Source organism: Candidatus Peregrinibacteria bacterium, assembly GCA_016699755.1.
Classification (GTDB): Bacteria; Patescibacteriota; Gracilibacteria; order CAIRYL01.
Window position 1 is genome coordinate 1,498,821 of record CP065009.1, and the last position, 57,671, is coordinate 1,556,491.

A 57,671-nucleotide genomic window follows, 5' to 3' on the forward strand; every position below is an offset into this window, starting at 1 on the left:
AAAACTGATCTTCTGTTTGAATTTCTCCTCGGCAGAAGAGGAATATTGGAGGAGAAGTAATGTTTTTGAGTCGCTGAGGATAGGCATCATCTTCCCAAAAAATGAGTGACGCACCACATTTTTCCAGAGATGCAAAAAACTTTTGAGGATTTGCCGATTTTTTGCGTTCCAAAAAAAGTGCCGTCGCTTTTTCGCCAAGTCCGGCAGTAAGAAATTCTTTTGCGTTGTCGCAATCCCATGCCGATTTCAGGCTTCCAAAATAATTTCGAAAGAGTGAGAGCCGCGGAACACTAAGCATATCCGTTTCTGCAAAACCGGCGAGTATTTCGCGCGATTCAGACGACATTCGACTCTTGAGAAAGGATACTTTGCATTCCTTCCCACTGGAGTTTTTCATCTCCTTGCTGAACTTTTTGTGCGAGTGACTCTTGATAATTTTGTAGCTTCTGAAGAAGTTCTGTATTGGATGTTGCGAGAATTTTTGTGGCAAGAATCCCAGCGTTTTGTGCGGCGTTGAGCGCAACAGTCGCCACGGGAATGCCGTTTGGCATTTGGAGAATAGAGAGAATAGAATCCCATCCATCTAAACTATTTGACGACTTTACCGGAACACCAATTACGGGAAGTGGTGTGAGTGAAGCCACCATTCCCGGAAGATGTGCGGCACCTCCTGCTCCGGCAATAATAACGCGCAAACCACGTTTTTCTGCGGTTTTTGCATATTCAAACATTCGCTCTGGTGTGCGATGTGCGGAAACAATAGCAACCTCGTGTGAAACGCCAAATTCTTTCAAAATATCCGCCGCCTTCGAAAGTACGGGAAGATCGGATGCGCTTCCCATAATGATGCCAACGAGCGGAGCAGAATTCATACTCCTATATTACCGATTCTCTTTCGAGCGAGCAATAACACGAAGATTTTTTTGAAGGATCTGCGCTTTTTCCATGGCTTCTTTTTGTGTTTCCCCCAAAATAGTGATGTGCCCCATTTTGCGAAAAGGACGAGTTTCTGCTTTGCCATACCAATGGAGAAAAACATTTTTTTCTGCAAGAACTTCTGAAATCCCTTCGAGATACGCCAAACCGCTTTCTCCCTCTGCTCCCAGGAGATTCATCATCACTGCCGGATATTTTGTTTCCGTTGAACCGAGTGGAAGCCCAAGGACTGCTCGTAAATGCTGTTCGAATTGAGAAGTATTATTTCCTTCAATGGTATGATGTCCGCTGTTATGTGGACGTGGCGCAATTTCATTGACGAGGATTTTTCCTTCAAGAGTCACAAACATTTCCACCGCAAGAATTCCCACCATTCCCAGTTTTTCTGTGAGCTCCCGAGCGATAGAAATCGCTTCTGTTTCCACTTTTTCCGAAAGATTCGCCGGAGCATGCAAAAATTCTACGAGATGTTTTGTGGGATGAAAATCGAGTTCCACCACGGGAAAGTGCGCCATCTCACCATTTGTGGAGCGTGCCACGAGCACGGAAATTTCTTTTTCTGCCGGAATAAATTTTTCCAACACACTTGGTTCGTCAAATGCCTCTTGAATATTTGTGGCAGAGGCTATTTTCCGAACACCTTGTCCGTCGTAGCCGGAGCGACGTTTTTTGTGAAATGCCGGAAGAAAATCCACATAATTTTGAACATCATTTCGAGATTCTGTGAGAAAAAATTCTGCTGTAGGAATTCCATTTTTCCGGTAAAACTCTTTTTGAAAGCCCTTGTCCTGAACCATTCTGAGAATACTAGGAGAAGGGGAGACTGGAATCCCTTCCGCAACAAGTTGCTCCAAGGCATCCACATTCACATGTTCGAATTCGAGCGTCACGGCATCGCAGGTTCGCCCAAAATTGAGTACCGTTTCAAAATCGAGTGGATCGCCACACGTGAACACATTGGCAAGATGTGCGCACGGTGCAGAAGGATTGTTATCGAGTACATGAAATGAAATGCCCCAGTCCATGCCAGACTGAATGAGCATACGCCCGAGTTGTCCTCCGGTAATCAGCCCAAGACGAGTTCCAATATTGAAAGAAATGATGTGAAAAAAGTGATTCTATTGTGGCGAAGTTGCTGGTGAGAGTCAAAAAGAGTGAGTGTAGATGACCTAAAATTTTTTCAGACAATCTCCTATCATAAGCAGGACTTTTTCAGAAACCGCTAATTTCAAAAGATACTTTTCCAATGCTTCTTTCGTGCCAAATGTTTGTATAGCTGAGGGAAAATCGATTTTAGGAATTGCTAATAATTGCAACGATTCCGTTTTGACATTGTTAAGTACAGTTTCGGGAAGTGTATCGGCATTGCGAATAATTTTTTCTTTTTCAATGTCTGTTGGTGTAGAATGAAGGACAAAACTTATCTCATATCTTTTTTTTTGAATCAGATTCTTTTCGGGTTTTCCTGTTAAAAAATCATTTGTTATCAGAAGCTTCACCAATTTTTTCTTGTCTTCTTCGGCTTTGAATTCTCTTGTTAAAAAATCATTTGTTACCCCTTCTAATCGAGGGTGACTTTTAGGATCACTTCCGTATCTTGAAATTATATGTGGTACCAGATTGTGATTTTGTCCTAAAAAAATTGCGATTTTTTCTCCTGGACTTTTCTTTAAAAAATCTTGAACTAAATCCATGAGCAATCTTTCCTGACCATCCATATACATTTTTTTTGTCTCGTCGGTGTCCCCCTCTCTCTCCAGCTGATTTGTCATTTCTTTTGTCCATTCTGGTGTTGTTGCATTATGAAGAACTGTATTTGAAGAATTGAGGGCGTAGTGCAAAAAAGGAGCACCTATAAAAGCCAAACAGAAAAATTGGGCTTCCGTATACTCTTCAATAGAGTATGGGTCATGAGGAAGATCATCCAAAAATTCCTTCCTTATTCTTTCTGCATACCTCTCAACATCGAATGAAGAATGAAGTCCTTCAACAAATAAATGTTTTATCTCCATTCTGCTGAGTTTCAAGAGAAGATGAGCTTGTGATTTTCCTGCAATAACGTTCAATTCCCTTGGATTTTCATTTCTCCAATGTATTTGATGCATATGAACAAGCGTTCCTAGATTTGAGTTCCCCACAAGGAAGACCCCTCTTTCAACTTCGGGATTCTTAGGATTATCTACGCTCATCATCTATAAAAATAGAAAAATGTTATATTTTTTAAACACTTTTTATTTTTCTGTCAATACCATTCTCCTAAAAAACACCCAATTTCTGCTGGAGTATAGTTCACTGCGCTCTAAATGGAATCCAAATAACCCCGTACTGAAGTACAGGGTTATTAGAATCTCTTCTGCTGGAACGGAGTTACACTATTTCTTACGCACCTTTCATGCTCTTCATCATCCAAAGTGTTTTTTCGTGTCCTTCCATGAGAGTGAGTAAAAAGCCTTCGAGCGTGTCGTTTTCTTCATTCTGTGCAGATTTTACCACGGCTTTCAGACTTGCGAGCAATTTCTCCAAATCGCTTGTGAGTATGCCGAGCATTTTTTCGGCATCGGGAATAGTGTTTTCTTCTTGTATGGTGGCAGAAGCAATCATCTCTCCGTATCCGTGAGGAGCCATTTCTCCTTGAATGCGAATTTGCTCGGCGATTTGATCAATCTCATTCCAGAGCGTTGTATAGAGCGTTTCAAAAAATATATGAAGCTCTTGAAAGCGTGGTCCAGTAATGTTCCAGTGAAATGAATGGGTTTTTGAATAGAGTGCTGCAGTATCAGCAAGCGCTTTTTTCAGTAAAAGAATAGTATTCATGATTTTCGTGAAAAAGAAAGCATTCCAAGAGGAATTGTATTCCAAGAAAATATGTTCTTCAATGCTCTTTCTCTTTTATTTTAATCTCTCCGCTTTTTCCGCGATTCATTGAGGTCACTCCTGTTCGTACCATTTCTTTTATGCCAAAAGGGCGCATGGCTTCTATAAAGGCTTCTATTTTTTGTGGACGACTGGTGAGTTCAAAAATAAGACAATCCGGAGAAATATCGACCGCTTTGGCGCGAAAAACATCAGAAAATTGCATCACTTCTGCACGCGTGCTTTTGGTTGCGTGAATTTTGAGGAGAATGGTTTCGCGAATTACTGTTTCATCATGAGTGACATCTGAAACTTTGAGTACGTTAATAATCTTATACAGTTGTTTAATCACCTGTTCGACATTCGTTTTACTACCATCAACAACAATCGTCATGCGTGAAACATCTGGATTTTCTGTGCGCCCGACATTGAGCGAATCGATATTAAATCGACGTTTTCGGAAAAGCGATGAAATTCGGTTTAAAACGCCAGATTTATTTTCTACAAGGGCAACGAGAATATGATGTTGGTTCATGTAAAAAAGACATCATTTTTTATTTTGGAGGATTTTTGAGGGTTTTTCAAATATATTCAGAATATACGGTTTCTTTTGGAAATACCCCTTCGTACACTATTTTTTGTAGTTTCCGAAAAACATTAAGTTTGACCGAAGACTAATGCCTTCGCGTGTTTCCAGTTTTATTTTTCTATATGTGTTCATTGTATCATAAATTAAAAAAATAAAGAATGTAAAGTTGCTCTAACAAGGAAAAGAATAAGGTGGTCATTTCCTGTGAAAAGCGTATATTTTGGGAGATAATTTTCTGAAAGAAATCTTGGATATTACTCCTACAGATTGGGCAATGATTTTCTTGGTTGCGGTTGGTTTTTCGGTCGTTTTTTTCCGAGGGATTTACCAAATACTCGTTCTATTCCGAAAAAAGAGGGAGCAGAACAATTCACTTTTCAGGAAAATTGCGAATGGAGTTCTTCTTCCCATGAATTACTATGCTATGTTTCAGCAGAGAAGAAGGGAAAAAAATCTCCCCCTCTATTTTCGCTTTTTTCTCGCATTTACAAGGCAATGTAGCAGAATTCCACTCTTCCACTTTATTCCCAAGTTTATTGTTGCCACTACCAGTGAATTTCTTGTGTATTTTTTTACTGGTGAAGACATTCTCACCGGTATTGTTTCTCTCTGGAGCATAACGTTTTTTGTAGTTATTACGATTGTTGAGGGAAAACTTGGCGAACTAGAAGAAGAAATGATTACGACAGTGAATAAGTTTTTCCTCTTTTCTGTTTCGTGGCTTACCTTTGGAGCTATTATTATAGGACTCTTTTTCTGGAGTTTTGTTCTTCCATTTTTTGATAATGCCTTCTGGCATTTTATTGCTAAAATGGCGATTCTCTTTAATTCGTATCTCGAGCAGGGATGGTTCTTTTTTTGGAATATGCATCCTGTCATCATCCTTTTTTGTTTTTTGATTCTCATTGTGTACATTAGTACATCGCTTGCGCTTTCGCGCCGATTGGGAAATGTGCAAGAGTGATATGATTCTTATGCCACAACATCTATGGGATTTGGATCAATTCGTATTCCCAGGGGAAGTGGAATACTCAAGAGGATCTTTTGCGGATCTTTTGCAATAAGGAGGAGGTGCACGAAAAAATTTCCTTGTCGTCGATGATGGAGAGAAGGGGCAACAAAAATCTCAACGTGTTCTTCTGGGAATTTTCTTCGCAGAGCATCTCGTAAAAGAAGCTCTGTTTCTCGTGCACTTTGAAAGACTCCTTTTCGATTTTTTCCTACAAAAATGAGTTTTATGATTTTTGTAAAAGGAGGTAAAAAATGTTTTTTTCGTTCTGCAAGTTCTCGAGAAGAGAATGATTCAAAATCTCCTCGGAGTACTTCCTGAAAAAGAGGATGATGTGGCAATCTGGTTTGAAGAATAACGCTCGAAGATTCTCCGCGTCTTCCGGCACGTCCAATGACTTGCAAAAGTAGTTGAAATGTCCGCTCTTCTGAACGAAAATCGGGAAAGTGAAGTCCTGCATCGGCATCCAAAATTCCCACAAGTCCCACATTAGAAAAATCGAGTCCTTTTGCTACTATTTCTGTTCCCACCAAAATATCTGCTTTGCCAGATTCAAATTCTTGATGAAGTGTTTTAAAGGCATTTTTTCGTGATGCAGAATCTCGATCAATGCGGATTACCTTTTTCCCAGGAAAAAGTCGCTTTGATTCCTGCTCTACCCCCTCTGTTCCGTTTCCAAAAAATGAAAGTTGTGTCGATCCGCATGAAGGACAACGCGATGGAGTTTGAAAAATCTTTCCGGTTTGGTGACACATGAGATGGGGGGCATTTCCGGAATTTCCATGAGCAACGAGTGCTATGCCATTTTCTGGATTTCGAACAGCATCTCCGCATTCTTGGCATTTGAGAATTCGAAAGAGTCCTCTTCGATTTAAGAAAATAAGTACTTGCTTGCCGTTTGCTAGCATCTTTTGACACTCAAAAATGAGCGCTCGAGAGAGTGTATTTCGGTTGCCACTTTTTGCTTCCTCTCGAATATCTACGATACGAATATGAGGCAAGGGGATGCGTGGAGGAAGAGAAAATTGCTGAAGAAATCCGCTTTTTACGCGAAAGAGAGTTTCGAGTGATGGAGTTGCAGAAGAAAGGACCAGTGGCGCCTGAAAAATATCTGCCAAAGCCTCTGCTGCATTTCTTGCGTGATAGCGTGGCGCTTGATCGGATTTGAGTGACCATTCGTGTTCCTCTTCAAGCGCGACAAGTCCTAAATTTTGAAACGGAAGAAAAAGAGAAGATCGACTTCCTACAACAACTCGATAGTATCCGGCACGCACGCCCCAAAATATTTGTGCTCGCTGTCCATCCGAAAGGCGAGAATGGTATGCTACCACTCTTTCGTGACCAAAGGTTTCTTGGCATTTTTGGAGGAGTTCGGAAGTGAGTCCAATCTCTGGAACCAAAAAAAGAACACTCTTTCCTGATTCTAAAACTGTTCTGGCGGAATGTCGTAACAAGTGGCTTTTTCCAGAGCTGGTTGGTCCGTCGAGGAGAATTTTTGAATCTGGAAAAATAGGAAGCAGAGTTTTTGGAGCTTCTTCGGAAGAGATTTTTGGGAGAAAACTCTCTGCCTTCCAATCTGGAGGAAAGAAAGGTTTCTGTAGAGCTTCCACAAAACCTCCTTCTTGAAGTCGCCGAAGAACATCTGGTGTTGCAGAAGTTTCTTTCTTGATGGCCTCAGCACTGATTTCTTGTTTTGCATTTCGAAGGAACTCCCATATGAGTTTCATTTTTGTTCCACGAGGAGTTTCTTCTGACGTTCCTTTAAAAAAGGTTTTTGTTGGCGAATTTCCCGATCCGCGAAAAATAGTTTCTGGCAAAAAGAGGGGAATAACTTTGGCAAGTGGGCACATACTCATTTCCGATACTTTTTGGGCAAAGGCAAAATGATTCTCAGAAAGAAGCGATTCTCCTGTTATTTCTCGAATCGGTTCGGTAACAAAATGCGGCTCTTCTTCTTGAAGTGCAACAATTATTCCTCGTTCGGTTTTTTTTCGAAACGGAACCGAAACAATCATTCCAGGGCGCGCAAAATCCATTTCTTTTGGCAAGGAAAAAAGAAATGTGCCATCTTCTCTGCCACAAATATGCCGACGAATAGCAACTCGTGCGTAAGTCATCGATGGTATTGTAAGGGAAAGACTTAGGAATATCGAAGGGAAAGCGATTTAATTCAGGTTATGCGTATGAGTCTCTTTCGCTGGAGCACATGTATCGAAGATCATATGCTTCGGCAAAATAACGAGACCTTCCTCCACCCCCCAAGGAATATCTTTTTTAAGCCCAAATCTTATTCCTCGGTTATCTCCAGCTTCTGTTGATCTTCATTTTGCACTGCTTCCTCATCCATTTCCTCCTCTTCTGTTGCATCTATTTTAAAGACACCCCAGACACCGTCATCTTTTCCCATGCGCATCAAGATAACTCCTTGGGTAGCACGTCCACGACAAGGGATTTCTTTTGCCGCAAGACGAATTGTTTGTCCTGTTTTTGCCACAAGGATAATGTCTCCCGAGAATTCGTCTTCCATGATTTTTGCTCCCACTACTTTTCCGGTTCGTGGAGTTACATTGGCGCATTTTACGCCACTTCCTCCACGAGACTGTAATCGAAAATCTGTGAGGCGTGACATTTTTCCAAGTCCGTTTTCCATAATAGTGAGAAGGGTTGATGTTTCTGGATTTTGAATAACATCCATTTCGACTACTGTATCTTTTCCCTTGAGTCGAACTCCTCGTACTCCTGCAGCACCTCGCCCCATGCTTCGCACTTCCTCTTCGGAGAAACGAATAGACATGCCATTTCCGGTAACAATAGTTATTTCGTCTCCAGGAGAACACATAGAAACCCAGCCAAGTTCATCACCATCACGAATGCCAAGAGCGATAAGCCCATTCTTTCGAACATTTTGAAAAGATTCCCTTTCTGTCTTTTTCACAACACCGTTTCGGGTACAGAAGAAAAGCCACTTTCCTGTTTCTCGTGTGCTGTCGAGAATAGCAGTTACCGTTTCTTCTGGCTGAAGACTGAGGAAGTTTACAATTGCTTGTCCTTTTGCGGTTCGGCTTGATTCTGGAATTTCATACACAGGAAGCTGAAAGACACGACCCAAGCTTGTAAAATAGAGAAGATCATTATGGTTTTTTGTGTGAAGTACCATTTTCATTTCATCTCCTTCTTTTGCGGTTGCTCCTTTTATTCCTTTACCACCGCGTCCTTGTGATTTAAATGCAGAAGGGGAGAATCGTTTAATATAGTTTGATTGGGTAAGACTCACAATCATTTCTTCGTTTGGAATAGTGTCGATTGCTGCCATTTTTCCAATAGCATTTGGAATAATTACGGTTCGACGGTCATCTCCAAACTTTTCTCGAATTTCACGGAGTTCTTCTTCGAGAATGGAGCGAATCCGTTCGGGATCTGCCAAAATAGCTTCACATTCTTGAATAAAGGCGAGTTTTTCTGCGAGTTCGTCTTCAATTCTCTTTCGTTCGAGTCCGGCAAGAGTTTGGAGACGCATGGCAAGAATGGCATCTGCTTGAACTTCGGTGAACGAAAAGCGCGCAATAAGGTTCTCCTTTGCGATTTCTTTCGTTTCCGATCCTCGAATGAGCGCAATAATTTCATCAATATGATCCATTGCTTTCTTGAGTCCTTCTAAAATATGCGCTCGTTCTCGTGCCAATCGCAGTTCATATTCCGTTCGGCGACGCACAACTTCTCGGCGGTGTTTGAGAAATTCTTCAAGAATACTCTTGAGATCCATAAGTCTTGGTTGTATACCATCGACGAGTGCGATAAAATTGCATCCGAACGATTCTTGGAGTTGTGTATATTTAAAGAGCTGGTTGAGAATTTTGTTCGGAAAACTATCTTTTTTGAGCTCAATAACAACGCGAATTCCTTCTCGATTACTTTCATCTCGAATATCTGTAATACCAATAATCACCTTGTCACGCACCAAATCTGCCATTTTCGAAACAAGATTTGATTTGTTCACCATATACGGAATTTCGTGCACGATAATGCGCGAACGACCTTTTTCTTCTGTAATTTCCGCTTTTGCCCGCATAATAATACTTCCTCGTCCAGTGGTGTAGGCTTGGCGAATAATACTTTTGTCGTAAATAAAACCTCCTCCTGGAAAATCTGGTCCCTGAATATGTTCCATTAAATCATCAATTCCTGCTTCAGGGTTTCCTGAAAGAAGAAGACACCCGTCAATAACTTCACGTAAGTTGTGTGGCGGAATATTTGTTGCCATTCCCACAGCAATTCCAGTGGAGCCGTTGAGGAGCAGATTAGGAATTTTGCTCGGAAAAACAGTTGGCTCTTTAATGGTACCATCATAATTTTCTCGAAAATTGACGGTATCTTTTTCGATATCTGCTACAAGTTCATCAGTAATCTTCTCCATCTTCGCCTCTGTATATCGCATGGCGGCAGCTCCATCTCCATCAATTGATCCAAAGTTTCCCTGACCGAGTACGAGTGGATAGCGAAGGGAGAAATTTTGCGCCATACGTACCATAGCGTCGTATACAGCACTATCTCCATGTGGATGATATTTCGCGAGCACTTCTCCTACGACGGCGGCGGATTTTCGAAAACGTGCTCCACTTCTCAGTCCTAATCGATGCATAGCGTAGAGAATTCTTCGGTGTACAGGTTTGAGTCCATCGCGTACATCGGGAAGGGCACGAGAAACAATAACGCTCATAGCGTAATCCAGATAACTTTCTTCCATTTCTTTGGAGATTTCTCGAAGGGGGTCTGAAGGAAGAAGACTGTACTGGGGATTACTGTTCATAGGGAGAAGACATCAAAAATTCCCGAGCATTGTGCCGGTTTTTTCTCTCAGTGACAAGTTTCTCTCTTAAAAAAGGCGAGAAACTTCTCGCCTTTTTTATATTTTCTTGCTCCGTTATTTTTGTTTTAAATCCTTTATCTGAAACTTCCAAAAACTCACCCATCAACCCCCATTTTCTCCTTGAGGAACAGCGGAAAAACAGAAGAGAAGTCAAACCGGAATTCATGGCATTTTTTATAGAATATTTTCAAAGAGGAAAGGGTGATTTTCCTGATCTTCCGCTTCTTCTTCAAGTAGAACTCAATGAATTTCCTGAGGATGCCGGAAGAGGCAATTCCGATCTCCTTCACGAAGAGGATTGTATGCGCCAGCATGACCAGATGAATATATCTGATAATCGCTTTGGCTCTTGAGTAGGAAAATCATTTCGATTATCCTCTCAACATGCTTAAACACGCCAAAATATCAGACTACAAAATAAAAAAAATATTGATGTGTTTTTGTGAAGATATCGATGCCTCAAAAACAGCAAGAATTCTAGAAATAAATCGAAGGACTATTGATCGGTATTTTAATATCTTCCGAGAAAAAATAACTCTTCACGCCATCGCTCAAAGTAAGGAATCTGGAGAGTTTGAACTTGATGAAAGTTATTTTGGAGCTAAAAGAGTACGAGGTAAAAGAGGAAGAGGGGCAGCCGGAAAAACACCAGTCTTTGGTATACTTAAACGAGACGGAAAAGTATCAGTAACCATCGTAAAGAAATGCAGTAGAGAAGAGTTATTGCCTATCATACAGGGAAAAATACTCGAAGGTTCCACTATCCACACCGATGGCTGGAGGGCTTATGACGGACTCATTCTAAATGGGTATGATCACTATCGTGTCTACCATTCCCATGATGAATTTGCTCGAGGAAAATGCCATGTGAATGGCATAGAATCTTTCTGGTCATTTGCCAAGAGAAGACTCTCTAAATTCAACGGTATTGCTTCTCATAAGTTTAATCTTCATCTGAAAGAATGTGAGTTCCGATGGAACTATAAAGATCAGAATCTTTATGATAAAATGCTAAAGATTTTGAAGAAATTTTAAAATCTGCTACTCAAGAGCCTCGCTTTTATGGTTGTCACCTAGAAGCCTTCCATTAAGAACAGTTGTTTTTCCTCCTTAAAGATCTGCTCGATTCTCCACCTCCGGTAATAACAACTCAGAAGTTCGACCACTCTTTCGTCCGTGACGTTGGATTCTCCGGAAAAAAGGACAAGGGGATTCTTAAATCCTTTCCTCTGGATAAAAAGCATGGTTTCCGGAATAGGAATAACATCCGACTATGCTTTCGGTCACATCGGGAATAACCCTAAGGACACTGCATTTCGTTTGTATTTTTCGTATGTTTTTTTCTCCCCCCCGTTTTTCTTTTTGCAGATATTTTTTGAGGGTCAGGGAAACCTGTCCGGAAACTTTTTCCTGCGTCTCCGTTTCTTCTTCCCCTTTACCTTCCTTTTCCCCTGATGCGCATCTTGTTCTTTGATTTTTCCTTCTGATCAGGTTTGTATGAAGCGGAAAATTGAGATTTTTGGGTGGGAGTTTTTGGGAGTGTCAGCTTTATATCTGAAGAATTTTTTGTGATTTTACCGTGCGATGGTTTCAGCACGAGTTTCTCGAAAGACAATGATTTTGATTTCTCCTGGAAAGGTGAGCTCATTCCTCAGTCTTTCTGCAATATCTTGTGACATTTTTTGCGCTCCTAAATCTGTTACTTCTTCGGGGTTCACAAAAACCCACATATCTCGTCCGGCGCTCATAACGTAACATTTTGTAACTCCCGAAAAAGAACGAACAATCTCTTCTTGTTGTTTGAGACGCTTGACATACAGTTCTGTTGTGTCTCTGCGTGCGCCTGGTCGACTTGCAGAAATAGCATCTGCCGCTTGGACAATATACGCTTCTGGACACAATTTTTCGATATCTTCGTGATGCGCTTCCATGGCATTGATAACCAGCGGATCGAGACCAAATTTCCTTCCAATTTCTCCAGAAATCAAGGCATGTTTTCCGCCAATTTCATGACTTACTGCTTTTCCGAGATCATGGAAGAGTGCCGCCATTTTGGCACGTTCTGCGTTGGCACCAACTTGATTCGCAAGTTCTTCCGCCAAAAATGCCACCTCAATGGAGTGTTTGAGCACGTTTTGTCCGTGACTCGTACGAAAGCGAAGGCGACCGAGGATTTTTACAATTTCTGGAGCAACTCCAGTGATCCCAGTTTCTTCCAGTGCTTTTTCTCCAAAATCGCGAATCATTTTTTCAATTTCTTTCGTTGTTTTCTGCACTACTTCTTCGATACGAGCAGGATGAACACGTCCATCTTCAAGAAGTTTTTCAAGTGACTTTTTGGCGATAAATCGTCGTAAAAGGTCGAATCCTGTGATAATAACAACTCCAGGGGTGTCATCCACAATGACATCCACTCCAGTGCATCGCTCAAAGGCATTAATATTGCGCCCTTCTCGTCCAATGATGCGTCCTTTCATTTCATCGCTTTCAAGCTGAACAACGGTTTGTGTGGTGTCACTCGTCACTTCAGATGCGTATTTTTGAATGGCTTGCACGATAGCCTCTCGTGCTTTTTCATCGGCAACTTCCTCTATTTCTCTTTCCGCTCGTTTCATGCGCTCAACGAGAAGTTTTTCTTTTTTCTGCTCAATAATGCCGTAGAGTCTCTGTTCTGCCTCTTCTTGACTTAATTTTGCTATTTTTTCAATTTTTACTGTTTCCTCCATGATCATTTCCTGAAGTCGATCTTTTTCCTGAACTATTTCTTTTTCTTGATCAACGAGCGAAAGACGTTGGCGTTCAACTTCTTGCACTTTTTTGCTGAGATCTTCCTCTTTTTGTTCAATTCGCGCTTCCATCTTTTCTACTTCTTGACGAATCTGCACAGCTTCTTCTTTTGCTTCCGCAATCATATCCTTTGATCGGGAAGTTGCCTCGTGTTCTATATCACGGGCACGTTTTTCGCTTTCGTGAACCTTTTTTTCGGCTTCACGAACCTTTTTTTCATTTTCTGCTTCAAGCTCAAGTTGTCTTTTGCGAAGGTCTTCTCGCTTAAAGAAATAGCCGGCGGCAATTCCAAAAATAAGAAACGCGGCAACAATAAGGAGTGAAGCTGGGTCATTAAAAAAACTCTGTGGCATGTTTTTGGTGGGGAAAGAAAACTTTCCCAGTGGTGTTTTTCTGCAATTTACCAAAAAAGAAACAACCTCTTTTTGAAGTAGAGGAAGCCTTTTTGACAATGTGTCTGCTTTTTAAAAGGAGGGGAAGAATTCATATTTGAATGGCGGAAAAAATACGAATGTTTTTTAAGAGTGGCAGAAGAAAAACCAACTGGAAAACACGAAGGGCTCTTTGAATTTAAAAAATAACCCAAGAACCGCGCCGAGTATGACACAATTCCCTCTCTTTTTCAATGGAAATGAATTGACTCAAAAATGGATCATGGCAAACCGCATACAAGAGATGGTGTTGCAAATAAAATGTCCTCCTACTGGTAAAGGTTCGGCGGTTGCGTTGGTGTTGCTGATTCTCCTCTCTGATATGAAAATGAGGCAATGCTTGATGACTCTTTGTGGTCGTCACTGTATATTTTTCGTGTTGTTGAAAATGCTTTTTTCATAATGCGTAGTGCTCCTTCTGGATTCTTTTCGTAGTAATTTCTCAGGATTTGCCCAATACTCTGAAGCACTCCTTCTTTATCGGTGGCAAGCCGGCGAACTTCTGCTGTGACTGATCCGGGCATTTGTTGTTCAATGGTATGGAGAAAATGTTCGGCATTTTGCTGTTCTTCTTCTCTGGTGGTTGTTTTTGCATCTAAAAAAGAAAAAAAGTCGATACCAGTTGCTTGAAGAATATCGGTATGACGGTCTAAAAAGTCTTTTCCTTTCTCGGCCTTTCCATTATCTGCTCCATAACTAGAAGCCATGCGCGCTCGTCCATTGAGTTCGGTGGGTCCGAGGGTATGAAATTTATCTTTTCCGTAGGCGTTACCGATATTAAACATTCTTCCGCCACCATAAGCCATAAAAGCCGTGGTGTATTCAATATGTTCTGCAAACTTCTCAAAAAGATCTTTTTCGTCTGAAAATTCTTCTGGATGTCTTGCCATAGAAGAAATATTCATAAGCATACCAACCATCATGTTTGGGTAGGCGGTGGGGTCGTGTTGCGATTTTCCCGTGTTTATTGTGGAGAAGTGTGTTTTTGCAGTGTTTGCATTTCCAATCGACCCCTGCATCACTGCCATGTCATGATCCCACCCTCCTGTAGCAGCAGATTTGATAATACGCTCCCTAATATCAGAAAGGGTTAGTACATGTGTATAAAACCACTCTCGAAAATCATTCGGCATAGAACCAGGTTCGTTTTTATCGGAAAAAACTTCTCCAATTCCACTCAGATACTGCGGTGTTGCTTTTACCTGACCAAACCAACGAATAGGAGCATATTGGTTATGATTTGCTCCCTCCATTTTTTTAATGTTGTCCATTGTTAAAAGTCCACGACGCACTCCTTGAACAAGGTTCCAAAACATAAGAATAGGGTCGGTATTTGATCCTTTAATATCAAGTTCAACGTATGCGTAAAACCGACTGGGATCGACATTTTCCCCATTCGCTCTTTTTGTAAGCATATCAGCGATGCTTTTTTTGTAGTTCAAATCTCCAGATGCCATATCGGCATATTCATTCTTTTTACCCTCAACAGACGATCTGTTTTTTCGTTCGGTGCTTGGGTAAAAATCCTGATCCCAGATAGCACCGCACGCACGATTGAGTTTGGCGCGGAGTGAAATTTGGTTGTTAGCGTCCGAGGGGAGAAATCGTGCGACATTTTGAAATTTCTCTAGTCCTCGCCAGATATTTTTATCCGTCCAGTCAATGGCACCGAGTTCTGAAAGTCTTAAAAGACATGCTTTCAGTTCGTCTTTATTTTTACTCTGAGAAAGAACACCCATTACTTGCCAAGGGTCCATTTGGTCGAGTGCTTTTTTATAATTCCCCACTTCATCTGCCTCCGCATTTTGAATGTTATTATTAAAATCACTTCCGAGAGCGGTGTTTCCGAAAATTGCTTTTCCTGCTGTTCCCGATCTTAATTTTGATCTTCGCTCATATTTTCGTTTGGTATATTCCTTAATGGTTTCCCACATTCTTCCTATATCGGCAAGTGAAAGAAAAGTGGTATTATTCCAAAGATCTCCTAAAAATCCTCCTTTTTCCTGTTGTGCATCAGCAATACTGCTGAGCGCTCCGTTCACCTCATCTTCCAGTGTACTCGTATCTTCAAGAATCTTTTTAAAATCAACATCGGGTGTGTATATGGCTTTTTGTAGTGCTTCTAATTTCTCTCTTACATTTTGAATATATTCACCTGCTCCTTTTCCACCTTCTTTCTCAATATCGGGAAGTTTACTCAAGATGCTATTTTTTCGCTGTTCAAACTCAAAATGATAATAATTTTCTCCATCAGTTTTTCCCATTTCCTGATCTGGGCTTTCTTTTGAAGATTGAGTGTTGCTTGCTGCGAGGAGCCCTTTATCCAAATTTTCTGGTTCTAGTGTTGCTATGGAATTCTGCATTTCTTTCCGAAGGTTTTTGACATAGTTCTCTCCGAGACAGCGTTGTATTTCCCGAAGAATATCTTGCATTTCTGTATCCGCATTCCCTGCCAAAAGATGTGCGAGGAGTTCGGTTTGTATTTCTTCTCGATTTCCAAAGGCAGTTTCTTTCCAGAGTTTTCCCCAACTTTTGTGATTTTTTCCAAGTTTTTTGGAAAATTGCTCAATGAGAGCTTTTCCTCCTTCTGCGTTTTGAAGATCGCGGAAGAGTTGCTTGGAAAATTTTGTCTTCCCTGAAAAATCTGCCAAATGGAGAATTTCGTGAGAGAGCGTTTGGAGAATTATTTTCTTTCGTTCGGGATTGATGTTTTCATCAAAGAGAATTTGATAATCGCTTTGGCGGAGAAAAATATGACAGACATTTTTCTGCGGAACATGGAAAATCGCAATCGTTTCGTGAGAATACTCTTTTTCGAACATGTCATCCTGAATAGGTTTGATCACGTTTTCCCCGACGATATTCTTGATTTCTCGAAGGTTTATCACCTCTGTTTCGTTGGGATATTCCTCGAGTCCCCAAGACAGAAGGGTGTGAAACCCCTCTCGTATTTCTCTTCCTTTTTCCTGGAGCTTGGCTGTGTTTTTGAGCGAAACAGGATCTTGGCGTGTTTTTCCAAGTATTTCGAGTCCTTCTCGGAGTTGCTCAGAGACGGATAATCTTGGCTGATTTTGCGCATTTCGAACGCGTTGTTTTATGTTCTCTTGTGCTTCTTTCAACGAAATTCCCTTCTCTCTCGCCTCTCGCTCTCTCTGCTTTTGAAAGAGAGGGGAATCCTCGTCAATTTCTGTCGGTTCTGGAGAAATAAAGAGAGATTGAAGAACCTGCTTTGTTTTTTTAATATTCGCGACTGCCAGAGGAAGGTCGGAGGTTGCAATATTCTCGAGTACTTTTTGAAATTCTTCTGGACTTGTACTGAGGAGTTCTGCGGCAGATTGTGTGTCTTGAAGCAATTGTCGCGCATTTTTCGAAAGCCCCTCTTTAGGAAAATTTCTTATTTCCTCAAATATCGACTCAAGTTCTTCTTGAGAAATATTCAGCTCTTCTAATGGATGCTTTGGAAGTCCTTCTTCTCGAATATCTTTTCCGTTCATACCATCAACAGCATTCCAGAGACTCGATTTTACGAGATTTTCCATTTCTTTTGCGGCAGAGAGAAGCACATATCGTCGTAGATCCCCCCCTGCTTCTACAAAGGGCTCGGTAAGTTCGTGCGAGCAAAATTCCTCAAAAAGAGTTTTGAGCTCCCCTTCTGAAATATGTTGAAGTTCAGGGTGTTTTTTGCAGGCGATGAGAAAAAATTTTTCTTGATGCAACGGATCTGCAGTGGAAATACTCGAAAGACTTTTTGCCACTTGTGCTACTGTCTTTTCTGAAATTCCTATTTCTTTTGCCCATTCCTGAACACATTTGAGTTCATAAGTTTTGGGGATATGTTCTTCATTTTGAATCGCTTCTTCTTTGGCCCCTGAAGATTGTGAAGCAGAAAAGCGATCATCGGATGCTTTTTCAATTTCGGCATAAATTTTTGGAATATCCTCGTTAGTTTCTTTAATATGTTTTCCTGTGGCGCCTACAGCTCCACTGAGGAGATGGTGAAGCATTCTTATTTCTTCCTGTTCGCTTTTGGTAGAATACTTTATGTCTGCTTGTAAACTTGCGAGAATTTCTTCTTCGCTTCCCTCTTGTGCCAAACGGAGAAGAAGTTCGATCCGTTTTCCTTTTCCGAGAATTACTTTCGTCGCTATATTTTTCCATTCTTCTGGATTTTCAGGACTATCCTGTGCTGCCATTTCTCCTACTGCGGGAAGAAAATCGCTCACAAGTTGGGAAATATCTTCCCATATTTCTTTGAGTTCTTCTCCACATTTTTTAAGAGCTTCTTCGGTATTGTGCTGGATTTCTGTAAATACCAAAAATGCCAATTTTTCCATAAGTTTTCTCTGCTGAGCTCTCGTTTTTGCTTGTTCATTCGCTATCATTTCTTGGGCTTTCCGCGAAATGTCGGGGTTGTTGAGTATGGCAATTTTTTTGAGCATGCTTTCGGCAGGAGTTTTTTGGTTTTGAGAAACTTCCGCTTCTTCATTGAGCTTCTTTTTTCCAATCATTTCCCTGCCCTGTGTTGCTGTTTCAAAATAATTTTTATCCACCTCTTCTCGTGCCCCTTGTACATTCATTTTTCGTGCCCAGTCGATCAAATTTGCTGCATTTTCTCGAGCGGTCTTTGGAATATTTTGAAGAAGCTCTGCGGAGAAATAGCTTAGCACAAATCTTCGCACATCCATTCGTATATTTGGGTCTTGTGCTAAATTCCAGAGGAGATCGAAATATCTGCCGAAATAATCTCGGCGTTGTTTTTCGTCCCATGATTCCTCTCCTTCTTTGAGAATTGCTTGTGGAGTAGATTTTGTAAAGAGTTTTCGGAATTCAAATTGAATTTCTCCTGGTTTTTCGAGAAGTGCGATCATCTCTTTTTTATCTTTTTCTGCGCTCAAAAACGACTCAAGAGTTCCTCGAGTTTCGGGTGATAGGAATTTTAAATTAATCCCTTTTATTTCAAGCAAATCATTTTCATGTAGTGTTCTTTGTTGTGCGATACCAATATATTTCTGTGCTTTTCCTTCTGCTATTTTTCGCAATTGTTCCTTTTCTATTACTGTGATTTCGGGAGTTGTTTCGATTTCTATTGGGCTTCCTCCTCCTTGTCCAGACGATCTAGAAGTATTTATGTTCCACACGGGACGCGACTCAAGAAGAAAATGAGAGTCTTTTCTTTTTTTGTTGAAACAAAAGCCTGTATATGACGAGATTAAGAGTGGTGTCATTTTAGGGTATTTTATCACATTTTATTGTTTATTGCAATTTTTTGTAACTCATTTTTTCTGTTCTCTTTTGAATATCTTTCTCTCTTTTTTCCGCAGAGAAAAAGCATTTTCATTCCCCTAAAAAAATGTTACAATGTCAAGTGTCTTTTTTTTCTCCCATGACAAAAAAAATTGCTATTAACGGCTTCGGTCGTATTGGTCGTATTGCAACGCGTATTATTTTTGAGCAGAATCTTCCGCTTGAAGTTGTTGCTATTAATGATCTCACTGATACTGCAACACTTGCGCATCTCTTTGCGTTCGATTCCACATTTCGGCGATTTAAAGGTGAAGTTTCTTCGGATGAAAGCAGTATTACTATTAGTGGTAAAAAAATTGCCGCCTTTGCCGAAAAAGATCCTTCACTCCTTCCTTGGAAAGATTTGGGAGTTGATATTGTTTTGGAATGTACTGGCATTTTTTGCAAACGCGCTGGAATGGAAAAACATCTTACCGCAGGAGCAAAACAAGTTATTCTCTCTGCTCCCGCAAAAGATGAAATTGATGGCACTTTTGTGGTTGGCGTAAATGATGGTGATTTTGATCCCGCAAAACACACTCTTCTCTCGAATGCGAGTTGTACCACAAATTGTCTTGCACCAGTAGCGAAGGTTATTGATGAGGAATTTGGTATTATCAAGGGGCTCATGACAACTATTCACTCTTTTACCGGAGATCAACGCTTGCTTGATGCACCACATAGGGATTTGCGACGTGCTCGCACGGCAACTGCTTCTATGGTTCCTACCACTACTGGAGCCGCAAAAGCAGTGGGGCTTGTCCTTCCCAATCTCAAAGGAAAACTCAATGGATTTGCGGTTCGTGTTCCTACGCCAGATGTTTCGCTCGTTGATCTTACTGTAGAGCTTTCGCGTGAAGTTTCGAAGGAAGACATTAACTCCGCACTAAAAAAAGCGTCCGAAACTTCTCTAAAAGGAATCTTAGGTTATGAAGAAAGACCGCTCGTTTCATGCGATTTTATCGGTGAAAACTTGAGTTCCGTTGTGGATGCCAAAAGCACCATGACTATTGGAAGTATGGCAAAAGTAGTGGCATGGTATGATAACGAATGGGGATACTCCCGCAGACTTTGCGATTTAGCAGTGCTCGTAGCGGAGAAGTCCTGATAAGGAATTTTTTTCGCATGAAACTCTTCTTCTTTTTTACCGGTTTTTTTCTTATTCCGCTTTCTGTAAGTGCGGAAGAGATTTCAGCGGAAACAAAACCAGGGGTTATTTCTGAAGAGTTTTCTGAGCAACCTCTCTCTGTTCCTTTTTCATCGGAACCGAAATCAGTTTCGGTTCCCCAAACCTATACGATGGCGGTATGGGCTTTTTTTATTGTGGTATTGGTGGGAGTGCTTTCTTCGGCTCGTCGTCGTTCCCCTAGAAGTGGAGTTTCTCCATCTCGACCAGTAAAAAATACGAGTATTACTAAGCAGTACGAAGGAGATGTTGAAAACTAGTATCTCATTTTGGAATATATTCATCTCAATCTCCTCAGTATAAGTCTTGTAAGTCTTTTGTTTGGAAATTCATTTGTGAAAGCGTATAACAATTCTGATCCTTTGCAGTATCGGCGTAAATATCCGATCGCCCCGCAAATAGCAGGGAGGAAAGTCCGGGCGGCTTCGAATCAGCATGACGGCTAACGGCCGTGATTCCGACTCGTTGGAATACGGAAAGTGCCACAGAGACAATACGATCTCGCTTTTAGCGGGAAAAAGGTGAAAAGTCCTGCCTCAGGCGGGAAGCTCCCGAGTAATCGGGATGGCTCGGTAAACCCCATGTGTCGCAAGGCGGGATGGGAATATTATCAATAAACGGAGATTCGACCGATTGATGGTATTGCCCGCCGCTTGAGTTTTTTTGCAAAAAAGCACGGAAGAGAGATGATCGGACGCTTTTTCGAAAGAAAGAGCTGACAGAACCCGGCTTATCGTTTACGCTGATACTCCAAAGGAAATCTCCTTATTTTTGCAAGAGTGCAAAGGAAATGGGACAAGGGATCTTGAGGATTTTTTCCATAATCTTTCTCCAGTACATTATCGGAATTCCAGTCATCTCTCGAAGTCCAACGTAGTATATTTCGCGTTCTTCTGGTATATCTGAGTCCTTTTCCATATACACAATAGGAAGATTATCTGTACAAGATGGGTATATACTTGAATAGTGTAGTAATTTTTTGCGAAGAAGGGCGAGTATTTCCAAAAATTCTCTAACGCTTTCGGGATCACCAAGGTAGTAATATTTTCCACGATTTCTTGCATCGTAATATTCGATCCGATCGCTATAGTCTCTGCCTCTTTTCAGAAGGAATGCAAAAAGTTTCTTATTTTTTCCTTGCTTTTTCCTTCTTGTCAACTTTTGTTTTCCTGATTCAGGTGCGTCTAGACCTCATTTTTGATCATGGTTCTTTTTTGAAAATGGAGAATACAAATAAAAAATGCTATTTTTCATTCCTTTTGAATTTTTGCTGAATTACTTTGTTTTTTTATTAAAATATTGTAAAATATAATACTCTCGGCATTTTTAAGAGCGCATTCTGTTAAACGGAACATTTACATAAAACAAAAAAAGAAATGAATTCTGTAAAAAAATTTCTCTTCGGTAATACTTTTCTAAGTCTCTCTCGAGCAGAGTGGGGTCGTGTTATCCCTGCCTTTTTTGTAAAACTCTTTTTTCAGGTTTCTTTTCTTTCTGCTGGAACAGTACTCCTCGCCCTTTTTGTTGATCGTTATGGTATTTATAATCTTTCCACACTTTTTATTTTTCAGGCTGCTTTTATTATCCTCGGAACCGCTTTTTTTACAGGGTTTTTGCGACGCGCACATCCGAGTACTCTTGTGCTTATAGGAGTTATTTCTGCCGCTATTCTTCTTATCCTGTCAGCGATCCTTTTTCTTAAAAATCCATTTTGGTCTTTTTTTGCACTCCTTATTGCACTCTGTGTCTTTTTGATGCAGGTTTCCATTTGGCTTTCGCTCTATATTGAGAACCTCTTTTCTCCGCTTGAAGGCGAACGAGCTTTTCCTATTCTCGAAAGTGCAGAGCCAATTGGAGGTATTTTTTCGGGAATCCTTCTCATTGCGCTTTCGGGAACGACAGGTATTTTGGAAACACTTGTTATTATTGGGGTGTTACTCTGCCTCATTCCTCCGGCACTCCTCTTTTCTCTCCATCGTCTTCGTTCGATTCCCGTTCTGCGGTCTCATCGTGAAGAGCGTGCAAAAACACGTTCCGCGAGAAGCTTACTTCAGAGCAGTATTCGCATGTGTGCTCAACATCGGTTTTTAATGAGTCTTGGGTTTCTTGTATTTTTGCAATATTTTGCCGTGCATTTTCTTGAGTTTCAGTTTACCTCTGCGGTTGATCATTACACACGCGGATCTCTCGTTGGTCCCGTTCCGCAGGGGTCGTACCACTATGCCGATAATTTGGTGCACAGCTTTGGAAGTATTCAGATTGGAATTTTTTCCCTCCTCCTCCTTTTACAGCTTCTTTTGGCGAGCACTATTCTGAGAAAGATGGGCGTTGTGCGAACCTATGCTATTGCACCTCTTTTTGCTCTTGTTGGTTTTTTGGGAATGACGTTTCATTTTGGTTTTTTGACCGCCATTTTTGCAAAAATGAGTTTTGAAACGGGATACGGTCTCGGAAGAAATGCTTTTCTCAGTAGTTTTTATGCGCTTTCCGAAAATATTCGTGATGAAGCACGAGAGGCACTTGAGGGTATTGCGCGTCCTTTGGGAATTCTTTTTGGAACTATTCTTCTCGTCACTCTACAATTCTTTTTTTCTACATCACATTTTCTCATCATCTCTTCGGGAGTACTTGTTGGAAGCGCCACACTTTCTCTTCTTATGATTTCTCGATTTCGAAATCACTATACGCAAACGAGTCGACGAAAGCTTGAAAACAAAGATAATCTTTCCGAAAAGATGGACGCCATCGAGATATTAAGTCAGCCCGGTCATCGTAATGCTATCGACACTCTTTCTGGAATCTTGTTTCAGAAAGATGAGGTTCCAGAAGTTCGCGTAAAAACTCTTCAGGTTATTGGGCGCATGGGAAATGTTGATGCTATTCCCGCAATTCTCTCATGCTTCCGTGATTCAAATCCAAGTGTGTGTCTTGAGGCGGTTCGTGCGCTTGGAAAATTTAAGAACCTTGGACAAGATTTTTTTCTTGAAGCGATTTCTCGATACAGTGTTCAACAAGAGCTCAAGGAGCTTTTTGTTTCCGGCAGAAGTACCGAACTTAAAATAGAAGTGATGAAGGTGCTTGCAAATTTTAAAGATCCAGAAACAATTCCATTTCTGCTCCGTGTTTTGCGTTCAAAAGACCCAGAAATTCGTGCTGAGTGTGTTTCGGTATTTGGACTCTTTCATGATATTAGTGTTGTTTCCCATCTTCAGCCACTTCTTTCTGACGTAAATCCAAAAGTGCGTGCACGTGCCATTGCAACACTTTGGCAGTACCCCTCTCTTCGTCTTCGTCTTGTGCTCGATATTCATTCTCTTCTCGAATCTTCTCAGGATGAGGAACGTATTGCTGGCATGTATTGTGTAGGAGAGGTTTCTTTGGAGTCGGAAAAGAAATGTCTCTATCGCTTTTTGTATCATCGAAACGATCAGCTCCGAAGGAGTGCCGCTATTGCGCTTGCCAAAATGAATGATCCGGTTTCGGTGGAACATCTCGTTAATCTGCTTTTTCATCAAAAGAAAGAAGAGGGACTCAAGACAAAGAAAATGCTTGGAGTTATTCAAAATGAAACGAGGAAGTGCATCGATCAAGAGAGTTTTCTTCGGGCAAATCATTCTATTATGAAGCTACTCCAAAAAACGAAAACGTCTATCTTGGAAAATCTCAGAGAAGGGGAACTTCACGATCTCCTTCATATTTTTCACCTCATTGATGCAGAGCGTGAAGTTTGCAAAATTCGAATGGTATTAAACCAAAGAGCACTTGCCGTTTAAGAGATGTGATTGAGATAAGTTCGGAAGCATTCTACTTTTCAACATCTCTCTTTTGAGGAAGAAAAGCGATTCCAATGAGAAATGTCTCTCGGCTTCGATCACGACTTGCATCAGGTTTAAAGACCTTTGCCTTTCGAAATCGCGCTCGAAATATTTTCCAAAAAGCGTCAAAATCTTCTCCAACAAATATTTTTAAGAGAAGATTTCCGTTTGGTGGCAAAATTTTTTCTGAAAGAGAGAGGACGCGTTCGCAAAGTTTAACGGAATGAAATTGGTCTGCATCTGAAATGCCGCTGGTTTTTGGTGCCATGTCACTGGTGATGACGTGAAATGGGGATTCTTGGAGAAGTATTTTCTCTACTTCTTCAGAAAAAATATCTCCCTGAAGAAGAGTAACACCCGAAATAGGATCGGTGTGCTGAAGATCAACACCGATAAGCTTTTTTGGCTGAGCGCGTGATAAGATTTGCAAAAAACTTCCAGGAGCACATCCTAAATCGAGTATAACTTTGTTTTTTGGGAGGAAGTCAGGGAATTTCTTTAAAATTTCTTCCAACTTATATGCACTTCTGGCGCGAAGTCCGTCTTGCTTTGCTTTTCGAAAAAAGCCGTCTTGCGGATTGAATCGTTTTGGCATAGGAACAAGATATAATTGAAAGACAGGAGGAAGTAAAATATAGCTCTTAGGAAAGAGGATTCTTTTTCGGAACTCCTATTTCTCGTGGAAAACGAGAAGGTGTTTTTCCGGTTTTTTCAAAAACCCAAAGAACTCGTTTTTCTCCTTCTGGAAGGCTGTATTCCTTTTTATGAATACATTTTATGTTCAACTGTGAGACAATTTTTTCATCTGAACTATCGTATTCTGGTCCACGATATGCAAGAAAAAGTCCTCCGGTTTTCACAAATGGGGTGGCAAGTTCCGCTGTAACAAGGAATGGGGCAACAGCGCGTGCAGTAACACTGTCGAACTGCTCTCGATAGTGTTGGTTTCGTCCAAATTCTTCCATTCTCCCTGTGAGGAGATTACTGTTATCAAGGTGAAGTGTTGCGATCATTCGAGAAATAGCATCTATTTTTTTTCGTACAGAATCCATGCCAAAAAATTGGTGTTGTGGAAAAAGGAGCGCAAGAGGAAGAAATGGAAAACCGCCCCCTGTTCCAATATCAAGTACACGTTTTGATGGTTGATTCTCAAAAAATTCAGATGAAGAAAGAGAATCAATAATGTGCTTGTTCCACACTGCTTTTTCATCCCGCAATGAGGAGAGATTTATTTTACTGTTCTCTTCTAAAAAAACGGAAATAAGCTTTTTGAGGAACTCTTTTTGAGAATCTGTGAGATTCATTGCGCTCGAGAAACAAGGGGAAGAAATGGTTTTCGCGCTCCTTCTTTTTTCCGAATTTCTTTTTCAAATTGTGCGAGGTAGTCTGTATCGCTGAGTCCCTCGAGGAGACGTTTTTTTGAAAATGGTGAAATATAAAATTTCCATGTTTCTTTGTTAACGCTCACAAGCTCATCCGAGAGATTGACGGTTATTTCTTCATATTCATCTTTTGGATGAAGAAGCCGTTGTACAACATCTTCTGGAAGAACAATAGGGAGTAATCCATTTTTTTCTGCATTTCCTCGAAAAATATCTGCAAACTCAGAAGAAATAACTACCGAAAATCCCGATTGTACAAGTGCCCATGGGGCGTGCTCCCTGCTCGATCCGCATCCAAAATTTGCTCCAGAGACAACAATTTGTGCGTTCCGAAATTCCGTTCTGTTCATGGGAAAAAGTGGATCTCTTCGGAATTCGGCGAAACAGCCATCTCCAAGCCCACTCATATCGGTTCCCTTGAGGTATTTGGCGGGGATGATGAGATCGGTATCAATATCTTTTCGAGGAATGCGAACTGCTCGCGAGGAAAAGGTTTCAAATGTCATTGGGGGATTTACAGCGAGGAAAAGTATGAGGGTGTCGCTTTGGTTTTGTCAAAAAAGAGGGGAGTCCCCATCACTACAAAACAAATAGAGATTACAAATTCAGCACTCGAAACACTGCTTCTGCGACTTCTGCTCGAGTCATAATCTTTCCCGGTTCAAACTGATTTCCAAAATCGAGTAATTTCTTTTCTTTCGCAAATTGCGCGGCGGTTTCATACCAAATATTCTGAGGAACATCAGAGAAATAAGTTTTTTCAGAAAGGTGTGATCCGTTAAATGATCTGGCGAGCATGGTAAAAAGCTCCGCGCGGTTGATGTTGTTTGCTGGACGAAATGATCCATCAGGATACCCTTCGATAATTCCAAGTTCTGCCGCGGTTTCGACATACGGTGCAAACCACTCATTTTTTGGAACATCAGAAAAAACACCGCCTCGCGCTGATTTTGGTTCTTTATGAATAGCAAGAAGCATTACTTTTGCAAATTCTGCACGATTAATGCCATCGTTGGGGCGAAAAGTTCCATCTGCATTTCCCGAGAGAATTCCTGCATCTTTCAGAAAAGAAATGGCGGTAACGTTTTTGTAGTTTGTAGGAATATCTGAAAAAATGGAAAGAGTACTTGCTCCAGTTTCTGTTTTCTCTTCTCCTTCTTGAAGTTTTTCAGAAACGCCAACCAGTACGCCCGACTGAATCTTTACGACAATATTCTCTTTTGAAAGAGGGAGAACTTCTACCTCTGCTCTTCCATTAATAAAATCGTCTTCTGTAAGTGTTTGCGGTGTTATTTTCGCTTTTCCAGAGAGAAGGGTGAGCTCTGCTTCTCCCAAAAATCCGTTTGGTGTTCGATTCCCGTTTTTGTCAATGGTGGTGAGGGAGATGGTTTCTGCTTTTCCCATCCGAAAGCGCTCATCAGTTTCGACGGAAAAACCAACAGGTTGTTCGGGGGCTTCTATAACAGATATTTTTATGGATGAATTTGGAAAGCGAGTCAGAAAAATTTCTGCTGTTCCGACATCTCTTCCAGCAAGATATTCTACAGTTGCTACACCATTCTTAAAGTAGCGTGGAAGAAGCATCTTTGGATTTACTTCACCTCCTCCTTTTACCTGTATTTCGAGTGAATCGGAAAATTCTGGATTATTCAGCACTTCTCCTTTTGCGTTGAGGAGTGAAATATCCATGGTAGTACGCTTTCCGACCCGAATCATATCTTCTCCACCTTTCCACTCGACACGAGCAACGGCATCTGGATTTTCAATGGTTTCCGGAATAACAACATCTGTTTCTGGGGCTCTCAATTCTTCTGTATCTTTTCCCTCTTCGACATTGACACTTGTCTTTGCTGTTGTATTTCCATCTTGAAAGGTAAACTCTATGTTGCCTGCTGTTTGCACAACAACTGGAATTTCTGCTTTTCCATTCTGAAACGAAATGTTTGTTGGAATTTTTGCAGAACCTTTGTTTGCAGAAACTTTGAATGATGTTCCGGTATATTCTTTGAGAATTTGTTTTTGAATATCGAGTACCGTAACAAGGAAAGTGACTATTTCCCCTGGGAGTGCGGAACTTTTATCTGCCTTAACAACAATTCTTCCGAGACTATCTTCTGGAGCTATTTCTTCTTCATCTGAAGAAGAGATGGTGGTGGGAGAGCTCAAAAATTCTTGTACCCAAATGAGGGGGTTAGTAGTATTTTCGAGAGCCTCTTTCTGGCCAAGTCCAGCATCAATTGCTTCAAAAAAATTCAAATTTTCTGAGCTCGCTTGTGCGCTCGAAAATGGCCACCAAGGATGATAGGGGGCAGAACTTCGATCAATTTGAAAGTGAAGGTGTGGCGTTGTGGAAAGACCAGTATCTCCTGAATAGCCAATGAGATCGCCCTTTTTTACAGTATTGCCTTCTTTAACGACGACTTCTGAGAGATGGGCATATCCCGAAAAGAGAGTATCCTTTCCTCCTTCTACGAGTGGTGCATTTGGATGTTTGATGACAACATATTTTCCAAACCCTGTTATGCGACTTACCGCGCTTTCTACAACTCCATTTGCTACAGAATAAACAGGGGTTCCAATAGGAACACGAATATCTACTGCAAGATGACTTCCGGAAAATTCTTTGTGATCCATTTGGTAACTTCCCATATATACCGTGGAATAGGTGATACATGCATTCTGATACGATGTATTTTCTTGTGAACAATCTTTCTCGAGTTTTTTGGGATCATATTTGGGGAGTGCGATGAGATCGGAACTCCGATATTCACTATATGCCTTCGTATTTTTCCCACCTGTTTTTTTCCAGTCTGGCGCATATTGCACGGGAAGGGTGGTTCCGTCGAATTTTGGAATGCTCAAAATACTCGCCCGATAAAATTCTGTTCCTTGTTCTGCAAAAAAAACGAACATCATCAATGTGAGTGTAATAATTATGTAGCCAAGAATGGGGCGTCGCTCTAAAAAACCAATACTTCCAAGAGAACGTTTTTCTGGGGAAATCTGTTTTTTGTGTTTTTGTTTCGGCATTGTCATTCAAAATAGTGTACCATGAAAATCAGGGTATTGTACTCCTTGCTCCCTTTTTTTTCAAGAGGTGAAAATTGTGCTCTCAGAAGTAAAGAACACAGAACTTTTCGGTGAAGAGTTGGGACGTCGTGTCTTTCTTCGACCACATTGGGGAAAATGTCTTTTTCTCTCTGGGGATCTTGGTATTGGAAAAACAGCACTCCTCAGAGGATTTTCGCGCGGTCTTGGTGTTCGGGAAAATGTCGCAAGTCCTTCATACGCGCTCATGAGTGAATATTCGCTTCCAGAAAATTCACATGGTCTTACGACTTTTTCTCATGCCGATGTTTATCGCACCGAAGAAGGCTCTGCTCTTGGGCTTTCGGAAATAGTGGAAAAAATAACAGATCCAAAAACGGTGCTTGCTGTGGAGTGGGCAGAAAAAATTCCCACTGCATTTTTCCCAGAAAAGTACATTTTTCTTCGTATGAAGCTTGCTTCCGATGAAATACAGCGAGAAATTGATATTCATTTTCACGATGCTGGTATTCCAAGTGATGCGGAGATTGGTACTATAATTCGTGAACTCCAAACACCAATACATGTTCAGGAACATATTGAAAAGGTCACAAGAGTGGCACTTTTTCTTGCAAATAGGCTCATACAAAATGGACTTCCGGTAGATGTTCTGTTGGTGCGCGCCGCCGCACTTCTTCATGATGCTCTTCGGATTATCAATTTTTCGGAAATTCAAGAGGAGAAATTTCACGAAGAGGTGACTCTTAAAAAGAGGGCTCTTTGGGAAGCACAAATCAAAAAATATAGTTCACAGCATCATGCATTTGCCATGGGATCCTTTTTACGAGAAAAAGGATACATTGCTGTGGCAGATGTTCTTGAAAAACATTGTACGAGAGCTATTCTTGAAGAAATGACTCTTGAGGAGCAGTGTATGTATTTGGCAGATCGATCGGTGATGGGGAACAAGATTGTAGGAGTCACCAAGCGTTTTCTTGAGGCGGCGCGAAGAAATGGTCACGAAGAATCGCCAGATTTTGAAAAAATTCGAGAACGTGTTTTTCTACTCGAAAAAGAACTTTTTAAGAAAGCAAAGATTACTTCTGAAGATATTTCGGATCTCGATAGTTCATCATCACAAAAATAAAGGGGGCTTACCCCCTTTATTGGTATTCTCTTTGGAGAAGTTTTTTACTGCTGGATATCTTTAATATCAAGAAGCGGAAGTGCGCTATTTGGCAGAATACCCCACTTTATTTCCGGAGCCATTTTTTCAACAAATTGAAATTGAATAACTTCTGAATTGTTATGGAGTGATTCTCCCTTGAGTCGAATTGCTTCTGCCTCTCCCTCTGCTTCGATAATGGTTTTTTTCTTGAGTTCTTCTGCCTCGAGTTTTCGATTTTCGGCAGTTTTAATTCTTTGTTCAGCAATCACCTTTTCTTCAATAGCAGAGGCAAATTCTGGAGAAAAGGTGATTTTTCGAACAAATACTTCTCGAAATTGAATTCGGTTTTCACCATAAATCTCTTGTAAGCTTTTTGCGATAAAGTCAGTAAAATCGGTACGTTTATCAGAAATAAGCTCCAGAGCATTGAATTTTCCAATAGCATCATATACCACTGAGCGTGCTGCTGGTTGTATTATAGTGTATTTATATCTTTCCTCGTTGATAAATTGTTGGCGTAAAAAAGGGGCATCTTCTGGTGAAATTTGATAGGTAATGGTGACGTCAACAAAAACATCTTGCCCATCTTTACTCCGACCACGCACTCCATCAACATCTTTTTCTCCTTCGTATTCACCTGCCATGGTGAATTCTTGTTTTACTGTCTGGAATTGAGTGGATTCTTGCCAGAAGGGAATTTTTAAATGAAGTCCTTCTCTTTCTGGTTTTGGTAGAACACCACGTCCACGATCAAAAATAACAGCAACATACCCTGGGGAAACACTGATAAAACCATCAATAACAATGAGGATTCCAAAAAATCCAACAATTCCAAGGAAGATTATTTTTCCAAAATGATTTGGCATACGAAGAGGGGGAACAGAAAAAGGGGACTTTTTTTTAACTTCATTTACGGTGATTGGTTTTGTTCTTTTGACACCAAAAAGATCACCAAACTCATCTGAAAGAATATCCCTCAGATCTTTTTTTTGAAAATTATTTTTTGAGAAGAATGGGACGATGATCCAAATAACAAGAATAAAGAAGAAAAAAATCTTCAGCATTACGGGAAGAACAGGGAATATGATAATTCCAAGAAAAATGAGCATCTTTGAAGTATTTCGAAAATTCATGAAAATACCTATGGAGTGTTTGTTTCAGGAGAATCTTGAGGAAGAGCTTTATCCGATGCTGCTTTTGAAGGAGCGTTTGGCGCTCCTTGATCTTCCGATAATATTTCTTCATTCGACATCTCTATTTCTCCAGAAACATCTATTGCCGGAGGGGGAGGGGTGTTTGGTGCACCTATTTCTAGTGCTTGACCTTCTTCATTTAATACCACTGTTTCCTGAAGAGAATCTCCTTGCTGACATTCTTTTGTGAAAAATGCTTGCTCTTCACATTCTGAGCTATCTTCAAAAACACAATATCTCCAGTCTGCTCCGCGCTCATCTCGTCGCACATCAATATATCCTCCGTTTTCTCGGCAATATTCTGTGGCCGGTTCTTTTGCAATGGTCGGTTCACTTGCACAGTAGCTGTTTGTGCACTCTAATCCTGTTTCACAAACGATATTTTGCTGGAGATTGCACGAATCACCTCGTGATACCACCCGCTTCTCTGGTACATCCCTCTTTTCTGACAACACATCTTTTCTCATATTTTTTTCTTGACCTGTTGTCGTTCGCACAGGAGCTTCTTTTTGCTCAGTGCATCCTGGGAGAAAAAGGAGCAAAGAGAGCGACATTCCAATAAGAATACACTTTTGAGAATTGAGAATCATTTTTTTCAGAAAAATACCTCCTCATTCTATTCTGGTCGGAAAAAAAATCAACTGATTTTATGGAATCATGATTGGAAAAACGATACAATATTCACAAGTTTTTGTATATTCATGCTCTCCCAGCTTCTCTCTCCTCGATCAATTGCGCTTGTTGGTGCATCTTCTCTTCCGGGAAAACTTGGCTACGATATTTTTAGTAACCTCAAGCATCTTGGGTATCGGGGAAAGATTTTTCCGGTAAATCCTAAAGGCGGTTCTCTTTTGGGACTTCCTGTTTTTCCTAGTATTACAAGTCTTCCAGAAATTCCAGACGTAGTGCTTATCGCTATTCCAGCACCTCTTGTACTTTCGGTAGTTGAAGAATGTGGGAAAAAAGGGGCTCGAAATATTATTATCATTAGTGCTGGATTCAAAGAAGTCGGAGGAGAAGGAGCCGAGCGCGAACATAAACTTCAGCAACTTGTTCAGAAGTACAATCTTTGTCTCATTGGTCCAAACTGCTTAGGAATTATAAATACCGATATTCACATGAATGCCTCATTTGCAGAGGGAATGCCTGCACGAGGAAATGTGGGTCTCATTTCACAGTCTGGCGCAATGGCAGTGGCAGTCATCGACTGGGCATACGAGAGTGGTTTGGGATTTTCGAAAATTATCAGCATGGGAAATAAAGCGGGAGCAACTGAAACAGAGCTCCTAGAATATTTGGGTTCAGATAAAAATACGAAAGTAATTCTCCTCTATCTCGAAAGTATTGCGAACGGAGAACGTTTTCTCGAAATTGCGCGTTCAGTGAGCCTGAAAAAGCCAATCATCGCCATTAAATCGGGAACAAGCGAAGCAGGAACAAAGGCGATTTCTTCGCATACTGGTTCTTTAGCAGGTTCTGATATTGCTGTTTCTACCGCCTTTTCTCAAGCAGGAATTATCCGTGCAAATACTGTTGAAGAGCTTTTTGATTACGCAAAAATTTTTAGCTATCAGCATCCACCAAAAGGAAATCGAGTGGGAATTATTACAAATGCTGGGGGACCTGGCATTATGGCAACAGATGCCGTTTCGAAAACGGGTTTAGAACTTGTACCACTCTCGGAAGAAACAAAGAAAAAACTTGTTGAAGGTCTTCCTGAAACAGCGGCACTCGGAAACCCAGTAGATGTTATTGGAGATGCTCCGGCAAGTCGTTATCGTCATGCGGTTACTACTCTTCTTGAAAGTGATGATATCGACAGTTTACTCGTTATTCTTACTCCACAGGTGATGACAGAAGTGAAACGTGTTGCTGCCCTTACAACCGCGCTTTCTCATCAATATTCTGATAAGACGATTCTGAGTGCATTTATGGGAGGAGAAAGTATTGAACGGGGAGAAAAGGTATTTCGACGACATCTTTTTCCAAATTATGCCTTTCCAGAGCGGGCGATATTTGCTCTTGATAAGATGCGAGAGTATGCAGAATGGAAAAAAGCAGAAAAAACTCGTATTCGTATTCGTAAAAAAATACCAATATCCTCTCCTCCTCATCATATTGCTCATATTTTTTCCAAGAAGAAGAGCGGAGATCGACTCTCGGGAAAAGAAATCGAGATGCTTATGGAAGCCTACCATATTCCCGGTCCCCAAGTTCATCTCGCAAAAAATTCCGAAGAAGCAGTCTCTCTCGCTAAAGAGATTGGCTATCCCGTAGTTATGAAAATTGCTTCACCGCAGATTTACCACAAAACGGATGCCGGAGGCATTCGCATTGATGTCGAGATCGATGCAGATGTTCGTAGGTTTTTTGCAGAGATTGTGGCAAGTGCCAAGATATACGATTCTTCGGCAGAAATTCACGGAGTGACTGTCGAACCCATGATTCCCATTGGGAAAGAGGTTATTATTGGAGTGCGAAAAGATCCGCAGTTTGGACATCTCCTTATGTTTGGACTTGGTGGTATTTATGTGGAGATTCTCAAAGATGTTACGTTTCGAGTGGTGCCTATTGGACTGAAAGAGGCAATAGATATGATTGGTGAAATTAAGGCAATTCAAATTCTAAAAGGTGCTCGAGGAGAGAAGCCCGTTGATCTCAGGGGTATTGCAGAAATCATTGAAAAATTAAGCCGTATTGTGACGGATTTTCCACAAATTTCTGAAATGGAAATTAATCCGCTTATTGTGTCACAAAAAGGGAGTATAATGGCGGTAGATACAAATTGTATCGTAGAGTAGATTCTTCTCCAAAAAAATGTTTGTTATAATTGTAGCACAATGAACCATTGTTTTTGTAGTTTATTGCTAGCACGATTTTTTACGATGGTGACAGGGCAAAGAAAATCACAACAGAGAGGTCTTATAGGAACATTAAGAATAGAGAGTGATTCCCAAAACTTTTTCTCTTGAATCGCAACAAAAAAGGAGGCAGAATGCCGAGGCGTTTTTTCTCTTGAGATATTATTGCTATGGAATATTTAATTCGTATTTGGAATTCTCCAGATCTTCGGAAACGAATCCTTTTCACCCTTTTTATTATTCTTGTTTTTCGGATTGCCGCTCATATTACGGTTCCGGGAGTGAATCCTGAGAGTATTAAAAGTTTATTTGAAGGGGGAAGCGCATTTGCTGTTCTCGCTGCCATTACAGGGGGATCTCTGAAAAACTTCTCTATTGTTATGATGGGATTATCGCCCTATATCAATGCCTCCATTATTATTCAGCTCATGACGGTGGTTTTTCCAAGTCTTGAGCAACTTACAAAAGAAGGTGAACAGGGGCAAAGGAGAATTACTTCCATGACTCGTTGGCTCACTTTGCCCCTTGCTTTGGCACAAAGTTATGGAATGATTGTGCTTATTTCTCGTGGGGTTCCTGGTTCAGGAGAATTTATTAATGTTTCCGATCCGCTCCAAATTCTTCCTGCCATGATGACCATTACTGCCGGAACCATTTTTCTTGTTTGGCTCGGAGAAATGATTTCAGAGAAAGGAATTGGAAATGGAATTTCTCTTCTTATCTTCACAGGAATTATTTCTGCTATGCCAGGAATAGTTTTTCGTATTATTTCTCAGGCAGGAGATGGATTTACCGATAAAATTCTCCCTTTTATTCTCTTTATTGCAGTTTCCGCATTCCTTCTCATTGTGATGGTTATTGTTATGTCGGCTCAGCGTCCCATTCAAATCATCAACGCTTCACGAAATACCACAGGAGAGCGCTCTTCGCTTCCTATTCGTTTTCTTCAGGCGGGAATGATTCCCATTATTTTCGCTATTTCTCTTGTTACTTTTCCGAGTATTCTCGCACAACTCTTCGCAAATGCCGATTCTTCATGGCTTCAATCTGCCGCAGGTTGGTGGACACAACACTTTAATCAACAGCGTCCAACCAAAGAATATCTCATACTTTACTTCACGCTTATTGTGCTCTTTAGTTATTTTTATGTTTCCATCACTTTTCGTACTGAACAGGTGGCAGAGAATATTCAGAAACGTGGAGGATTTATTCCTGGTATTCGTCCAGGACGTGAAACATCGGAACATCTTGCGTTTGTAAGTAATCGTATGAATTTATGGGGTGGAAGTTTCTTAGGAGGTATTGCTCTTGTTCCCCTTCTTTTTACCATGCTCACTCCGCTTTCTTCGAGTGACCTTATTATTTCTGGTTCAGGACTTATTATCGTAGTCGGTGTTGTGCTTGAGCTTATTCGACAGATCAATGCTCAACTCGTGACTCATAATTACGATAAGCTCACCTAAATGGGAAAAGATATTCTTCTCTTTGGCATTCAGGGGTCAGGAAAGGGGACACAGGCAAAAATTCTCGCAGAGCATAGTGGCATGGTTATTTTTGAAACGGGAGCAGAGCTTCGCAAAATTCGAGAAGAAGAAAGCGAACTTGGAAAAATAGTTCGAGAAATTATTGATCGAGGTGATCTCGTGCCAAACGAAATTGTAATGGATATTGTGCAACACTTCCTCGAGCGGGTTCCGCAGGATGCTCGCATTATTTTTGATGGTATCCCTCGGAGCATGCCGCAAAAAGAAACATTTGATTCGCTTCTTGCGGAGAAAGGACGACAGGCAACGTGTCTTTTTCTTGATGTTCCTCGGAATGAGGTTATTGTCCGCATGCATGAGCGTGGACGTGAGGATGATACTGAAGAGGCTATTGCAAAGCGTATCGAAAACTATGAAAAAGAAACCGTTCCCGTACTTCTTGCGTATGAGTCGGAAGGGGATTTCTTAAGGATAAATGGAAGTCAATCTCTGGAAAAAGTGGCAGAAGATATTGCAAATATGATTGATTTTTAGAGAGATTGAGACTCTCTAAAAATAGGAGATATTTGTGAGTGCAGGTGCATTGAAAAAAATATGAACAAGAGGTTACCCTTTTTGTTTTGACCCTTACTAATGAGAAAATCCAGATATGCTGTATGATCTGAAACAAAAGCTTCTCTTTTTTTGAGAGAAACCCCTTCATAACATGCGAACTGTGCACTTTCTTCCGCCTGAAAAACAAAAAGCACTAGAAACTCTCAGCATTTATATACCAATTGCTCGTCATTTTCAATTCTATGAAATAGTAGAAGAGCTAGAGTGTTTTTCTCGGAAATGTCTCTTAAAAGAAATAACTTAGGAGATTGGGCAAAGCGTTCCTTCTTTTTCCTTGTTGGTTCGATCGTCGTCGACGGTGATAATTGTTTTTTCGATACGAAGAATACGGTTAAACGAAAAATATCGTTTCGTAAGCGGAATGCCAATTCCAAGAAGGGAATTGGAAACGAGAATACGGTCGAGAACGTCAAGCGAAGGGGAAAACTCTATATCCTCCACGGTTCCAAGCGACGCGTGATTGAGAGCGCTTTGCACTTCATATCCGAGTATATTTTCTCCCTCTGGAGCAATAGTCTGCGCTGAATGTGAAAGGGTACAGCCCTGCCCTTGAAAAAGGATGTCTTTTGCGGAAAAAAAGGCACCATTTTTTGTGTGTATTCCTGAAATTTTTCCGGTATCTGGAAAAAAGAGAATTGCTTCAATGATATAGTTTTTTTGAAGCGGTTTTCCCAAAAGATTTTGTACGGAAATATTCATGTTTTTATTATGACGTGGAAGACAGTTTTCTTGCAATTCTTTCGAAAATCGGGGATACTCCGCTTACATCTTCGGGGTGTAGCTCAGTTGGCTAGAGTGCGCGGTTTGGGACCGTGAGGTCGAAGGTTCGAGTCCTTTCACCCCGACCATTTAATCACAGCAGAAAGTATTATTTAGGAATATATCTTGAATAAGGCTTTTTTTGGCGGTTATTCGCGAATTTTGAATTATGAACCTTTTGGCAAAATAGTCTAGTTTATTTTTGCAATATGGCTTTTTGTGGCGATATTTCAGCTTTTGGTAGATGGTTCGAGGTTTTTGGAATTGAAAAATAAAACTCAAATAGTATACTTGCGGTAGCAAATTAATACTTTCAGTCCATGGAAGAAATGACTCTTCAGCAGGAAAGAACAATCGGACAAAAGATCAAGGCTTGGCGTAATAAAAAAGAACTCACTCAAGATGCCCTTGCTCGCAAGGCTGATATTCCTTACACCACTCTTGCAAAGATTGAGAGCGATGTAATTAAAAGCCCTACTCTTCCAACTGCAACCAAAATTGCGGCGGGGTTAGGAATAACTTTAGATGAATTAATTTCATAAAGCTATGACGCAAATAGCAATTTTAGTAATTATCGGAATCATTTATTTAATTTTCAAGATATTTGAAGGAATTTCTGACGCTTTTTCATCTTCTCAAGATAATAGGAAAGTATTGGAAGAGCGAAATGAAAAATTTGGCAATCGACAAATTGACACATCAAAAAGCCTTTTTGAAAGAAATCTCGATATAATACAAAGCTATGCCAATAAAATTAATGCAGATTCATATCTGTATTACTATCTAGACAATCAAACAAGAGACTGCATTAACGAAATATGTCTTGCGGAAAATCAAATGTCCATTAAGCCCGGACATGCTTATTTAAGCACTTGGGAAAACACTGCTCCTCAAGAGTGGGTTACTCTCTCCATACAAATTAAAAACTATTTTAGAGACGAGCAAAATCGACTAAAAGATGAAGGGAGAGAAATTAATAAAGCTCAATCTGATTTTGAAAAAATTATTTCAGCGAAAAAATCACCTAAAAAGTTTCGTGAAATTAATAAACGATCTGGCCATGGGGATATTTATCTGGAGCAAGTCAATTCAATATTAATTCTAAGCACTCAAACATGGCATGATAAAGAGCAACTTTTAATCAAAAAGCAATTTATACCTCAGCATTTCCCCTTCCCCTCCGAATCGACAACCTTTGCTGGTGAAGTTTTTAATAAAAAAATAACTGCCTTTAATCAGGAAATTGAACGAGAGACTGCTGAACACCAAAAAAATGCTAAGTTTTTTGAGAAACTTCGAAAAGGATTTTCAAAAAAGAGTAAGCCCGAAGTTGTCGCAAGAATTGACTACATATTAAATGAAATTAAGTTTCCAACTTCTTTTCCAAAATTGTGGGATTCGGATTATGATTCAGAACAGTCTATTTTGATTGTAGAAATGGGGCTGCCTGATGTTGTGCATTCTCAAATTCTAAAAAAGGTTGAACTAAAAACAAAAACAGTAGACAAGCCCCTTACAAAAAAGGAAATTCAAGAATTTGTTCCCAAAATTCATCCTGCAATAATTTTGAGATTAGCTTATGAAATTTTTAGAAACGATGACGCAGAAACAATTAAGTTATTGGTAGTAAATGGCTGGGTTGAGTATGACAATCCTGCGACAGGTGTAAAAACAAAAACATACACCTCCTCACTTGTTTGTAGTCGAGAACAAATTTTAAGTTTAAATTTAACGAAACTTGACCCCCTTGCTGCATTTCTCAACTTAAAAGGAAAATCAGCAGGTGCTTTAATCGATATTATTCCCGTAACACCAACTATGTCCTTAAATAAAAAGGACAAACGTTTTATCGAAACTAAAGAAGTGCTAGAAAACCTTGAAGGTGAAACAAATCTTGCCTCTATGGATTGGCAAGACTTTGAAAATCTGATTGCTGAATTATTTGAAAAAGAGTTCGCGGAAAAAGGGGCAGAGGTAAAAGTAACACAATCAAGTCGTGATAGAGGAGTAGACGCTGTTATTTTTGACCCAGATCCAATAAAAGGTGGGAAGTTTGTTGTACAGGCAAAACGCTACACAAAAACCGTTGATGTAAGTGCTGTTCGTGATCTGTGCGCAGTAGTGAAAAAAGAAGGCGCCTCAAGAGGAATTTTGGTAACCACGAGCAGTTATGGAAGTGATGCTTATACTTTTGCTCAAAATGAACCAGTAACTTTATTAAACGGATCAGAGTTACTTGGTTTATTAGAAAAGCATGGCTATAAGTTCAGAATTAACATTGCAGAAGCAAGGAAATTATTGAAGCAAGAACAAAAATAATCCTTTATTTTTTAACCCTGAAAAATGGCAGACCCAACAGCAGCATTAACGGCAGCAATTGATAACGCGACTAAGGTTGCCAATACCCCGTTATTTACGACTGTAATAGATCGAGTTACTGGCTTCAAAATAAGTCAATGGGCGGCAGAAGGAGAAGTAAGGAAAAGGCTAATTCATGATGAATACGAAAAAGCAAAAGAAAATGGGATCATGGGAGTTCAGTACATTGAAAATCTTCGTCACACAACAAATTTAATAGATACTGCTGTAAAAAGCGCCAAATATATTGAAGCAGGCAAAGAGAATGATATAAAAATGGATAATGACTTTTTTTGGAACACCGTCGAACACTCAAAACATGTTTCTAATGAAGAGGTTCAGGATTTGATTGCAAAAATTATTGCTAGCGAATATAACAAACCTGATTCTTATGCAATGAGTACTCTTCATTCGATAAAAATGTTAGGCAAGGGTGAATTAGAGCTTTTTGAAAATATTTCTGCTTTGTTAATCAATGGAGATAGTACTCCCAAGGTACTTTTTTCATTACCAGAAAATGCAAAAGAATTTTTAGGTGAGTTAGGTATTGATTTTGGTAGTTTACAAATCCTTCAAAATTTAGGATTATTTTTGCCGAATGATATGACTCGTTCGCTAGAGAATCCATCAAAACAAAAGTTTGCACTGAAATATTTTGACAAAGAAATTTTGTTTGAGCCTACTCATGAAAGTAATTTTGTAGTCAAGTTGCCAGGGTTTTATGCGTTGTCGATTACTGGTAAGCAAATAATTCAACATTTAAAACCTAAATTTAACGAAAAATATTGCGCTTGGCTTAAAGAAAATTATAAAATTCCAAACTATAAAATCATTGAAGAGCCTACAAAATAAATGCTTATGAAAGCAGCTCACTTTGTATTATTTCTGTCACTTGTTTCTTCAAAAAATTCACATCCGCATCTCTCCCGACCAAATACACCCTCAAACCCTTAATCGTCAGGTCGATTGCTTTATCCTCAATTTCCCATAACCTTTTGGCATTCGGTTCGAGTTGTGGTTTGAAACCCCGACCATTTAATGTCAGGACAAATAATTCAATAGAATTCTATGCTAAAAATAGTTGAGGTTCAATTTAACTTGAGAGGTTCTTTTTCCAACCGTCAGAATGGATAATACTTTTAGTCTCTATTTTTCTCTGAATGAAGCTATGAAGTGTTCTCCTATCACATCTCTCAATAATCTTTGTAAAGACTTTTCCATCTCTTTTTAGAAGTCCAACAACAGGTGTTTTTCCTGTTGCACCTCTTCCTCTTTTTCCTCGGACTCTTTTTAGTACAAAGTAACTTTCATCGACTTCTATTTCTCCAGAAAGCTTTGTTTCCTGTTCACATTCCATTGCCATTCATTTCCGAATAGCAGTGAGATATTTACAGGGAGTTACTTCACTTACATGAATCAATATGCTGATCTTTTTTGCTTCAATATCGAGAGAAAAATACTTCAGTAACTCTCTGAACTTCTGCTCAGAAATTCTTGAACGAATTACATACTTGTTTTTAGCCACATAATGAGCTTAAAGAGGAATGATGACCTCTTCAAATTAAATTGAACCTAAGATATTGTATTTCGAGACAAAAAATATTGGAATGGTTTTCTTACTTATTCCTCGATTTTTCTGAAAAAAAATCCTATAACAATATGGATGAGCATTGGAGATTTTCGTATCGGCTGTCGCAGAATACTTCATGAGTCGGGAAATAGATGGGCGAAAATCATAAATTCGTTTCTTGTTCTTCTCATTGTTTTTTCTGTAGCGGCAATTCCGTTTCACCTTATTCCACAGCTTTCATGGACACTCTCTGCTCTTAAAATATTTGAACTTGTTACTGTCACTATCTTTTCCATTGAATACGTTCTTCGACTGTGGTCCGCGCAAAACCCAATTCGATATATTTTTTCTTGGTACGGTATTGTTGATGTTGTTGCCATCGTCCCATTTTATACAGGTCTTTTTTTTCAGACAGAAATCGCTTGGTGGTCACTCCTCTTTTTGCGTGTTCTTCGGGTGCTCAAACTCGGACAAATTTATTCTACTGAACGAGATATTCTCCTAAAAGACACCGTCATCAAGCATGGTGCTTTTGAAACACTGAATAATGAGCGAATAGAATACGTTATTGGAAAACATCCCATATTCTTTCTTCTCTCTGTTGTTCCCTCTCTTCTTTTTCTCTCCCTTGGGCTTCTCATACTCGTAGGTTTTCGAGCGAATCCTATTTCTATTGGCATCTCCCTTCTCTTTTTTGTATTTGCCTTTCTTTTTTTTCTCAAGTCGTGGCTTGATTTTCACTATGATGTTATTTATGTCACAAATCATCGTATTGTGATTCAAAATCGCCAACTTTTCGGGAGTAAAATTGATGATGTCGTCTACGAATCCATTACGAATATCCGACCAGATACAACAGGAATACTTCGGTTTCTTTTGGGAATGGGAGACATTCACATTGAAACAGCAGCTTCTAGCGGAAATCAATATTTTCACAATGTTTTAAATCCACACGAAGCTGTAAACAATATTGCGCGAAATCGTCAAAGAATTCTCGAAAAAGATAACATGAACTAGTGTTTCTCTACCGCTTTCGTTTTCGTACTAAGCAAAAGATTTCCCCGTTTCCAAAGTGTTTCTCAAATTTTTTTGCCTGCCCTGAAGAAATATCCATCAAAAAACTTCCTTGTCCTCCAGAAAAATGAGGAAGAATTTCTCCTTCTTCATTGCGAATTTCCTGAGGAGTAATAGAGAAATCATCCGATTTATTCGGAAAGCAAAATTCAAATTCTTCTCCCAGATCAAACCGATTTCTACATTCAATCGTCAACACATTTCCGTTTCGCTGACGAACAACACCAGCAAACTCATGTGTGGCAAAACCCTGTCGTTCTTCGTATTCTTGCGCTTTTTCCTTAGGGTTTCCCACGAGAAATCCAGGAATATATCCGCGGTTGTTGGTTGTGAAAACTTCTGCTAAAACGGCTTCTTTTGTTTCGGTATCAAATTTTCCAGCATCAACGGCATCAAGTGCCATGCGATACGCACGCGCCGTAATACCTGCGTAGTAAATAGTTTTGCTTCGCCCTTCTACTTTTAAACTGCATGCTCCGGCATCTAAAAGTTCTGGCAGATATTCTGCTAGGCACAAATCTCGGGCGTTCATAATGTATGTGCCATACTGATCTTCATCAATTTCGAGCATTTGTCTGGGGCGTTCTTCTTCTTCTAAAAAGAATTGTCCGGCAAGCGGAACATATTCTTCTACTTCTCCATTTGGTGCTGTCTTTCCTTCGTGCAATTTGTATTTCCAGCGACATGAGTGTGCACACGTCCCCTGATTGGCATCTCGATAGCTGAAGTAGTTCGAAAGCAGGCATCGTCCAGAATATGCCATACAAATGGCGCCATGGACGAAGCATTCAATCTCGAGATCGGGATTCTGCTCATGAATTTCTTTGATTTCCTTAAGAGAGAGTTCGCGCGAAAGGATGATACGTGAAATGCCGTTCTTTTTCCAAAATCTTGCGCTCGCCCAGTTGACGTTATTTGCTTGTACAGAAAGGTGAATCACCGCTTCGGGAAACTCTTCTCGAACAAGATCAATAATTCCAGGATCTGCCATGATAAATGCATCAGGCTTCAACTCCACCATTTTTTTCATTGCACGGAGGAAGTGGGGAATTTTGACATTATGTGGAAATATGTTTGCCGTAAAATAGATTTTCTTTCCACGTTCTCGACAATATTTTGTTGCTTCTTCGAGAAAGCCAACGGTGAAATCGTTTTCTCGGGCACGAAGCGAGTAGGCAGGAACTCCGGCATAAACGGCATCTGCCCCAAACGCAAGCGCAAACTTGAGTTTTTCCATATTCCCTGCCGGCAGAAGAAGTTCTGGTTTTTCCATGGAACCGTAGTATTCCTTGTCTTTCAACTTCAATCAAGCCTCTCTTTTTTTAGCAAATTTAATAATGGTACCAACATTTTTTCAATTTTATACACCAATCCGTGTTCCCAGTAAATACGTTCCAGACATATCAAAATTGAGTGCTTCGAGTTTTCCTAAATCTTCATATAGATTACTCTGGATATCTTTCAAAAAAAGATGAATTCGTTTTAGATTTTTTTATCCGTTTTTTGCCAATACAAATTATCTTCCCAAGCACAGGGACTGATGCTTATATGACAATACTATCTGGACACTCATTTCCCCTAGAAAAAATACTATTTTTAATAACTTCTTTAATTTTCGCTCTTCCTATTTTATTTAATTGGTCATGAATCAACCTAACTTGATCTGGTATTGCCAAACTTCCTATAGGGATAGTTTTTTAAAAAAACAGAACTCATCCTACAAAAATAGAAAATACTCTTGTCAATATTTTTTGCTAAACTAATGAAGACTTTCTCTGAAGGGTTGTGACGTAAATTCTTTCGAAAAACAGGAAGTCTATTGTATGGTATCGATACCATTTTCGCATTTTCTTCACCCATGAAAACCATTTTCCGATACACATTTCTCTTCCTTCTCCTCCTTTCTCTTGGCGGAGCGCCAACATACGCGAGTTCTTCTGCCACCGTGACGGCTTCGCTCACGCCAAGTGATATTCCTTTTTTGGTGCGAGATAAAGAAAATAAAGTGGCAACGCTTACACTTACTGCTAGCGGAGGAGATATTGATGTTCAACGGATCACCATTAACTATTTTGGAACGGCAGAAAAAAATGATATTTATAAAGCCAGACTTTACGCAGAATGGGGTTCGTATATTGATACGGCAAAAATCACAGAAGGTGCACTCAGTTTTACCAATCCTGGTCCTATTGCGCTTCATGATGGGGAAACAAAAACATTCATGCTTATTGTGGAGCTCTCTTCTTCTGCGCGAACAGGTCGAACACTAGGATTTGAACTTCGTGGGAAAGGTACTCTTCATGTCGAAACAACAAGATATGATGAAAAACTTGTTGCTCTTGGCGAAAAAACAAGAACAAATGCATTATTTATTTTGGGAGAAGATGGAGGAGCGGTTCTCCTTCCAAAGTTTACGGATTCCTATTCGTCTGCTGTTTCTCGTGGAGAAAGTGTTCCGCTTGCCGATTTTAGCATTCGCGCAGAGGGAGAAGAGTCGGGGATGATTACATCTCTTACTTTTCGTTTTACAGGAGCCAATATTTCTCAATCAGTAAAAAATATTGTGCTCTCTTCGCCACAAATGGACACAGAAAAATTTGCCCCCGTTTCTTCTTCGGGAACTATTGTGTTTACTCCGGATATTCCTTTTTCCTCTGGAGAAACTCTTTCATTTGTAGTTATGGGAGATGTTCTCGATTCTGCCCCAGAAGGAACAGAAATCCAATTGGAACTTGAATCCGCATTTGATCTTATTGCTTCTTCTAGAGAAAAGTCGGTACTTGTTTCTGGTGAGTTCCCTTTGCGAGGACAACGAAGAACTGTCTCTTTAAGCTCACTTGCTGTCACTCCTGCTGAGAACTTTTCTCCTTTTGGTTCTATTCCGAGAGGTGCAGGCAATGTTCCACTCTTTGCACTTGATTTCACTTCTGCAGCAGAGGATGTCACGGTTTCTTCTCTTGTTCTCGCCAGAAAAGGACTCTGGGAAAAAGATTCTGTAGATGAATTTCGTTTGCAAGCAGAAGGAAATAATGAAGTCTTTCGAGGAAATTGGAAAAATAATCGAGAAATAGAGTTCCAAACATCATTTATAGTGCCAGCAGGAGAAAAACGACAAATTACTATTTTTGGAGATATTTCGCGAGAAACGTCGGATAATATTTCCATTGGACTAGCACTCGAATCTAACACAAGTATTGTCGCTCTCGGAGAAACGGGAGCATCAGTTCCGGTGCGTATACCGCTTGAGACAACCGCATCAAAAACCATTGGGCAAGAAAAAGAAGAAGTTCTTCACCTGAAAATAATAGATTCTCCAAACGCTCTTCTCTCTGGAACGCAAGACAATATTCTCGCAACTTTTTCTGCAGAAGTTTCTGGAGACACTCCACTCGAAGTTCGAAAAATTGTAAGCAATATTTCGGGCATTTCTGGAGAAGCACTCACGAATGTTCGTCTTGTTTCCTCGACGGGAGATATTCTTTCTCGGGGAATTGTGGCTGGGAACACTCTTATTTTTTCTGATGCCTTTCCCGTTCTTTCAGGAGAGCCTCTTTCTCTCTTTTTGCGAGCAGATGTCAGCGCTTCTGAGAAAACTTCTTTCCATGTCAGCATTGAAGAGGCTTCTGCTCTTTCTGTTATAGATCTCGTTTCAAGAGAAGGGGTGAGTGTTACGGGAGCCTTTCCTCTGGAAACGAATACTTTTGATCTTCAGCTTTTTCCTGAAAAGAGTGCGGTTATTGTGAGCTCTGTTTTTGTTCCGGGAAAAGAAGTGTCGCGCGGAGAAAAAGACGTGACATGGGGAAAAATTCGTCTTCTCGCCACGCAAAATAATGAGCAGGTAACACGTTTGGCATTTCTCATTCCAAAAGGAGCGGAAGATACTCTCGAAAATATTCGTTTTGTAAATGGAGGAATGTCATATCGGGGAGATTTGGAAACGGGACTTGTGATTTTTGAGGAGAATATTCGTCTCGAAAAAGATCAGGAATCAGAATGGTCGCTCGTTGGCGATGTTCGTGCAGGGGCGGCATTGGGGTCTTCTTTTTGGTATACCATAACGAACGCCGCTCAGATTCGCACTTCAGCAAATGCAGAGAGCATTCCTGTTCTTGGAGGATTTCCTCTTATGGGAAATCAATTTAAAGTTGGCGAAAATGAACCCCTCTTTTGTACCATGACCTATCAGCCCGTATGTGGACGAACCTATTCTTCACTTCCTTGTCCTTCCTCAGAAGGATGCACGCCAATAAACATAACCTTCTCTAATTCTTGCGAACTCAATAATGCAAAAGCGACCTTTTTGTATTCTGGTTCTTGCGATTCTCCAGAATCTGTTGGCGAAAAACCGGTTTTTCCTTTACCTGTCACATCCGATTTTCCTGATGTTTCAGAAACAAATACTTTTCGTGATGCAATTGTCTCCCTAAAAGAGAACAAGATTGTCCAGGGATTTTCTGATGGAACATTTCGTCCAGAAGATTCTATTGGACGCGCCGCGTTTTTAAAAATTGTTATGGGTGCCATTGCCGATGCCAATGATTTTTCTTCGTGTGCAACGGAAGAGGCGAAAGATGGTGTTGTTTTTTTCTCGGACGTTCCTGAAAACGAGTGGTTTGCGCCGTATGTATGCGAAGCCGTTCGACGAGGAATTGTTAATGGATACCCCGACGGCACTTTTCGTCCGGGAAATGATGTTTCGTTTGCAGAAGCGGCAAAAATAGCAGGAATTGCTTTTGGTGCGGAATTTTCGGGAGATGTTCCGTGGTACGAACCATTTGTTCGATTTTTGTCGGAGCGAAGAGCTATTCCGATTGGTGTTTCTCAGCTTTCACATGTTTTGACTCGTGGCGAAATGGCAGAAATTATCTGGCGATTACGAGACAGGGTGACAAATAAAGAGTCGTATTCGGCAGAAGAGGTGCTGTCGAACAACTGATTTTCCATATACTTCATGAGGAGTTCCTTGCCATGCGAACCAAAAATAAGGAAAATAGGAACAACTTTTTTTTCCATGGAAGACTGTATATTTTGTAAAATTTCAGAAGGATCAATTCCTGCAAAAAAAGTGTACGAAGATGAATTTGTGCTTGCCTTTCATGATATTCATCCGAAAGCAAAAACACATATTCTTGTTGTTCCAAAAGCACACACCCCTTCCCTTTCGGAGGCAAAAGAAAAAGATGAAGCAATTCTTGGAAAACTTCTTCTTACTGTTCAAAAGGTGGCAAAAGACCAGGGACTTTCTGGATACAAAGTTCTTATGAATGTAAACCGTGAAGGCGGACAAGTGGTGTTTCATCTTCACCTTCACTTGTTGGGAGGAGGAAAAATAGACCTCGAACATTGCTAATACCACACTCAAAAAAAATGTAATGAGAATTATTTTTCTTTATCTTCCTTTTTCGATTGATTTCTCAGCGACTTGCAGTTCTTCAAGATCTTCTTGAGACAAAAAAACTTTCGGGTATTCTTCTCTCTGATCCATTTTCAGTACAGTTTTTTTGTGGTTTTCAAAGCTCAAATGCGCTTTTATTTATTCTCTCTCAAAATATTTTTCTTTTTACTGATGCACGATATTTAGTAGGAGCGAGAGAGCAATTTCGAAAAAGCAACATAGAAGTGCGAGACATTTCGAAAAATGATGAATGGAAATCATTTTTTAAAGAGCAGAATATAGTCATACTCGGGACAGAATACTCCAAGGTAACGGTTGCCAAGTTTTCGGCATGGAAAAAATACTTTGGAGCTCGATTTCGAAATGTTGATCAGGAAATTGCTCTCGTGCGATCACAAAAATCTAAAGAAGAAATACGCAATGCAGAGCAGGCGGCAAATATTGCTGATAGCGCCTTAGAAAGTGTTATTCTTGAACTTCGCACGGGAATTTCTGAGAAAGAATTTGCATGGAAGCTTGAGCAGGCGTGTCGTGAAAAAGGAGCAGAAAAACTCTCTTTTGAGAGCATTGTTGCTTTTGGTGAAAACTCCGCTATTCCGCATCATCATCCGACCGAACGGCGACTCAAAGAAAATGAAGCTATTCTTCTTGATTGGGGAGTGGTAAAAAACGGAATGTGCAGTGATTGTAGTCGATCATTTTTTTGGGGAACACCAGTTGAAAAATGGCTTTCAGATTATAAAAAAGTACTCACCGCACAACAGGCGGGAATAAACAGCATTGCTCGGGGAATGTCAATAAAGAACACACAAAAACGAGCAGAAGAAATTCTCGAAGAAAACATTCCGCATTCTTTTGGACATGGAGTAGGGCTTGAGGTGCATGAGTATCCCACACTTTCTTTGCGTTCTCGAAAGAAGTTTTTGGAAAACATGCTCGTTACCGCAGAACCCGGAATATATCGCGCTGGAGAATATGGAATTCGGATTGAAGATCTCTTGGTGGTGGAAAAAAATCGCGTCCGATTGCTTACTCATTTTTCAAAAGATTTGGAGTTTGTTCTCCTTTCACAGCAATTTTTGAAGAGTAGTATTTCTTCACAAAAAATGAGACAATAAGGAAACAAAATAAAATATATGAAGTATCACAATGTTCCCATCGGCAATCTCTTTGAAGAGTTTTCTTCTTCTCCTCAGGGGTTATCTTCAGAAGAAGCTTTGTTTCGAATTCAGAAATACGGAAAAAATATACTCCCCCAAAAGCGGAAGAATTTTCTCCTTATTTTTCTTCTTCAGTTTAAGAGTCCGCTCATTTTTATCCTTATTGGTGCTGCTTTTCTTTCGGTTCTGATTCCTTATTTTGAGCAAGGACACCTCTCTGGAAAAGATTGGATTGATCCCATTGCCATTGTTGCGATTCTTATTCTTAATGCGTGTTTCGGATTTTTTCAGGAAATAAAAGCAGAAAATACGCTTGCCGCTCTCAAAAAAATGCAATCAGAAGATGCCGTTGTCGTGCGAAAGGGGGGAGAGGCAAAAATTTCTTCCGAAGATCTTGTTCCAGGAGACATACTTGTTCTTGCTGAAGGTGATAAAATTCCTGCCGATGCACGACTTATTGAGTCGATAGAGCTTCAGGTTATTGAGTCAGCACTGACGGGGGAGTCGATACCGACAGAAAAGAAAGCAGAATGGAAAGGCGAAGGAAATATTTCCGAGCAAAAGAATATGGTTTTTTCTGGAACTCAAATTGCCTCTGGAAGAGCAAAAGCACTCGTTGTAGCAACAGGAGTTGCTTCGGAACTTGGAAAAATTGCATTTCTTGTTTCGGAGACAGAAAGTCCACAAACACCACTTGAAATCCGTCTCGATCGACTCGGAAAACGAATTGGCATTGCCATTGTTGTCATTTGTATTCTTGTTTTTGTGGTGTCATTTTTTCGAGGGGTGCCCATTACCGAAGGATTTTTGACCGCTGTCGCACTTGCAGTTTCAGCAATTCCAGAAGGTCTTCCTGCGGTTATGACTATATCACTTGCGGTGGGAGTGGCAGTCATGGCGAAAAAACATGCACTCGTTCGAGAGCTTCGCGCTGTGGAGACATTGGGAAGTGTTACTGTTATTGCTTCCGATAAAACGGGAACCATTACACAGAATAAAATGAAAGTGGTATCGGTCTATTCTGGGCGAAAATACTATACTGAGAAGAGTATTGCGCTCTTTGCAAACTCCGAAATGGGGAAACGAATGCTTGATGCTGGTGCTTCTTGTAATGATGCAAAACTTCCAGATATTGGAGATCCCACAGAGATTTCGCTTCTTGATATTGCGAATACTTACAGTATACAAAAGAGAAATCAGCGAATTTCTGAACGACCCTTTTCTTCCGAAAAAAAATGGATGAGTACGACGCATCGCATTGCGGGGATGGAGGTTGAATACTATAAGGGGGCACCAGAAATTATCGCTACATTCTGTGATCCAAAGCGAAAAGTAGAAATTGAGAAAGCCGCTGAAAAAATGGCACAAGAAGGACTTCGAACACTTGCTATTGCCATTCGAAAAGAGCGACAACCAACAGCAGAATTTCTTGGGATTTTTGGCATTCAAGATCCTCCACGAAAGTCGGCAGCAGAAGCTATTAAGACCGCAAAACAAGCAGGGATTCGAACCATTATGATCACCGGAGATCATGCCGTTACTGCCGCCGCTATTGCCGCACAGGTGGGACTTTCGGGAGAGGTGATAACAGGAGAAGAAATTGAAGATATGGAGGAAAAAGATCTTCAGAAAGTTGTTCGAAAAACAAATATTTTTGCTCGCGTAAGTCCAGAGCATAAAGTCCGTATTTGTGCCGCTTTGCAAAAGAATGGTGAAGTTGTTGCTATGACTGGAGATGGTGTAAATGATGCTCCTGCCATTCATCGAGCGGAAGTAGGAATATCGATGGGAAAAAATGGAACGAGTGTTGCAAGAGAAGCAAGCGATCTCGTGCTTATGGACGATCGTTACGCCACTATTGTTCAAGGAATTCGAGAGGGGCGCCGTATTTTTGCAAATATCAAAAAATCCATTTCGTTCCTTATGCGAACGAATCTTAATGAGGTTATTGTGGTTGCTGGTGCTGTTATTTGTGGTTTCCCCCCTCCTCTTGCTCCTATTCACATTCTCTTTGTAAACCTTGTGACCGATTCATTTCCGGCATTAGCACTTGCCGCAGAAGAAGCAGAACCAAATATAATGCGAAAAAAGCCACGTCCTGTTAGCGAAGGATTTCTCGATGGGCAGTGGCATTTTGTTCTCATTCTTGGTGTTGCCGCCGCAGTGTTTGAGTTTCTTGTCTTTTTTCTAGCACTCCGCACCTTAACACATCCCGCCGCGCAAACTCTCGTGCTCGTCACCATGGTTGCTATGGAATTTGCTATTATTTTTTCCGTGCGCCACGACACTCCTCTTTTTTCAAAAGATTGGCATGCGGCAAAAAATCCATGGGTACTCCTCTCTACTGTCTTGGGTTTTGCTATCTTTTTCGTATTTTATATTACTCCGCTTCAGACTTTTCTTCATATTACTCCATTCCCACTACAATATTGGATATACCCCATTATAGGATCTGCTCTTCTTTTTGTACTCTCGGAGGTTTTGAAATATGTTAAAGGAGTGAAAAACGTCTTTCTTTGGAAGAAAAAATCCTGAGGACTTCGTCAATATTTGAGAATAATGATACAAACGGTTTGTGAAAAAAATACTTCTTCTGCTCGGGATACTGTTTTTGGTGGTTTTTGCTCCATATATTTGGTCGCGAATAGATACGAAGAGAGAGGTACGGAAAATACTTGAGCAGAAAGAGCAGATACAAAGAATTCCTGTTTCCGAGGGTTCTTCTCTTCAAGAGGAAATAGATGCTGTGGTGGCACCGACCGATTCGACGGTGAGCGTTTTAGAAAGCTTTTTAACAACCATTCCAGATAAGATTCCTCGAGAAAAAGTGCTTCATGTTCCATTTGTTTGTCAAAATCCATTCCAAAATGAAGCAGGATGGAAAGATCACGATGAAAGCTGTGAAGAAGCCGCCACACTTCAGACGGTTCTCTACTGGAATAATGAGGCAATGACTGCACAAGAGGCAAATACTGCTCTTCTCGATATGATCGCTTGGCAAAAAAAGCCAGAACATTTTGGTGAACACAGAGATTTATATGATGAAGACATGCGAATATTTGTTCGCGACTACTTTGGATATCAAGACAACGAAGTTCTTTGGCTTCCAAATATTGACGCAAACCTTGTGCAACGCATTCTTGTGGCGGGGTATCCACTTATTGTTCCTGTTTCTGGAAAAACCATCAATAATCCGTTTTATCCATATCTGGGGTATCACATGCTTGTTGCTATTGGGTATACGGAAAAACAAGTGATTACAAATGATAACGGGACAAAACGGGGCGAAAAATATCCGTATGATTGGGATACTTTTTTAAAAGCAAATCGAGAGGTGGGTGGTGGTGCATTGGTGATACGAAAAGGAAAAAAGGATTTCTAAAATAATCTCAGGGAATAGAAGAGAGGCAATACATCCATTTTCCGAAAAGTGGTTGCAATAGGAGTCGACTTCTAGAAAACTGGGGCTGATTATTTTTTGAAAAAATGCAAAGAGCAAAACGGTTTATTTTTTGTCTGATATCCTTTTCTCTTTTGGGAAGTTTTTTTGTTTTTAGTACACATCCTGCCTTTGCACATCCGAGTTTTCCGCCGGAAGTCATGCAATTTCTCCAAGACAATCCCGATGCGACAAAAGAGGAATTTGATGCGTTTATGGTGGGAACATACGGAGAAGGTGTTCTTGAAGAGCTCTATGGTCCGCAAATAGATTCCAATACAACTTCATCGGAGGGCGGAGATGGTGCTCCATCCTCAAAAAAAAACGATACAGCTCCCAAAGATCAATTATCCGCGGAACAAACTCCAGAGGGGGACACATCAAAAATAGATATATCTGCGGTGTCTCCTTTTGATTTAAAAAGAGTGAACAACAATGTCGATCTTATTCTATCTGCACGAAATGGAGAGCTCTCTTTCTTGGGCGATATGAGAAAATTTATAATTCTTGGAGTAGAGCATATTTTGGGCGGTCTCGATCACATTTTGTTTGTTCTTTCAATTGTGCTTGTTTTTCTTCCTTGGAGAAAAATTTTTGAGATGATTACTGCATTTACTGTTGCGCATTCCCTTACTCTTATTCTTGCAGGAACTGGGATACTTGTATTGTCGGGGAAAATAGTAGAACCAATTATCGCTTTTTCTATTGCCTATATGGCAATTACCACGGTTTTTTTAAGAGATATTCCCTTTTTTCAGAAAATTCATAACAAGATAATGGTCATTTTTATTTTTGGATTGTTTCATGGACTCGGGTTTGCAGGTGCACTGACCGATCTTCAGATTCCAAAAAAATATTATATTCCCTCTCTTCTCTCTTTTAATGTTGGTGTGGAAATAGGACAGGTTATTATTTTGCTTGTCGCGCTTCCCTTACTTTTTTTATTGAGAAAAAATAAAACGCTTGCTGAAATAGGAACGAAAATAATCGCGGGAATAATTTCCGCCCTCGCTCTTTTTTGGGTATTAGAAAGGATTTTTTATTAATCACGAGTTCCTTGAAAAGTAAAATGTCTAAAAATATTCTTCTTCCGAAAGAATGGGGAGACTCTTCATCGTGGGAAATTCTTCTAGAGAAAGAGCAAGTGATCGTGCTACTTGTACGTTTGTGACGAGTGATACATTGGCATCTATAGCGGCTCTTCGAATACGGTACCCATCGGTCACCTCTTCGTGAGCGTAGTTTTTGGGAATATTAATGACGAGGTCTATTTCTTTTGAGCGGATAAGTCCAAGCATTTTTTCATCTCCTGAGGCAGATATTTTTGGAAGTTTTTGGGCAATAATCCCATTTTCTGTAAAAAAATCTGCTGTACCAGGAGTGGCAAATATCTGTAAATGTGAGGAGAAAAAAAAGCGTGCCACCGGAAGGAGATCAAACTTTGATTTTGTGTCTCCCGCAGAAAAGAGAACTCCTTTTTGAGGAATATGAAATCCAACGGAGATCATAGATTTCAAAAAAGCTTCTTCAAAAGACCGTCCAAAGCATCCCACTTCTCCTGTGCTTGCCATTTCTACGGAAAGTACGGGGTCGGCTCCAGAAAGGCGCGAAAAAGAAAACTGTGGACACTTCACTCCAACATGATCCATTTCAAGCGTTCGGTATTTTTTTCGACGTTCTTCAGGTGGCTCCACTTCTCCTAATGCTGCTCTGGTCGCCACTTCGATAAAATTAATACCAGAAACTTTAGAAACGAATGGAAAACTCCGGCTTGCGCGAAGATTGAGCTCAATCACCTTGATGGCATTATTTTTTGCGAGGAATTGAATATTGAAAGGTCCGGTGATAGAGAGAGCTTTTGCGAGTTTTTTTGCGATGAGTTTGATACGGCGAATAGTTTCGAGATAGGTTTTTTGTGGCGGAAAAACGATGGTCGCATCTCCCGAGTGAACACCCGCATTTTCTATGTGTTCCGAAATAGCATGAAGAATAATTTCTCCTTTGTGTGCTACAGCATCAATTTCAATTTCTCGGGCGCCAACTTCAAACTTTGAGACAACAACCGGTGCATCGGAATCGATTTTTGACGCTTTTCCAAGAAAATTTTCGAGTTCTGCTCCGTCTCTCGCAACTGCCATGGCGGCTCCAGAAAGGACTTTCGATGGGCGAACAAGTACAGGATACCCCACTTTTTCTGCAAAGTGTTCGGCATCTGAGAGCGTGGCAAATTCTCGCCATTCTGGCTGATCGATATCGAGCTCGTCACAAAGACAAGAAAAGAGATGTCGATTTTCTGCCTGATCAATATTATCTGGATGTGTTCCAAGAATAGGAATGTTGAGTTCTCCGAGTCGTGGAGCAAGATTATTGGGAATTTGTCCTCCGGAAAAAAGAATAGTTCCGGTTGGTGCCATGAGGTCGATAACATCTAGTGTTCGCTCGAGAGAGAGTTCATCAAAAAAGAGATAGTCTCCTGTTTCATAATCCGTTGAAACTGTTTCAGGATTGCTATTAAGCATAATAGTTTCCATCCCCTTTTTTCGAAGGGTTTGTACGGCATTTACGCAACACCAATCAAACTCCACAGAAGACCCAATGGAATAGGGACCAGAACCGATAACAAGAGCTTTTGGAATTTTTGTTCTGTTTTCTATATCATTTTTCTTTCCGTGATATGTCCAAAAAAGATAATTTGTTTCTGCGGGAAATTCTGCAGCAAGAGTATCGATTTTTTTAACAACAGGGAGGATCCCTAGACGTTTTCGGCATCCTCTAATATCGTTTTCCGAGAACTCTCCGTTCCATATCTTCTCAATTTCCGCATCAGAAAAGCCGTCTTCTTTTGCTGATTGAAGGGCAAGGGTTACTTCATCTGAAATATTTTCGAGTTGTTTGGGGTTCACTTTCTGAAGAAGGCGTTCTGTACGAAGAATGCGATCCATTTTCGAAAGGAACCAAAAATCAATTCCCGTTATTTTAGAGATTTCTTCAAGAGAGACATTACTTTTGAGTGCTTCATAAATAGCAAAAATGCGACGCGGTGTTGGTTTTTTGAGTACGGCACAGATGTCTGGAAATACAAATGGATGAATGGCGAGTCCATGTGCCCCAATCTGAAGCATGCGGAGTCCTTTTTGAAGAGCTTCTTCAAAGGTTCGTCCAAGTGCCATTATTTCTCCGACAGATTTCATCTCTGACCCAATTTGATCAGAAACTTTGCGGAATTTATTTAAATCCCACCGTGGAATTTTGAGCGCAACATAGTCGAGTGATGGTTCAAACATGGCACTTGTTGTTCCCGTAACCGCATTTTGAATTTCGGGGAGTGTTTTTCCGAGGGCAATTTGTGCCGCCACAAAAGCGAGTGGATACCCTGTAGCTTTACTTGCAAGTGCAGAAGAACGTGAAAGTCGAGCATTCACTTCGATCACTCGGTAATCGTCAGAATATGGGTCGAGCGCGTATTGAATATTACACTCTCCCACAACTCCCAAATGTTCAATCGTCTTGAGGGCAATGGAGCGGAGTTTTTGATATTCATGATCATTCAGTGTTTGACTTGGTGCTACCACAATCGACTCGCCGGTGTGAATACCAAGCGGATCAAAATTTTCCATGTTACACACGGTAATCTTGTTCCCCACTGCATCTCGCACTACTTCGTACTCAATCTCTTTCCAACCCTTCAAACTCTCTTCTACCAGTATCTGTGGAGAAAAGGAAAATGCTTTTTGCACAATTTTCTCAAACTCCTCATCATTTTCTGCAAATCCACTTCCACCGCCTCCAAGTGCAAACGCCGCCCGAACAATAACGGGATAGGTTATTTTTTGAACGGCATTCCATGCTTCTTTTTCATTTCGACATGCGACAGATCGCGGATATTTTACTCCAATTTTGTCAAGCGCCGCATTAAAGGCTTCGCGGTCTTCTGTGGTTTCAATCACCGAAACGGGTGTTCCGAGCACTTTGACGTTATGTTTTTCCAAAATACCTCGTTTCTCGAGTTCAATTCCGGTATTGAGTGCGGTTTGTCCTCCCCAAGCGAGAAGGATGGCATCTGGTTTTTCTTTTTCAATAACGCCCGTCACAAAATCTGCATCAACCGGAACAAAATAAACCTTATCTGCCACTCCGCGAGATGTTTGGTTGGTGGCGATGTTGGGGTTTACTAAAATAACTTCTGCCCCCGCTTCTTTGCATGCTTTAATTGCTTGTGAACCGGAATAATCAAATTCTCCTGCTTGTCCAATTTTGAGGGCACCAGAACCAAGAAGGAGTATTTTTTGCGGTCGATTCATGGGGTAAAAAGCAGAGAGAAAGATGTTCTTAGGTGATTTTCCGCAAAATATGGAGAAATGGCAAGGGATGGAAAAGAAGAAAAGCCACCTCTCGGGAAAATATTTTCATATTCTGTTTTTTTATGTTATAATATAAAAAAAATTCAAGACTATTCATGAAACATAGAAAAGTCTTTTGAAGTTTATATTCTCTAAAAATAGAACCTATTTTTCTTTGATCCTTATGAGGCGACAAGAACAATCTGAGATGATTAATCATCAAGAAAAAAATGACTGTGTTTCTCCTCAAAATCTTAACCCTATTGGTGGTATTATCGCGAAAAACCCCCCTGAGTATCTTGAGAAAATTGTAGGTCCAGGTCCAATAATAGCTCAAAAAACAAATGAAGCGCTTGTCACAATTCTCGATGCTTTTTCTCTTCCTCCTATTGTTGATCAAGAAGAGCTTAAAACTTATTTAAGGGAAAAACTTCAAGTAGGGGGAAATATGCCCGATGATGTTTTTTTCGAAAAATGCAAAGAAACTCTTCTGAGCATAGAAAAGTATTTTACGGAATATCTTCATATCCAATTTCCAAAACAGGTTCTAAATGAGGCAGGCAAGATCGAAAATCTTTTGGGAATTTTTGATTTCCTGAAAAAAACAAATATACGAGGTCCACAGAAGCAAAACTCTTATCTTTCTTATTATTGTGCCCTTTCAAAAGGGTTTTTGGTAGAATGGGAGCTTCAAAAAAATAATTTCAAAGAGCTTCAAGCTAATACGGAGTGGTTTTATAAAAGGTTTACCGAGCCATGTTCAGATGAAAATTACGAAACAGTCCTTTTTTCAAAAATGGGAGGTTTTAAAAACTCTATGAAGGATGACCGAATCGCATATTATATCAACCCTTTCTTTTTGGAAGACAATCAAGGTTTTCGGGTCGTTATTGAAAATCGCTCAAAAACAGAGGCAAGAATGTTTGCGAAAATGATGAAAAAGCCAAATGAAAATCTTAAAAAATGTATTACTGACGGAATTGGTTTACGCTTTGAAGTGTGTGGAGAGAATAAAGAGGAAGATGCAAAACGGCTTATTGCTTTTATTATCAAAAATCTTGCGAGAAAAAATCTTATTAGCAACTCGGAGACTGGAGATAAAACCCATTTAATTCTTGGAAATAGCGGACTTCTCTCTGAGAAGGGGGCAGAAGAAATACGAGAAAAATTCCTCCAAAAACGGAATAAGGAAGGCTATCCTTCTGATGTATTGCTCAAAAAAGAAAAAAATCAGTCAAGCGACAACAACGTTCGTTTTTTTTCTATAGCAGGAAGTACTGAGGTACCAAATGAGAAGACTGGTGAATCAAATACATCAAACTTTGAAATTCAAATTGTTCTCGAGGGAAATAGAAACGAATGCGGAATGGCGAATCATTATGTTTATGAGGCAATACAAAAAATGAGCGTTGTCTCTCGTCTTTTTGGGAGTTTTTCGGGAGAATATCTTGATCTCATTTGCCAAGAGGCAGCAGAACTTGAGGCGGAAAAATGGAATGCGAATGGATTCGGGAAAAACGCAATGGAAGATGATTGTATTCAAAAGAGAGTCTTTAATATTAAAAAGTATATTCTCTCTAACAAGAAGATTGTGGATGTTACGCACCTCGTTCCCAGAAAAAATAAAAATGGAAAACGATATTATATTTCTCAAGATCATTTTACAAGGTGGGAAAGAGTAGGGATTCTCCCCGATTCTTTTGTAAAGGAATAGGAAAGAAAAAAGCGGTGTCGTTCCTCTTTCAACTCCTGAAAATGGAAAAACCCATTGAGGAAACCTTCCTTTTTAGCGCATAATGCGAGCACTTTTTTCCGTTTTTCATGGATTATCGTTCATTTCTCTCTACTCAAGATCCTGCTGTTGCCGCTATGCTTTCTGGTGAAGAGTCTCGCCAAGTGGAAGGTATGGAGCTTATTGCTTCCGAAAATTATGTTTCTCCTGCGGTGCTTGCTGCACTTGGGAGTATTTTTACCAATAAATATTCTGAAGGGTATCCGGGGAAACGCTATTATGGAGGACAAACGTATACCGATAAAATAGAGCAACTCGCTATTGATCGTGTGAAACAACTCTTTCCTGGTGCCAATTT

Annotated in this window: 42 protein-coding genes, 1 tRNA gene and 1 other RNA gene (2 of these 44 cut by a window edge); 24 read left to right on the top strand and 20 right to left on the bottom strand. The window is 40.3% G+C overall.

All coding sequences use genetic code 11. The features are described from left to right. The 6 genes from dprA to ilvN all read right to left on the bottom strand — a co-directional run. A protein-coding gene (dprA, locus tag IPN35_06605; GenBank protein QQS59221.1) for a DNA-protecting protein DprA crosses the window boundary here: on the bottom strand, nt 1–346 show its 5' end (the start). The gene continues 746 nt to the left of window position 1, outside the view; 346 of the gene's 1,092 nt are visible here — the first part of the coding sequence; its start codon is at nt 344–346; the stop codon falls past the left edge of the window. Then, nucleotides 336–872: a 5-(carboxyamino)imidazole ribonucleotide mutase gene (gene purE, locus IPN35_06610; GenBank protein QQS59222.1), complete on the bottom strand. Its 537-nt coding sequence runs from the start codon at nt 870–872 to the stop codon at nt 336–338. The genes dprA and purE overlap by 11 nt, the downstream gene beginning before the upstream one ends. 9 nt (nt 873–881) lie before the next feature. Further along, complete coding sequence (locus tag IPN35_06615) at nt 882–1,979, bottom strand: 5-(carboxyamino)imidazole ribonucleotide synthase (GenBank protein ID QQS59223.1); 1,098 nt, start codon at nt 1,977–1,979, stop codon at nt 882–884. A 126-nt stretch (nt 1,980–2,105) separates the two neighbouring features. Further along, nucleotides 2,106–3,128, bottom strand: a complete 1,023-nt coding sequence (locus tag IPN35_06620) for a hypothetical protein (protein ID QQS59224.1) — start codon at nt 3,126–3,128, stop codon at nt 2,106–2,108. Nucleotides 3,129–3,315: 187 nt separating this feature from the next. Further along, nucleotides 3,316–3,750, bottom strand: coding sequence for a DNA starvation/stationary phase protection protein (locus tag IPN35_06625; protein ID QQS59225.1), 435 nt, complete (start codon nt 3,748–3,750; stop codon nt 3,316–3,318). A gap of 58 nt (nt 3,751–3,808) precedes the next feature. Continuing rightward, complete coding sequence (ilvN, locus tag IPN35_06630) at nt 3,809–4,324, bottom strand: acetolactate synthase small subunit (protein QQS59226.1); 516 nt, start codon at nt 4,322–4,324, stop codon at nt 3,809–3,811. Between the two features lie 301 nt (nt 4,325–4,625). Here ilvN and IPN35_06635 point away from each other — a divergent pair, with 301 nt between their 5' ends. Next, the gene (locus IPN35_06635; GenBank protein ID QQS59227.1) at nt 4,626–5,342 is read left to right on the top strand and encodes a hypothetical protein; all 717 of its coding nucleotides are present in this window, start codon (nt 4,626–4,628) and stop codon (nt 5,340–5,342) included. Between the two features lie 8 nt (nt 5,343–5,350). On the opposite strand, the gene priA is transcribed toward IPN35_06635, so the two are convergent. Together priA and gyrA are read right to left on the bottom strand one after the other, a co-directional pair. Beyond that, nucleotides 5,351–7,504 (bottom strand): primosomal protein N', encoded by a 2,154-nt coding sequence (gene priA / locus IPN35_06640; protein QQS59228.1) that lies wholly within the window; start codon nt 7,502–7,504, stop codon nt 5,351–5,353. Between the two features lie 170 nt (nt 7,505–7,674). Further along, nucleotides 7,675–10,194: a DNA gyrase subunit A gene (gyrA, locus tag IPN35_06645; GenBank protein QQS59229.1), complete on the bottom strand. Its 2,520-nt coding sequence runs from the start codon at nt 10,192–10,194 to the stop codon at nt 7,675–7,677. A gap of 224 nt (nt 10,195–10,418) precedes the next feature. Between gyrA and IPN35_06650 the strand changes: the two genes are divergently transcribed. Together IPN35_06650 and IPN35_06655 are read left to right on the top strand one after the other, a co-directional pair. Further along, complete coding sequence (locus IPN35_06650; GenBank protein QQS59230.1) at nt 10,419–10,607, top strand: hypothetical protein; 189 nt, start codon at nt 10,419–10,421, stop codon at nt 10,605–10,607. A 31-nt stretch (nt 10,608–10,638) separates the two neighbouring features. Continuing rightward, a complete protein-coding gene (locus tag IPN35_06655; GenBank protein ID QQS59231.1) occupies nt 10,639–11,289 on the top strand; it encodes an IS1595 family transposase in 651 nt (216 codons plus the stop codon). A 539-nt stretch (nt 11,290–11,828) separates the two neighbouring features. Here IPN35_06655 and rny read toward each other — a convergent pair. Both rny and IPN35_06665 read right to left on the bottom strand, forming a co-directional pair. Further along, nucleotides 11,829–13,394: a ribonuclease Y gene (gene rny, locus IPN35_06660; protein QQS59232.1), complete on the bottom strand. Its 1,566-nt coding sequence runs from the start codon at nt 13,392–13,394 to the stop codon at nt 11,829–11,831. A 347-nt stretch (nt 13,395–13,741) separates the two neighbouring features. After that, nucleotides 13,742–18,610 carry a hypothetical protein gene (locus IPN35_06665; GenBank protein ID QQS59233.1) on the bottom strand — a complete coding sequence of 1,623 codons (4,869 nt, stop codon included), beginning with the start codon at nt 18,608–18,610 and terminating at the stop codon, nt 13,742–13,744. A 245-nt stretch (nt 18,611–18,855) separates the two neighbouring features. Here IPN35_06665 and gap point away from each other — a divergent pair, with 245 nt between their 5' ends. The 4 genes from gap (at nt 18,856) to IPN35_06685 (ending at nt 23,714) form a co-directional block, all read left to right on the top strand. After that, a complete protein-coding gene (gene gap / locus IPN35_06670) occupies nt 18,856–19,863 on the top strand; it encodes a type I glyceraldehyde-3-phosphate dehydrogenase (protein ID QQS59234.1) in 1,008 nt (335 codons plus the stop codon). A gap of 17 nt (nt 19,864–19,880) precedes the next feature. Then, on the top strand, nt 19,881–20,201 hold the full coding sequence (locus tag IPN35_06675) for a hypothetical protein (protein QQS59235.1): 321 nt from the start codon (nt 19,881–19,883) through the stop codon (nt 20,199–20,201). 111 nt (nt 20,202–20,312) lie between these two features. Next, an RNA gene (gene rnpB, locus IPN35_06680) (RNase P RNA component class A) lies at nt 20,313–20,690 on the top strand. Nucleotides 20,691–21,317: 627 nt separating this feature from the next. After that, nucleotides 21,318–23,714 (top strand): HEAT repeat domain-containing protein, encoded by a 2,397-nt coding sequence (locus IPN35_06685; GenBank protein ID QQS59236.1) that lies wholly within the window; start codon nt 21,318–21,320, stop codon nt 23,712–23,714. 31 nt (nt 23,715–23,745) lie between these two features. Here the strand turns inward: IPN35_06685 and IPN35_06690 are convergent, their stop codons facing one another. The 4 genes from IPN35_06690 to IPN35_06705 form a co-directional block, all read right to left on the bottom strand. Continuing rightward, nucleotides 23,746–24,351: an RlmE family RNA methyltransferase gene (locus tag IPN35_06690; GenBank protein QQS59237.1), complete on the bottom strand. Its 606-nt coding sequence runs from the start codon at nt 24,349–24,351 to the stop codon at nt 23,746–23,748. A gap of 46 nt (nt 24,352–24,397) precedes the next feature. Next, nucleotides 24,398–25,060, bottom strand: a complete 663-nt coding sequence (rsmG, locus tag IPN35_06695; GenBank protein ID QQS59238.1) for a 16S rRNA (guanine(527)-N(7))-methyltransferase RsmG — start codon at nt 25,058–25,060, stop codon at nt 24,398–24,400. Then, a complete protein-coding gene (leuD, locus tag IPN35_06700) occupies nt 25,057–25,644 on the bottom strand; it encodes a 3-isopropylmalate dehydratase small subunit (GenBank protein ID QQS59239.1) in 588 nt (195 codons plus the stop codon). The genes rsmG and leuD overlap by 4 nt, the downstream gene beginning before the upstream one ends. A gap of 91 nt (nt 25,645–25,735) precedes the next feature. Continuing rightward, nucleotides 25,736–28,174 carry an S-layer homology domain-containing protein gene (locus IPN35_06705; protein ID QQS59240.1) on the bottom strand — a complete coding sequence of 813 codons (2,439 nt, stop codon included), beginning with the start codon at nt 28,172–28,174 and terminating at the stop codon, nt 25,736–25,738. A gap of 61 nt (nt 28,175–28,235) precedes the next feature. Between IPN35_06705 and tsaE the strand changes: the two genes are divergently transcribed. Then, nucleotides 28,236–29,312, top strand: a complete 1,077-nt coding sequence (tsaE, locus tag IPN35_06710; protein QQS59241.1) for a tRNA (adenosine(37)-N6)-threonylcarbamoyltransferase complex ATPase subunit type 1 TsaE — start codon at nt 28,236–28,238, stop codon at nt 29,310–29,312. Between the two features lie 44 nt (nt 29,313–29,356). Here tsaE and IPN35_06715 read toward each other — a convergent pair whose 3' ends face one another. Next, nucleotides 29,357–30,466 (bottom strand): prohibitin family protein, encoded by a 1,110-nt coding sequence (locus IPN35_06715; protein QQS59242.1) that lies wholly within the window; start codon nt 30,464–30,466, stop codon nt 29,357–29,359. Between the two features lie 8 nt (nt 30,467–30,474). Beyond that, a complete protein-coding gene (locus tag IPN35_06720; protein ID QQS59243.1) occupies nt 30,475–31,116 on the bottom strand; it encodes a DUF333 domain-containing protein in 642 nt (213 codons plus the stop codon). A gap of 111 nt (nt 31,117–31,227) precedes the next feature. Here IPN35_06720 and IPN35_06725 point away from each other — a divergent pair, with 111 nt between their 5' ends. The 3 genes from IPN35_06725 (at nt 31,228) to IPN35_06735 (ending at nt 35,405) form a co-directional block, all read left to right on the top strand. Beyond that, nucleotides 31,228–33,327 (top strand): acetate--CoA ligase family protein, encoded by a 2,100-nt coding sequence (locus IPN35_06725; GenBank protein QQS59244.1) that lies wholly within the window; start codon nt 31,228–31,230, stop codon nt 33,325–33,327. 230 nt (nt 33,328–33,557) lie between these two features. Next, nucleotides 33,558–34,850, top strand: coding sequence for a preprotein translocase subunit SecY (secY, locus tag IPN35_06730; GenBank protein QQS59245.1), 1,293 nt, complete (start codon nt 33,558–33,560; stop codon nt 34,848–34,850). Continuing rightward, nucleotides 34,851–35,405, top strand: a complete 555-nt coding sequence (locus IPN35_06735; protein ID QQS59246.1) for a nucleoside monophosphate kinase — start codon at nt 34,851–34,853, stop codon at nt 35,403–35,405. Between the two features lie 321 nt (nt 35,406–35,726). Here the strand turns inward: IPN35_06735 and IPN35_06740 are convergent, their stop codons facing one another. Beyond that, complete coding sequence (locus tag IPN35_06740) at nt 35,727–36,185, bottom strand: hypothetical protein (protein ID QQS59247.1); 459 nt, start codon at nt 36,183–36,185, stop codon at nt 35,727–35,729. Between the two features lie 72 nt (nt 36,186–36,257). Between IPN35_06740 and IPN35_06745 the strand changes: the two genes are divergently transcribed. The 4 genes from IPN35_06745 to IPN35_06760 all read left to right on the top strand — a co-directional run bounded on the left by IPN35_06745 (nt 36,258) and on the right by IPN35_06760 (nt 39,455). Continuing rightward, nucleotides 36,258–36,334: transfer RNA gene (locus IPN35_06745), tRNA-Pro, on the top strand. Nucleotides 36,335–36,574: 240 nt separating this feature from the next. Continuing rightward, nucleotides 36,575–36,787 carry a helix-turn-helix transcriptional regulator gene (locus IPN35_06750; protein ID QQS59945.1) on the top strand — a complete coding sequence of 71 codons (213 nt, stop codon included), beginning with the start codon at nt 36,575–36,577 and terminating at the stop codon, nt 36,785–36,787. Nucleotides 36,788–36,791: 4 nt separating this feature from the next. Further along, a complete protein-coding gene (locus IPN35_06755) occupies nt 36,792–38,564 on the top strand; it encodes a restriction endonuclease (protein ID QQS59248.1) in 1,773 nt (590 codons plus the stop codon). A 24-nt stretch (nt 38,565–38,588) separates the two neighbouring features. Further along, entirely contained in the window at nt 38,589–39,455 is an 867-nt protein-coding gene (locus IPN35_06760; protein ID QQS59249.1) for a DUF2806 domain-containing protein, read from the top strand. 241 nt (nt 39,456–39,696) lie between these two features. Here the strand turns inward: IPN35_06760 and IPN35_06765 are convergent, their stop codons facing one another. After that, nucleotides 39,697–39,966 carry an IS1595 family transposase gene (locus IPN35_06765; protein ID QQS59250.1) on the bottom strand — a complete coding sequence of 90 codons (270 nt, stop codon included), beginning with the start codon at nt 39,964–39,966 and terminating at the stop codon, nt 39,697–39,699. Nucleotides 39,967–40,266: 300 nt separating this feature from the next. On the opposite strand from IPN35_06765, the gene IPN35_06770 reads away from it, so the two are divergent. Next, nucleotides 40,267–41,190, top strand: a complete 924-nt coding sequence (locus IPN35_06770) for an ion transporter (GenBank protein ID QQS59251.1) — start codon at nt 40,267–40,269, stop codon at nt 41,188–41,190. Nucleotides 41,191–41,197: 7 nt separating this feature from the next. Here the strand turns inward: IPN35_06770 and IPN35_06775 are convergent, their stop codons facing one another. Next, complete coding sequence (locus IPN35_06775) at nt 41,198–42,484, bottom strand: U32 family peptidase C-terminal domain-containing protein (protein ID QQS59252.1); 1,287 nt, start codon at nt 42,482–42,484, stop codon at nt 41,198–41,200. 621 nt (nt 42,485–43,105) lie between these two features. Here IPN35_06775 and IPN35_06780 point away from each other — a divergent pair. From IPN35_06780 to IPN35_06805, 6 genes are all read left to right on the top strand, one after another. Then, nucleotides 43,106–46,183, top strand: a complete 3,078-nt coding sequence (locus IPN35_06780) for an S-layer homology domain-containing protein (GenBank protein ID QQS59253.1) — start codon at nt 43,106–43,108, stop codon at nt 46,181–46,183. 75 nt (nt 46,184–46,258) lie between these two features. Next, nucleotides 46,259–46,597 (top strand): histidine triad nucleotide-binding protein, encoded by a 339-nt coding sequence (locus IPN35_06785; GenBank protein ID QQS59254.1) that lies wholly within the window; start codon nt 46,259–46,261, stop codon nt 46,595–46,597. Between the two features lie 56 nt (nt 46,598–46,653). Then, nucleotides 46,654–47,760, top strand: coding sequence for an aminopeptidase P family protein (locus IPN35_06790; protein ID QQS59255.1), 1,107 nt, complete (start codon nt 46,654–46,656; stop codon nt 47,758–47,760). An 18-nt stretch (nt 47,761–47,778) separates the two neighbouring features. Then, nucleotides 47,779–50,337 (top strand): HAD-IC family P-type ATPase, encoded by a 2,559-nt coding sequence (locus IPN35_06795; GenBank protein QQS59256.1) that lies wholly within the window; start codon nt 47,779–47,781, stop codon nt 50,335–50,337. A gap of 79 nt (nt 50,338–50,416) precedes the next feature. Beyond that, nucleotides 50,417–51,184 (top strand): C39 family peptidase, encoded by a 768-nt coding sequence (locus IPN35_06800; GenBank protein QQS59257.1) that lies wholly within the window; start codon nt 50,417–50,419, stop codon nt 51,182–51,184. Nucleotides 51,185–51,402: 218 nt separating this feature from the next. Continuing rightward, entirely contained in the window at nt 51,403–52,287 is an 885-nt protein-coding gene (locus IPN35_06805; protein QQS59258.1) for a HupE/UreJ family protein, read from the top strand. 27 nt (nt 52,288–52,314) lie between these two features. Here IPN35_06805 and carB read toward each other — a convergent pair whose 3' ends face one another. Continuing rightward, the gene (gene carB / locus IPN35_06810; GenBank protein ID QQS59259.1) at nt 52,315–55,542 is read right to left on the bottom strand and encodes a carbamoyl-phosphate synthase (glutamine-hydrolyzing) large subunit; all 3,228 of its coding nucleotides are present in this window, start codon (nt 55,540–55,542) and stop codon (nt 52,315–52,317) included. Nucleotides 55,543–55,765: 223 nt separating this feature from the next. Here carB and IPN35_06815 point away from each other — a divergent pair, with 223 nt between their 5' ends. Next, entirely contained in the window at nt 55,766–57,295 is a 1,530-nt protein-coding gene (locus IPN35_06815; GenBank protein QQS59260.1) for a hypothetical protein, read from the top strand. Between the two features lie 107 nt (nt 57,296–57,402). Then, nucleotides 57,403–57,671 carry the 5' portion of a serine hydroxymethyltransferase gene (locus IPN35_06820; GenBank protein ID QQS59261.1) on the top strand. Its footprint extends 1,003 nt past the window's final position, so 269 of the gene's 1,272 nt are visible here — the first part of the coding sequence; its start codon is at nt 57,403–57,405; its stop codon lies beyond the right edge, outside the window.

Excerpts from the sequence above, each read along its gene's own strand:
- carB (QQS59259.1), bottom strand. The coding sequence starts at position 55,542 with ATGAATCGACCGCAAAAAATACTCCTTCTTGGTTCTGGTGCCCTCAAA.
- IPN35_06650 (QQS59230.1), top strand. The coding sequence starts at position 10,419 with ATGGCATTTTTTATAGAATATTTTCAAAGAGGAAAGGGTGATTTTCCT.
- IPN35_06705 (QQS59240.1), bottom strand. The coding sequence starts at position 28,174 with ATGACAATGCCGAAACAAAAACACAAAAAACAGATTTCCCCAGAAAAA.
- IPN35_06690 (QQS59237.1), bottom strand. The coding sequence starts at position 24,351 with ATGCCAAAACGATTCAATCCGCAAGACGGCTTTTTTCGAAAAGCAAAG.
- IPN35_06760 (QQS59249.1), top strand. The coding sequence starts at position 38,589 with ATGGCAGACCCAACAGCAGCATTAACGGCAGCAATTGATAACGCGACT.
- IPN35_06735 (QQS59246.1), top strand. The coding sequence starts at position 34,851 with ATGGGAAAAGATATTCTTCTCTTTGGCATTCAGGGGTCAGGAAAGGGG.
- IPN35_06675 (QQS59235.1), top strand. The coding sequence starts at position 19,881 with ATGAAACTCTTCTTCTTTTTTACCGGTTTTTTTCTTATTCCGCTTTCT.
- gap (QQS59234.1), top strand. The coding sequence starts at position 18,856 with ATGACAAAAAAAATTGCTATTAACGGCTTCGGTCGTATTGGTCGTATT.
- priA (QQS59228.1), bottom strand. The coding sequence starts at position 7,504 with ATGACTTACGCACGAGTTGCTATTCGTCGGCATATTTGTGGCAGAGAA.
- IPN35_06615 (QQS59223.1), bottom strand. The coding sequence starts at position 1,979 with ATGCTCATTCAGTCTGGCATGGACTGGGGCATTTCATTTCATGTACTC.
- rsmG (QQS59238.1), bottom strand. The coding sequence starts at position 25,060 with ATGAATCTCACAGATTCTCAAAAAGAGTTCCTCAAAAAGCTTATTTCC.
- IPN35_06780 (QQS59253.1), top strand. The coding sequence starts at position 43,106 with ATGAAAACCATTTTCCGATACACATTTCTCTTCCTTCTCCTCCTTTCT.
- IPN35_06770 (QQS59251.1), top strand. The coding sequence starts at position 40,267 with ATGAGCATTGGAGATTTTCGTATCGGCTGTCGCAGAATACTTCATGAG.
- IPN35_06715 (QQS59242.1), bottom strand. The coding sequence starts at position 30,466 with ATGAATTTTCGAAATACTTCAAAGATGCTCATTTTTCTTGGAATTATC.
- IPN35_06655 (QQS59231.1), top strand. The coding sequence starts at position 10,639 with ATGCTTAAACACGCCAAAATATCAGACTACAAAATAAAAAAAATATTG.
- secY (QQS59245.1), top strand. The coding sequence starts at position 33,558 with ATGGAATATTTAATTCGTATTTGGAATTCTCCAGATCTTCGGAAACGA.
- purE (QQS59222.1), bottom strand. The coding sequence starts at position 872 with ATGAATTCTGCTCCGCTCGTTGGCATCATTATGGGAAGCGCATCCGAT.
- IPN35_06805 (QQS59258.1), top strand. The coding sequence starts at position 51,403 with ATGCAATTTCTCCAAGACAATCCCGATGCGACAAAAGAGGAATTTGAT.
- IPN35_06815 (QQS59260.1), top strand. The coding sequence starts at position 55,766 with ATGAGGCGACAAGAACAATCTGAGATGATTAATCATCAAGAAAAAAAT.
- IPN35_06750 (QQS59945.1), top strand. The coding sequence starts at position 36,575 with ATGACTCTTCAGCAGGAAAGAACAATCGGACAAAAGATCAAGGCTTGG.
- rny (QQS59232.1), bottom strand. The coding sequence starts at position 13,394 with ATGCCACAGAGTTTTTTTAATGACCCAGCTTCACTCCTTATTGTTGCC.
- IPN35_06625 (QQS59225.1), bottom strand. The coding sequence starts at position 3,750 with ATGAATACTATTCTTTTACTGAAAAAAGCGCTTGCTGATACTGCAGCA.
- ilvN (QQS59226.1), bottom strand. The coding sequence starts at position 4,324 with ATGAACCAACATCATATTCTCGTTGCCCTTGTAGAAAATAAATCTGGC.
- IPN35_06755 (QQS59248.1), top strand. The coding sequence starts at position 36,792 with ATGACGCAAATAGCAATTTTAGTAATTATCGGAATCATTTATTTAATT.
- IPN35_06685 (QQS59236.1), top strand. The coding sequence starts at position 21,318 with ATGAATTCTGTAAAAAAATTTCTCTTCGGTAATACTTTTCTAAGTCTC.
- IPN35_06765 (QQS59250.1), bottom strand. The coding sequence starts at position 39,966 with ATGGCAATGGAATGTGAACAGGAAACAAAGCTTTCTGGAGAAATAGAA.
- IPN35_06740 (QQS59247.1), bottom strand. The coding sequence starts at position 36,185 with ATGAATATTTCCGTACAAAATCTTTTGGGAAAACCGCTTCAAAAAAAC.
- gyrA (QQS59229.1), bottom strand. The coding sequence starts at position 10,194 with ATGAACAGTAATCCCCAGTACAGTCTTCTTCCTTCAGACCCCCTTCGA.
- IPN35_06775 (QQS59252.1), bottom strand. The coding sequence starts at position 42,484 with ATGGAAAAACTCAAGTTTGCGCTTGCGTTTGGGGCAGATGCCGTTTAT.
- IPN35_06795 (QQS59256.1), top strand. The coding sequence starts at position 47,779 with ATGAAGTATCACAATGTTCCCATCGGCAATCTCTTTGAAGAGTTTTCT.
- leuD (QQS59239.1), bottom strand. The coding sequence starts at position 25,644 with ATGACATTTGAAACCTTTTCCTCGCGAGCAGTTCGCATTCCTCGAAAA.
- IPN35_06725 (QQS59244.1), top strand. The coding sequence starts at position 31,228 with ATGCTCTCCCAGCTTCTCTCTCCTCGATCAATTGCGCTTGTTGGTGCA.
- IPN35_06620 (QQS59224.1), bottom strand. The coding sequence starts at position 3,128 with ATGATGAGCGTAGATAATCCTAAGAATCCCGAAGTTGAAAGAGGGGTC.
- IPN35_06720 (QQS59243.1), bottom strand. The coding sequence starts at position 31,116 with ATGATTCTCAATTCTCAAAAGTGTATTCTTATTGGAATGTCGCTCTCT.
- IPN35_06785 (QQS59254.1), top strand. The coding sequence starts at position 46,259 with ATGGAAGACTGTATATTTTGTAAAATTTCAGAAGGATCAATTCCTGCA.